Origin of the sequence: Algoriphagus sp. NBT04N3, from assembly GCF_019443765.1 — a bacterium.
Lineage (GTDB): Bacteria > Bacteroidota > Bacteroidia > Cytophagales > Cyclobacteriaceae > Algoriphagus > Algoriphagus ornithinivorans.
In genome coordinates this window covers 4,161,310-4,217,863 of record NZ_CP048415.1, presented here as the reverse complement: position 1 = coordinate 4,217,863, position 56,554 = coordinate 4,161,310, and the positions used below count along the sequence as shown (strand labels likewise).

Sequence of the window (56,554 nt, the reverse complement as noted above, 5' to 3'; positions counted from 1 at the left end):
GTTTTTTTTATACTAAAACCGCTCCAATGCCATTCCTTTCAGGAAAGGTCACTTTTTCAGGGCTAATTTTAACTCCATCTGCCGGATCTTTTGCCAGCAACATCGCCCCATCCATATCCACATAATCCAAAAGTGGAGCGATATGAGCGATCGCAGAAATTCCCACCGAGGATTCAGTCATGCAACCCACCATGGTTTTCATTCCCAATCTTTTCGCTTCTTGAATCATTCTCAAACCAGGGGTAATCCCGCCTGCCTTCACCAACTTAACATTAATCGCGTGAAAAAGACCGTGGCATTTTCTCACATCTTCTTCTACAATGCAACTCTCATCTGCCATTACAGGCAACTTGGAGTGCAAATACACCTCCCGCATTCCTTCCAAGTCATCCTTGCCTAAAGGCTGCTCCATAAACTCCACTCCTAATTTGACCAATTCTTCAGAGTTTCGGATGGCCTCCTCAGCGGTCCAAGCGCAATTTGCATCTATTCTGAAAACAGCATCGGTATGCTTCCTCAGTTCCTTCACAATTGCCAGATCATCGTGAGTTCCTAATTTGATTTTATAAATAGGCCAATCCACCTCCTTCATTTTCTGAACCATCTTTTCAATACTGGCAATTCCTATAGTGAAGTTGGTGGTGGGGATGTTTTCAGGATTTAACTGAAGATAATGAAATAGCTTTTGCCCCTGCTTTTTTGTGAATAGATCCCATGCGGCCATATCCAGTGCACATTGAGCAAAGGGGTTGCCTTTGAAATAATCTTTACCCATGGCCCAGAGCGATTCTGGATTAACCGTTTTAGCACCTTCCAATACAGGTCTAAATGCTTCTAAGGCCTCCGTCATAGTATCAATTGTGACGCCGTAGAAGGGGTTGGTAGTGGACTCTCCTAAACCGAAAAAACCTGCATCCTCCAATGTCACGATGAGTGTATCCTGAATATCCCTGCTTTGATGGGCAATCGTGAAGGTATGTCGGAGTGGTAAATCAAATACCTGATAAGATAATTTCATGGGAAGAAAAGAGTCTGAATTGTAAGTAATAGGCCGATTTTTCAACAGAAGATTCCTAGATTTACTTCTATTCCTATCCTATCTGTTTGAAAACATGAAAATAATGAAGAGAAATCAATTTAGCCTGTTTTTGCTGTTTTTAGTTTTTATTATTGGATGCAAAACGGCAAATGAAGAAAAGTTTGAAAGCCTGGATACTCCTTTTTTGGAAAGTGCCTTTGAAAAATTTAAGGAGCCCGCTATTACTCATAGACGATTCAAGCATGCTGATTTACAACCATTGATTCAAAAGCATCAAAATTCTTTTCAAATAACAGAATTGGGGAAGTCAGTAGAAGGAAGATCCATAACATCTTTGGATTGGGGTAAGGGTTCAACCAAGGTCATGCTTTGGTCTCAGATGCATGGAAATGAAAGCACCGCCACCATGGCTATATTTGATCTTTTCAATTTCTTGGAAGCATCCGGAGACGAATTTGATAGCTTGAGAAAGCTCCTGAAAACTTCCCTCAGCCTCAAGTTTATTCCCATGATCAACCCCGACGGAGCGGAAATATTTCAAAGGAGAAATGCTTTAGACATAGATTTAAATAGGGATGCAATTTCTCAGATTTCTCCGGAAGCTGTGATTCTAAAAAATGCAAGAGACAGCTTTGAGCCCGAATTCGGGTTTAACCTACATGATCAACAGGTTTATTATAATGTGGTAAATACAGCGAAGCAGGCAACTATTTCTGTTCTAGCTCCTGCCTATAATTATGAAACAGAAATCAATGAGGTAAGAGGAAGAGCCATGAAAACCATAGTGGGAATGAACAGGCTTTTGCAAGAGCTTATTCCCGGACAGGTAGGAAAGTATGACGATGCATTTGAGCCACGAGCTTTTGGAGATAATATCCAAAAATGGGGAACCAGTACGATCCTGATTGAATCTGGAGGCTATGTTGGTGACCCAGAAAAGCAGTATATCCGTAAATTAAACTTCCTGATAATCCTGAATGCTCTACATCAAATTGCCACCCAATCCTACGCACAGCATAGCATTGATGAATACTTTGCAATCCCTGACAACGATTTACAATTGGTTGACCTGATCATCAAAGAGATGCAAGTCGAAGTTGAGGGGAAAAAATTCCCTGTCGATCTAGCGATTCGTAGAAGAGAAAGCAATGCAGACAGTACTTTTTATGTTACTGGAAACGTCGAAGATTTAGGAGATATGCAGGTCTATTTTGGCTTTGAAGAAATAGATGCAACAGGTTTAAGTTTTAAGGAAGGTAAGGTATTCGAGCAAGAATTTGAAAACTTGGCAGCTATCAGTTCAGAAGAAGCGATGGAGCTATTGAGACAAGGCTATTTGGGAGTTAAGATAAAAAATGGAAAGCCTGGAGATCTTCATCAATTACCCATTCTGGTTTTACAGAGTAAAAAAGATTTCAATTCCGGCTGGAAGACAGGCTCTTCGCCAAACTTCTTTATAGCAGATGGCGATTTACTGAAATACGCAGTGGTAAATGGATATCTCATTGACCTTGAAAACCCTAAAGAGCAGGTTCTGAAGCAGCGGGTTTTCTAAGCGTTAAAATTTATGAATTGACCAAAAGCCTGGATTCCTTCCGGGCTTTTTTTCGTATAAAATTTTTATATTAATCCATTAACAAACCACTATGAAAGCATCTTCCATTATTTTTTCTTTGGCCATAGTTCTTTCTTCTATCGTACTGGGCCATGCAGTAATCAACCGAAACAGGCCACAAGGCACCATTAATGTGACGGGCTTAGGAGAAAGTAATTTCACTTCTGACCTGATCGTATGGGAGGGAAATTTCAGTCGGGAAAGCAAAGACCTTCAGACTGCCTATTCCAATCTGGAAAGAGATCGCGAATCGGTCACAAGCTATTTAGTTTCCAAAGGAATTCCGAAGGAACAATTGGTTTTCAACGCGGTCATCACAAACCCCCAATACCAGCAAAACTACTCCAATGACGGAAGATACATGGGGCAAACCTTTACTGGATATCAATTGAGTCAATTCTTACAAATTGAATCCAAGGAAGTAGAAAAGGTGGAAAAAATCAGCCGGGAAATCACGGAATTATTAAATCAAGGAATTGCTTTTTACTCCCAACAACCCCGATACTACTATACCGAATTAGAGTCGCTCAAATTGGAAATGATAGCAAAGGCAACTGAAGATGCCAGAATTCGCGCGGAGCGTATCGCTGAAAATTCAGAGGCAAAACTAGGCGATTTGATTTCTGCCAATATGGGAGTTTTTCAAATCACCGGACAAAATTCAGGAGAAGATTATTCCTGGGGAGGAGCCTTTAACACCAGTTCAAAAAACAAAACTGCATCCATCACAATGAAATTGGTTTTTGAATCAAACTAATGTCTATATCCGCTTTTTCACCACTAAATAGAAAATATTGCTTAGTAATAGGCAAAAGGATCAGAATTCGGGAAGCTTCGGTCTTCGGTCTTCACCCTTCAATCGGTCAAGCAAAGAAAATATGGTAATTGGCAGACATGCAGACAACCATACAAATTTATTTTTCCAAACAATTTCTCAGCCAGTGGATTCTATCTAAGTGGTTCTATTGGCTGTTTTCATTCAATTATTTACGAGCATGACTCTTTACGACTTCCAATCCGATAGTAAGAAATCAGACTGGAGAATTATCGATGATGTGGTCATGGGTGGAAGATCTGATGGCTCATTCTCTATAAATTCAGATGGGCATGGAGTATTTGAGGGGAAAGTTTCCCTAGAAAATAATGGTGGCTTTTCCTCGGTCAGATATCAACCTGATAAAACCATCATAGATGGAGCTTCTCATGTAAAAATTCGGCTTCGAGGTGATGGAAAGACCTATCAATTCCGGTTTAAAAGAAAGCGATCAGATTATCATTCCTATGTGGCAAGTTTCCAAACAAGCGGTGAGTGGGAGGAAATAACCATCCCCTTAAACCAATTCAAACCTGCCTTCCGAGGCAGAGACCTCAACATGGAAAATTTCCCGGGAGATCAAGTAGAAGAAATCGCATTTTTGATTGGGAATAAAAAGGCTGAAAGCTTCAAGCTAGAAATCGACTACATCAAATTATTCTAAAGGAAGGCTTATTTTGCACCATGGCAAAAGCTAATCCTCAGGAAAAACCCACATTACATTCCAGAAATTATCATCACTTATCTTACGACTTGGAGGCGCTAGCCAAAAGCTTTCCCGGACTTGCCGTTCACATCTTTACCAACTCTTTTGGAAATCAAACCATTGACTTTGCCGATCCAAATGCGGTAAAAGCTCTAAACAAGGCGCTATTAATACATTTTTATCAAGTGGATTTTTGGGATATCCCAGAAGGATTTCTAATTCCTCCGATTCCTGGCAGAGCAGATTATATCCATTATTTAGCAGATCTTTTAGCATCCAAAAATCAGGGAAAGGTTCCTAAAGGAACTAAGGTTCAGGCTCTGGATATCGGAACTGGCGCCAATTTGATTTACCCATTAATTGGTAATTCAGTATATTCTTGGTCCTTCGTCGCTGCGGAAATAGAAGAGCCGGCATTGAAAAATGCTCAAGAAATCCTGGCTAAAAATCCCGCATTCAACAAAAAAATCAATCTCCGGAAACAAGAAAATGAAACCAAAATATTTCAGGGAATTATTCAACATGATGAATACTTCGATTTGACCCTTTGTAACCCTCCCTTTCACAGTTCTGCACAGGAGGCAAAACAAGGAAGTCAACGAAAAGCCAAGAATCTAAACTTAAAAAGCAATGAGCTCAATTTTGGCGGGCAAAGTCATGAACTTTGGTGTAAAGGGGGAGAATTGGAATTTGTCGGACAAATGATTCAAGAAAGCGCTCATTTTAAGAATCAGTGTTTTTGGTTTACTTCCCTTATTTCCAAAGAAGCTAACCTCAAGCCACTTACAAATAGACTTAAGCAAGTTGCTGTAAGCGAATATGAGATTATTGAAATGGCTCAGGGCAATAAAAAATCCAGGTTTTTAGCCTGGACTTATCTGAATTCAAAACAACAGGAGAATTGGAGTAAATTCCGATGGAAATAGCTTATAAAGCTAAAGCCATGGGAATTAATAGCAGATAGCCCGCTATTCCGATTACCCAACCGAAAGCCTGCTTCAGACCCGAAGAGTATCTTAATTCTTCCGTGTTTTTGAAAATAATTCCTCCCAATCCTGCAGCGATTGGAGTAAATACTAAAGGCATTAACCAAGAGGAAGATATTCCTTCTTGAAAAGCCAAAATTAAAATCATCAGAGCTAGCGTGAATCCCGCGTGTTTGATGAAAGTCATTCTGTTAGAACCGGAGTTCTGAAATGGATGAGCCGTGGATTCCATGGTGGTAGTGGTTTAGTAATCAAGACTTTGTTATACGGATCAATTCCAGTACCGTTCAAGAAAAAAACAGGTTTTTGAAGACCTGTTTTTTCTTAAAATTTCCTAATGCTTAATTCAGCGTATATTCTACAGAGATTTCAGTGTTTAAGACTTTGGAGATAGGACAATTTTCCTCCGCATCTTTCACCAATTCTGCAAATTTTTCCTCTGTAATTCCATCTACCTTAGCTTTTAGCACAAGGTGGGATTTCTTCAAGGAACCATCCTCGAATGTTATATTACAAGTAACATCTAATTCCTGAGGAGGAAAATCAGCTCCGCTTAAATTAAAGCTAAGCTTCATTGCAAAACATCCAGCATGAGCTGCTGCTATCAATTCTTCAGGATTGGTTCCAACGCCATCCTCAAATCTGGATTTAAAAGAATATTGAGTTTTGTCTAAAACTGTGCTAGGAGTAGTCAAATGACCATTACCGTCTTTTCCGCTTCCTTGCCATACGGCAGTTGATTTTCTAATCATGGATTAAAGTGTTTTGGTTAAAAATCTATCTTATCCATGTAATCAAATACGAAGCAGAATAGTTCTTGGATTAGTCTGATTTCTTTGAAAATAGCTTTGCTATCCTTCGAAAAATTTGCTTTTCCTTTTCCCAGAAAAATCGGAACTGGCCGAAGATAAAGCCATAAATCAACAAGAATATTTGATAGAGCGGTAAAACCAGCAAGAGATACAGAACTGTGTTGACAAAGCCACCTTTTTCAACTCCGAAAAAATCCAAAACCGGGTTTTTGATAAATAAAATTGTAAAGCCCGTACAGGCGAAAACTACCAAAACCAAAACTACCTGAAGTAGGCTATCAAGTTTCCATTTAGTCTGTAATCGCTGAAGAAAGCCGGGTTTTTGTTCTTTATTTTTCATGGAAAGCTTTAATAATTTGGAAAAAGGCGAGGAAAAATCCTCGCCTTTCAATTATTACCAAGTAAACACGCCCTCATTTAAGTTTTGAAGGGCATCTTTTTTAAACTTCGAGTCAATCAATAAGGAGACATTGTGTCGGCTACCTCCGTAAGAAACCATACGGATAGGAAAATCAACCAAGCTATCCATCACTGATTTTACTGCACCTCTGGTTTCAGAAACCATATTACCAACAATACATATGATAGATTGATTTTCGTCCACTTCCACAGAACCCAACACCTCCAACTCCTTTAAGATTTGTTTCAGGTGAGTAAGGTCATCAATAGTCACTGATACTGCCACTTCAGAAGTGGTGATCATATCGATGGGAGTCTTATATTTTTCGAAAATCTCAAATACTCTCCTCAAGAAACCATAGGCTAAAAGCATCCTGCTGGACTTGATTTTGATGGCAGTAATTCCATCTTTGGCAGCAATGGCTTTGACGCCCTTTGCTTCAACTCCGGCTTTGATCAAAGTGCCATGGGCTTCAGGGTCCATGGTATTCAAGAGTCTGACAGGCACATTGTATTGCTGAGCCGGCCAAATAGAAGCAGGATGTAGGATTTTAGCACCGAAATAGGCCAGCTCGGCCGCTTCATCGAAAGATAGCTCAGCAATAGGTCTAGTTCTGTTCACAATGCGAGGATCATTATTATGCATCCCGTCAATATCTGTCCAAATCTCACAAACTGAGGCATGGATCGCTGCAGCCACAAGTGAAGCCGTGTAATCAGAACCTCCACGCTTCAAATTGTCTACTTCATTTCTGTGGTTTTTACAGATATATCCCTGGGTAACAAATAATTTTTGTTCTGGATGCTGAGCTAAAATTGCTTTAAGTTTCTCTGAGATTTTTCCCAGTTCAGGCTCGGAATTTTCATCAATACTCATGAAATCCAAGGCAATTAAAAATACTGCAGGAATTTCGAGTTCTTCCAAAAGTGTATAAAACAACTTTGTGGATAGCAATTCTCCCTGAGCCAGAATATCTCTATTAATCGCCTCGTTAAAGGAAATTTTCAAAATAATATTCAAAAACTCAAAATGTTCTTTGATGATATCTTCAGCCTTTGCTCTGCCTTTTTCAGTTTTTAAAAGCTGAGGATAAAAATCCATATAGTGAGCATGAAGAGCATCGATTCTCTCCTTTGCCAATATTCTATCAGCATCAGCCAAAGCCTCTCCTATCCCTACAAGGGCATTGGTAGTTCCAGACAAAGCTGATAATACAACAATTGTGGGTTCATCTCCACGGGTTACCAGGTCTTTCACCTGATGCATACGCTCGGGCTTTCCTACGGAGGTTCCCCCGAATTTCATTACTTTCATTGGTAGAGTTTGTCTTTTAGATTACCCTTAAGTCTGCTGCTTTTCGCTTGTATATCATCAAGCAATTTCCACAATAGATTCAAGGATGAATAATAGGTTTGTTATAATAGGTAAAGCTTGAAAATGGGACTCGAAAGTCTATTCTTTTACTGCTAGTTCTCTTTAAAAACCAAGCATTTTGATCGCGGTGATTGCCGCTTCATCTCCTTTGTTTCCATGCTTTCCGCCTGCCCGATCCATGGCCTGCTGTTGATTGTTTGGAGTTAAAACCCCAAAAATTACCGGCTTGTTATATTTCAAGCCAACATTGGTAATTCCATGTGCAACAGCATCACAGATAAAGTCAAAATGCTTAGTCTCTCCTTGGATCACGCAACCTAAACAGATTACTGCATCTATACTTTCATCCTGAGCACACCATTGAGCTCCTAATGTCAGTTCAAAAGAGCCTGGCACATTTTTGCGAATGATATGCTCTTTCTTTGCTCCATGCTGTAGCAATGTTTGATAAGCGCCGGAATACAATGCTTCCGTCACATCTTCATTCCACTCCGAAACAATGATTGCAAATTTTTTGCTGCTGATATCCTGGATATTCTTGGAGCTATGCTCACTTAAACTTTTTAATGATGTTGCCATCTGAGGTTAATTTTATGAAATGTGGTAAACAAAAAAAGAGTAAGATCGCAAGGACCTTACTCTTCTAATTGGTGCTAGTATTCAGCATTACTTAGCGGCAAGGCCTTCTAAGCGAGCTTTGTGTTTTCGTGCAGCAGCATACTCATAAGACTCGAAATATTTCTCTTCGATCTCTCCATAAGTTGAAATAGCTTCTTGAGTTTTTCCTGCTTCTTCATAGGCTACGGCCAATTTGAATAAATACTTAGGCGTAAAGTATTTATTTTCTTCGCTGCTTGCAGCTTTCTTGTAATTGGAAATAGCCTTATCTAAGTTACCTGTTTCCAAGTATGCATCTCCTAAAAGAGCATAAGCTTTAGATTGAACCAAGAAATCATCCGCAGAGAAATCTTCAAGATAATTGATTGCGTCAGTGAAGTTTCTTTCAGAAAGGTAAATAGATCCGATATAGAAATTAGCCAAATTGGCTGCATCAGTACGAGGATACTCTTCTACAATCTGAAGGAATCCAGGATTAATCCCGTCACCATTCAAGGCAAACTCAATACTATCTTGCTCATAAAAATATACCGCCTGGAACATTTCTTCCTGAGCTTTCTCATTTTGGTTTGCATTGTTGATCTGGAAGAAAAGAATTCCTCCTATCAATAGGATTGCAGCGATCAAAACGCCACCTAATATTTTGCTATTTTTCTTCAAAAAAGCCTCACCTCTGCTGAGTCTGTCTGCCAAAACCTCTGGGTTTTCCAAAAGTTCGTTAGGATCTTCTTGTGCTTTTTTGGTTAATTTCTTTGCCATGTTACTGATTTTTCAGGCGCAAATATACGTTTTTTATGAATTACACAAAGCCCAATAAAAAAGCCATGAATCCACCTAGTTTTCATGGCTTTCTGAGCTTTGGATATGAATTATTCCATTACAAAAGGATAGTCCTCCTGTATATAGACATCTTTGAAAGCATCCTGACCATCAGGCCAAGGTGACTCTTCTGCAAATTTCACAGCTTCAGTCACTTGCTTTTTCACTTTTGCATTGATTTTTTCAATCTCTTCGTCGCTTAGGATATTGTTGTCCTTAATAGTCTTCAATACCTGCTCGATAGGATCTTTTTTCTTGTAGTCCTCTACCTCTTCTTTGGTTCTGTATTTCTGAGGATCGGACATGGAGTGTCCTTTGTATCTATAAGTTCTGAATTCCAGCAAAGTTGGTCCATCACCTTTTCTGGCTCTTTCAGCTGCCTCAGCCACCGCTTCATGGATAGCTTCTACATTCATTCCATCAACAGGGAATGCAGGCATATCATAAGACTCTCCGATTTGGTATAGTTCGGTAACATTGGAAGTACGGGCAACTGAAGTACCCATTGCATAACCGTTGTTTTCGATCACAAAGATCACCGGAGTCTTATAAAGCATGGCCAAGTTGAATGCTTCATGCACAGCCCCTTGACGAACCGCTCCATCACCCATATGACAAATACATAGGTTTTTGGTGCCTTTATATTTTTCAGCGAAGCCGATTCCCAGACCCATAGGTACTTGAGCACCTACGATCCCGTGACCTCCCATGAAATTTCTTTCCTTATCGAAAATGTGCATAGAACCCCCTTTACCTTTGGTTGTTCCTGTTGCTTTTCCATATAATTCTGCCATCACAGCGCCTGGATCAGTACCCAAACCCAATGGGTGTGCGTGATCTCTGTAAGCTGTGATCCACTTATCATCTTTCTCCAAAGCTGTGATAGCTCCGGCGGCGCAAGCCTCCTGACCTATGTAAAGGTGACAGAACCCGCGTATTTTTTGTTGACCATAAAGTTGTCCGGCTTTCTCCTCAAATCGTCTCATCAAGAGCATGCTCTCGTACCAGAACGTATAAGTTTCTTTCGAATATTTTACCTTTGACTTGGTCGCTGCAGTTTTCTTTGCCATATCGTAATGATCAAAATATGCTATTTTAGGCCCCAAATATAACCAACCTCTCCTAAAAATCAGGCTGCCGCTAAAATAATTACCCAAACAGATGTATCTAAAGTCCCTGGAACTCTTACAATTCAAAAATCATGAGAAGACCCGAATGGACTTTAGCACGCAGATTAATTGCTTTACTGGGCTAAATGGAAGTGGAAAAACCAACATTTTAGACGGAATCCACTACCTATCGCTCACCAAAAGTGCAGTGCAATCTAGTGATACCTTGAATGTGAAGCATAACAAAGATTTTTTTGTGATCAAGGGACAATTTGAACTGGATCAAAAACCGCTTGAGGTAAGATGTACCTTTGAATTAGGAAAAAAGAAACAGATTTGGCAAAACGGAAAGGCATTAGACAAAACTTCTGAGCATGTAGGGTTAATCCCATTGGTGCTGATTGCACCAGATGATACAGAATTGATCAAAGGTGGAAGTGAGGGAAGAAGAAAATTTTTTGATGGCTTGTTGTCGCAATTGGATAGAAACTATTTAAATCAACTGATCCGGTATCATCATTTTTTAAAACAGCGGAATGCCCTTTTGAAAAAATTTGCCGAAACAGGAAGAAGAGATTTGACTCTTTTGGGAAGTTACGATGAGGAGATGATTCGGTTAAGTCAGATTTTGGCTAAGCGCAGAGCAGAATTGATGGACGAGGTGGCTCCTATGCTTCAGGCACATTACGCTGAAATTTCACAAGGACAGGAAAAGGTAACTATCCTCTATGAGACGGAAGCACTTCGAGAAGATTTTGCAAGCTACTTTCAAGGCCTTCGGAAAAAGGATTTTATAACCAAGAATTCCAATGCAGGAATTCACAAGGATGATTACAATTTCCTGATCGGAGAGCACCCTATCCGAAAAATTGGAAGCCAAGGGCAACAGAAATCCTTTATTATCGCTTTGAAATTAGCCCAGTTCCAAATTTTTGAAAGCGCTAAGGGGGAGAAGCCTCTACTCTTATTGGATGATATCTTTGACAAACTGGACGATACCCGAATTGCCCAAATGATGCAATTGATTTCCAAACATACCTTTGGGCAGATTTTTCTGACAGATGCAAGACCCGAACGCTCACAGGCCATTTTGACTGAGCTGGATTCGGAGGTGTTTTTCTTTGGGGTTGAAAATGGCCAAGTCAGTCATTGAAACGAACTTAAAATGGGAGATTTTCGATATAATAATTAACTTTATAAAGAGTCTTATTTTTTCATATTGAAACATAAAAATGAAAGAGATGACAATTACTATAAACAAAAAAAACAAGGATGATTTAAAGAAGATTCTTAAAGAGAAAAAGGATCAATTAGATCAGTCCGGTAAGCTCCAAAAGCACTTTGGAAAGCTAAAAAGAAAATTGGATGGTCTTGATTATCAAACAGAGATAAGAGAGAATGAAGATTGATTTTTTTGCTGACACCAATTTTTTAATCTATCTGCTCGAAGGAAACAATATTGCCAAACCCTTCTTGGAATTCGATTTTGCAATCTCGTTTGTCACTGAAGTTGAATTACTTGGATTTAAAGGAATATCCAAGCCGGAAGAATTAAAGATAAAGGCACTTATCAATGATTGTTTTCTTACAGAATGGAATTTAAAAATTAAGGAATGGACCATTGACCTTAGGAAAAAGTATAACCTGCGGCTTCCAGACTCTATAATTGCCGCTTCATCCTTATCAATGGGAATACCGTTAATCACCGCAGACCAAGGATTTTCTAAGATAAAGGAATTAGATCTTATATTCCTAGAGGTTTAATTTTTAATACCTGCAATGCAGGTCAATGCACCTTTTTAGAAAGTAATTAAATACCAAAATCCCCAGAAAGAAATAAAAAAGAGGCCTAAGCCTCTTTTCATTTATTTCCACAATTCAGCTGGATATTCTCCAGAATCATGCAAAGATTTTAAGGCCTCGATGACTACGGGTTTATCTTCTGTGTAGGTCACTCCAAACCAAGTTTTACCTCCAGGCAAGATTTCAAAAGCAGCCTTACCTGACTGTATTAAATTATTTGCAACCGTTGGAATATAGAATTCCGACTTGAGGTTTTCCTTATTTGCAGGAAGAAAATCCTTCCACATTTGCTCTACATCTACAAAAACATCCGGATGAAATCCCCAGAAGTTCATGCTGACAGGAGTGTTTTCAGCGATTTCTAGCACCTCACCTTCTCCTTTGCTGAGAATTTTTCCTCCTTCACGAGCGATTGAAGTGCGCTCGGTCATTCCTATCAATTGCCCTTTCTCATTCGTTTCGCAAACTCCCCGGCTTACAGTTCCATTTTCTGAAAGCACATTTTGAATAGCATAGCCTACCATGGCATGTAAATGAGGACGAGCATCTTTTGACAAAAACTTTCCGATCTCTTCGAAAGCTTCCTTTCCGTAAAAATCATCTGCATTGATCACAGCAAAGGGCTCCTTAACTGCATCCTTTGCACATAATACTGCATGCGCCGTTCCAAATGGCTTTACCCTATCCGCTTGTTTCAATTCCGCAGGCACAAAGCTATCCAAAGACTGTATTACCCAATCGACTTCAATTTTACCTTGAAGCTTTGGAAGAAACTTTTCTTTGGCAACATCCAAAATCTCTTGCCTTACGATAAATACGACTTTTCCGAATCCTGCCCGGATGGCATCAAAAATGGAATATTCTAAAATGGTTTCTCCATTAGGGCCGAAACCGTCAATCTGCTTATTCCCTCCATATCTACTGCCCATACCAGCAGCTAATACTACTAAAGTTGGTTTTTGAGTCATTCCTCTGTGTATCTGTTAAAAACGTGTGCAAAATTAATTGAATTGCCCACTGCAACAAGTAAATGAAATTCTAAATTGGATCTGGACAGGTTTAAAATTCATCCAGACTTTTATTTTTTTACATATATTTTTTCAAATAAGGGTCATTTATCGCCCATAACTATCAAAATGAGAGGCAATTTTTTAAAAATCAAGATATTTTTTTAACCCATTTTTGATTTTCATGTAAAATTTAAAGTACTTTCATGCCGAATTCTCAACAAACCTTTAAACTCATTGAAAAAATGAAAAAAATAGAAGCGATTATCCGGACTTCACGCTTTGAGCAAATTCATGCCTGTATTTCCGGTTTGGGAGTGAAATTTCTCTCATTCTATGAAATCAAGGGAATGGGCTTCGAACACGCCCGGCAGGAAATGTACCGCGGAGTCGCCTATGAACCCGCATACATTCCAAGAACGAAATTAGAAATCGTCACTACAGATGATCTGGTAGAATCAGTCATTCAATGCATTCTGAAAGAGGGTAAAACAGGAGAAATCGGAGACGGAAAAATCTTTGTTTTCGATGTATTGGAAGCTTACAGAATCAGAAATAACGATCAAGGCGAAAAAGCGCTTTAATAATCACCGAACCTATTCAAACCTATGCAAGAATTATTTACCGTCAACAACCTGTGGATGATGATGGCCACCATTTTGGTCTTCATTATGCACTTGGGCTTTGCTAGTCTGGAGGCCGGACTGACAAGAGCAAAAAATACCGTCAATATCCTATTTAAAAACACCATTATCCCTGCAATAGGGCTTTTAACCTATGCACTGGTTGGGTTTAACTTGATGTATCCGGGAGCGGGATTCGAAGGAGCTGTTTTTGGCTTCGCCGGTTTTGGTCTCGACCTTCCTGAAGGTTGGGATACTTCTAATTATAATGAAGGATATACCTTTTTTACAGATTTTATCTTTCAGGCAATGTTTGCAGCCACAGCTGCTACGATAGTGTCCGGAGCTGTCGCTGAGCGCATCAAGCTAGGGCCATTTATTTTCTTTTCTATTCTCTACGTGGCCATTTGCTATCCAATTGTAGGAATGTGGAAATGGGGAGGAGGATTTTTGAATACTTTGGATACTCCATTTTATGATTTTGCAGGATCTACGATTGTTCACTCAGTGGGTGGCTGGGGTGCCCTCATAGGAGCCTTCTTATTAGGTCCTAGAATCGGCAAATACACCGAAAGAGGAATGAGTGCTATTCCAGGTCATAATTTGCCACTTGCAACCTTTGGTGTCTTCTTACTTTGGTTTGGCTGGTTTGGCTTCAACGGGGGATCCGTTTTGAGCGCAGACCCGGGAGCCGTTTCCAAAGTATTTGTGACTACTTCTATGGCTGCTGCTGCAGGAGCTTTTGGAGCTTTGCTTGTATCCTACATCAAATTCAAATCCTATGATATCACCATGGTACTCAACGGTATCCTGGCTGGACTAGTGGGAATTACCGCCGGGGCAGATCAAATGAGTTTGAATGAATCAGTCATCATCGGTTTTATAGGTGGTGGATTGGTAGTCTTTGGCGTAGTCCTGTTTGATAAAATCAAAGTGGACGATCCAGTGGGAGCTATTTCCGTGCACTTAGTCGGAGGTATTTGGGGAACATTGGCTGTCGGAATCTTTGGGGATTTGGCAGGCTGGAGTCAGTTTGTATCCCAACTAATCGGAGTAGGAGCAGTAGGATTTTTCTGTGTGCTTTTCGCAGGAATTATTTTCTATTCCATGAAAAAAACTATTGGTATTCGGGTAGATGAAAAAGAAGAAGTAGAAGGACTGGATATCAATGAACATGGCATGAGAGCTTATCCCGATTTTGCCAGCAAAGATTAATTTCATTATATGGAAATCCGCTTTCTTACCAGAATTGACAAAAATATAGCTTATTGTCTGCTGAAAGGATCAAAATCCGGAAGCTTCGGTCTTCGGTCATCGGTCTTCCAACCTGTCAAGCAAGGAAAATAAGGCAACTAGGATGATTGCGGATAATCAGATTTCATTAATTAACCACCAACCAAAAAAGAGCCCCGGTCAAATTGATCGGGGCTTGTTGTTTTTAGATGGCAGGTTGAAAATACCGATTTAGAATTGATTGGTGAACTTTACCAAACATCTCATAGCACCAGTTCTTAAATTCCTCGACTTCAGTTGGTAAAATAAGTCGAAGGCCCTTTCGCAGTTCCCTTTCAAACAAATAGGTTGAGAAGCTGACTTTTTGCAAAATGGTCTTCACATATTCTATCATAGTTTAAAGAGTTTAGGGTTTATTAACTGATTTTAAGTATCCATACGAAGGCTTTTCCTTCATTGTTACGTAAAATTAGGGTTCCAAAAATGGAATTATCCTTAATTTCGCAACTATGTCTAAAACGCTCATCATTTCCTTTTTGGTATTTTGCTGTACCTTTTTCTCTCAAAACCTCCTTGCGCAGGAAGTAGAGGTGGAATTAGGCCCAAACCAGATAGGACTGAATGAAACTTTCACCATTAAAATAAACGTAGCCAACGAAAAAATCAAGTCCTACGATCAATTCCCTGAAATTCCGGGCTTCCAAAAACAAGGAATTTCGCAATCATCCTCCATGAATGTGATCAACGGGCAGGTGACTAGTTCCAATAGTATTATTCAGTATTATAAGCCTTCCAGAAAAGGTGAGTTTACTCTTCCCTCTTTCTCTATAACAATCAACGGAAAAGAGTTTGATTTCGCGGGCAAAACTATCTCCGTAACGGATCCTGTAAGTGCCCAAAACCTAGGAGGCAACAATTACGACCCCTTTGCAGAGTTTTTTGGAAGAAATTCCGAAGAACCTGAATATATAGAGCTAGACGACGAGGCTTTTTTCTCTGTAACTGTAGATAAGGAGGAAATATATGCAGGTGAGGGCTTTTCTCTTACACTTGCATTTTACATGTCTGAAAATAATCAAGCTCCATTTAATTTTTATAAGCCAGGAGAGCAATTGGATGGAGTTTTGAAAAAAATCAAACCTTCCAATGCATGGGAGGAAAACTACAATATTTCCAATATCGAACCAGAGCAAATCACTATCAACAATAAGCGTTGGGTGAGGTACAAGGTTTATGAGGCAACTTTCTTCCCTTTCTCCGAAGGAAAAATTCAGATTCCGAGTATCCCTTGGGAAATGATTAAATATAGAGTCGCAAAGAACCCTACTTTTTTTGGAGCAAATAGACAGGAAGACTTCAAGACCTTTTATTCTGCTCCAAAAACTATCACAGTGAAACCTTTGCCTCCACATCCTTTAAGAAACGAGGTGGCAGTTGGTCAATATCAATTACGGGAAAACATCACTGAGTTGGAAGTAGAAACCGGAGAAGGCTTCAATTACAATTTTGGAATCAGCGGCGTAGGAAACATTAACGCAATTTCAGAGCCTCGAAGAATCTCAGGAGGTAATCTCAATACCTACGACCCGAATGTGAGACAACAAATCAACCGGGGATATGGAAGAGTTTCGGGTATCAAAGAGTTTACCTATTATATCACCATCAATGAAGCTTCTGAGGTAGATCTAGCCAAGCATTTTGAATGGATCTATTTTGATCCTGCAAGAGCAGTATATGATACGCTCAGACCTTCAGCAAAGATTAAAGTGGTGGGAGAGAGCAAAGTAAACCAAGCCATCTCCAGTCAAAGACTGGGAGGAATTTATGATAGAATTGGGAGTGAAGACAACCAATTTTTAAACGAGCGATATAAATACTATTTTACGACCGCAATCAACCTGCTCTTATTGGCTTCAGTGGTCTTTTTGGCGGTTATAATTATTCGAAAGAAGTAATGGGGAATTCATTTGGAAAGCTCTTCAAAATCACCACATTCGGTGAATCCCATGGAGTAGCTTTAGGAGTAACGATAGAAGGTTGTCCTGCAGGCTTAAAAATCGATGAAGATTTCATTCGGGCTGAAATGCAACGAAGAAAACCGGGCCAATCAAAAATTACCACACAAAGAAAAGAAGAAGACGAGATAGAAATCCTTTCCGGAATTTTTGAAGGACAAACTACCGGAACTCCGATTGGAATTGTCATCCGTAATGCCGACCAAAAGAGTAAGGACTATTCTCATATCTCAGATAAATTTCGCCCTTCCCACGCAGATTATACCTATTTTGAAAAATACGGGCTTCGGGATTACCGGGGTGGAGGCCGTAGTTCGGCAAGAGAAACCGCAGCTCGAGTTGCTGGTGGAGCCATAGCCAAACAGCTATTAGCTACAAAAGGAATTTCTGTTCAAGCCTTTGTATCTCAGGTTGGAGATCTTGCTTTGAAGAAACCTTATCAAGAATTGGATCTTCACAAAGCTGAGGAAAATATTGTGAGATGTCCAGACCCTGAAACTGCTGATCAAATGATCGAATTGATCGATTCAGTTAGGAAGGACCGTGATACTATTGGCGGTATTGTCAGCTGTGTGATTAAAAATACTCCAGCTGGATTGGGAGAACCAGTATTTGATCGCTTACATGCAGAGCTCGGAAAAGCTATGCTTAGCATCAATGCTGTGAAAGGATTTGAGTTTGGCTCCGGTTTCGAAGGGGTAAAAATGAGAGGCTCCCAGCACAATGATGCCATTGTAAAAGAAGGCGATCAAATCAAAACCTTAACCAACCACTCAGGCGGAATTCAAGGCGGAATTTCAAACGGAGAGGACATCTATTTTAAAGTGGCCTTCAAACCCGTGGCCACTATTATGCAAGATCAGGACTCTATCAATGAGGCTGGTGAAAAAGTAACCGTTTCAGGAAAAGGACGCCATGATCCTTGTGTAGTGCCTAGAGCCGTACCAATCGTGGAAGCAATGGCCGCTTTGGTCATAGCTGATTACCTTTTATTGTCAAAAACCAATAAACTTCGAGATCTTTAAACCCAGCCTCATGAGGAAGAAAATACCTTTACATACAAAAATTATTATTGGTTTGGTTTTAGGCTTGGTTTTCGGTCTAGTGGTGATCAAAACTAACCTGCCTAATTCTTTCACCATTGATTATATCAAACCAATAGGTACTATTTTCATCAATGCGCTCAAAATGATCGCGGTGCCTCTTGTTTTGGCCTCTTTGATTGTAGGCGTTTCCAACTTAGGTGACATCTCCAAACTCAGCAGAATTGGCGGAAAAACCATAGGAACATATTTGGTCACAACCGTGATCGCTATCAGTATTGGTTTGATTTTGGTAAACATTTTCAAACCGGGAAAAAGTCTTCCGGTAGAGACTAGAGAAAGCTTGATGCAGCTTTACGAAGGAGACGCGGGCTCCAAAGTGGGAGTTGCGGCAGAATTACAGCAACAAAGTCCTTTGCAGCCTTTGGTTGATATTGTACCACAAAACTTTTTCCTGGCAACTACCGACAATGGAGCTATGCTTCAGGTAGTTTTTTTCGCAATTATTGTAGGGATAGCCTTGCTTCAAATTCCTAAGGAAAAGGGAAATCCTGTCATCGCCTTCTTCGACGGCTTTAATGATGTCATTATCCAAATCGTGAACTATATCATGATGATTGCACCTTATGGTGTTTTTGCATTGATGGCATCCCTAATTGTAGAAATCGCCGGAGATAATCCGGATTCAGCAATAGAATTACTTTTGGCTTTATTGAAATATAGTCTTGTGGTCGTCGGAGGTTTGCTCATGATGATCATGGTGATTTATCCTTTGATCTTGATGGCCTTTACCAAGGTCAAATATTTGGACTTCTTCAAAGCTATTAGACCTGCTCAATTATTGGCTTTTTCTACAAGCTCCAGTTCTGCTACCCTTCCGGTGACTATGAAGCAGGTTGAGGAAGAAATCGGAGTTTCTGAGGAAGTATCCAGCTTTGTTCTACCTCTAGGCGCTACAGTAAATATGGACGGAACCAGCCTTTACCAAGGGGTTGCGGCAGTATTTATCGCCCAGGCTTTAGGGATGGATTTATCTTTGACTCAACAGCTGATGATTGTATTGACAGCAACCTTAGCTTCCATTGGTTCGGCAGGTGTACCTGGTGCTGGTTTGATTATGTTGATCATCGTATTGGAATCTATCGGTGTTCCGGCTGCAGGTATCGCCTTGATCATCGCTCCGGATAGAATTTTGGACATGTTCCGAACCGTGGTCAATGTTACCGGAGATGCTACCGTCTGTACCATTGTGGCAAGTACCGAAGGTGAATTGCCAGATGGATTGATAAGAAAAAGTAATCCTTTGACTCCTAACGAATAAAGGTTTTGAGAGTACAAACGAAAGGCCAGAGCAGATAAGCTTTGGCCTTTTGTCTTTTCTGAGAAAATCCGACGTTTTCAGGAACTTATGCCTTATTTTTGCGCTTGAAAAATCAAAAATTACCCTATGCGCCAATCCTGGTGGAAAATCCTGGCCATTGCCCTGCTCATTTATACCTTAACGGCAGGTTTATTGATGGACGTTCCAAGACTTCCAATTCTGAATGAAACTATCCGTGCATTGCATTTTCATGTCACGATGTGGTTTGGGATGATTCTTATGTTGATGGTATCTGTGTATTACAGTATCAAATACCTACGGAGCAATGATTTGAATCACGATGACATGGCGATTGAATTCACCAATGCAGCGATTCTTTTCGGAGTACTTGGAATTGTTACGGGTATGCTTTGGGCAAAATTTACATGGGGAGATTACTGGAGCGGTGATCCCAAGCAAAACGCCTCTGCAATAGGCCTTTTGATGTATTTTGCCTATTTAATTCTGAGAAACTCTCTGACTGATATGCAGCAAAGAGCAAGAATAGGTGCCATTTACAACATCTTTGCTTTTGCAGCATTTATTCCACTCATCTTTGTACTGCCAAGATTAACTGATAGCCTGCATCCTGGAAACGGTGGAAATCCTGGCTTTAATGCCTATGACCTTGACTCTAAATTGAGGATGGTTTTCTATCCGGCCATTATCGGTTGGACGCTTTTGGGTGCTTGGATAGCAACAGTCCGCGTGAGAATGCGTAGAGTGGAAAGAACTTTGGAAGATAAAATGATTAATTCCTGATAGATGAAAAAATTACTAACAATATTCTTCTTGGTTTTGAGCCTATCCGTCATGGCTCAGGAAAAAATCCCTGTGACAGAATCGGATTATTCCAATAATTCCGTGGAAATGGCTGATCAGCTTAGAGCTGATGGAAAAATCTACGTGCTGGTTGGGATAATTGGGATCATTTTCGCAGGAATTACTGTTTATCTAATCAGTACGGAAAGAAAGATCAGTAAACTGGAAAAAAGCGTTTCCACCAAATAAGTCAAATTATGAAAAAAGGACATATCATCGGAATCGGCATCATCGCTATAGCCATTGTGATTATCATGACTTCAATAGGAGATGCGAGCAGCTATGAAACTTTCAATACTGCTTTGGAAATGAAGCAGGATGGAAATGATAAAGCTATCCACGTAGTTGGCCAATTGAAAAAGAACCCATCTGGTGAGGTGGAGGGACTTCAAGTGAGAGATGACAAAACATCCTTTACCTTTATTTTGGTGGATAATGATGGAACAGAACAGGAAGTGTTCTACAACGAGCCAGTGCCTGCTGATTTTACAAGATCAGAATCAGTAGTAGTGATTGGCTCTTACAAGAATGACCAGATATTTATCGCAGACAAAATCCTGATGAAGTGTCCTTCCAAATATCAGGAAACAGAAGTGCAGGCGGCGGGAATGTGAGGCAGAAAGCAATAGATCCAAAAATTCATGATTAACACCTTTATCGGCAACTTAGGCCATTTGATGACTATCGTGGCCTTTGTTAGTTCATTGGTTACGGCATTTGCCTATTACAAGTATTTTTCAGCAAATGAGATTGAAAAAGCTAGTTGGCAAAAATTCAGTCGAATCAGCTTTTATGTACATGCTGTAGCCAGTGTCTTGGTTGCATTTTCACTTTTTGAAATAATCTACAATCATAGATTCGAATATTTCTACGCCTATTCACACTCCAGCAAAGCGCTTCCTGTTCACTATATGATTTCCAGTTTTTGGGAAGGTCAAGAGGGTGCTTTTATCCTTTGGATTTTCTGGAATGTAGTTCTTGGGCTATTCTTGATTCATACCAACAAGAAATGGGAAGCTCCTGTAATGATTGTGTTCTCTCTGGTTCAGGCCTTCTTAGTATCCATGATTTTGGGAGTTGTAATCGGAGATTTAAAACTGGGAAGCTCTCCTTTTATATTGCTGAGAGACGCCACGCAGGCACCCATATTTGAGATGAATCCGGACTTTATACCGGAAGATGGTACTGGGCTTAATCCTTTATTGCAAAATATTTGGATGGTCATTCACCCTCCAACACTCTTTTTGGGCTATGCTTCCACTTTAGTTCCATTTGCATTTCTGATTGGAGGATTGGTAACCAAAAGATATTCTGAATGGATCCGTCCAGCTCTACCTTGGGCAATTTTCTCTGCCATGGTCTTGGGAATGGGAATCATCATGGGAGCCTATTGGGCCTATGTAACATTGAATTTTGGCGGATATTGGAATTGGGATCCTGTTGAAAATGCAGTATATGTACCTTGGTTGATTTTAGTGGCCTCTATACACACAATGATCACTTTTAAGAAAAGTGCGACCGCTTTGAAGACTTCCATAGTCTTGGTCATTCTTTCCTTTATTTTGGTTCTGTATGCCACCTTCCTTGTAAGGTCAGGCGTCTTAGGAGATGCGTCTGTTCACTCCTTTACTGACTTGGGACTTTCTGGTCAGCTATTGATCTATCTGCTATTCTTCTTATTCATTTCAGTATTCCTGACCATTCGGGCTTGGAAGCATATTCCTACCTCTGAAAAGGAAGCATCCGTATACTCCCGTGAATTTTGGGTTTTTATTGGAGCCACTACCTTAGGTTTGATGGGCTTTCAGGTGATCCTTCCTACATCCATTCCTGCATGGAACGCCTTGGTGGAAAGCTTTGGGGGGATTTCCAATATGGCGCCCCCAGCAGATCAGGTAGAATTTTACACTAAATTCCAGCTATGGTTTGGAGTGGCTATCGCATTGCTCACGGCAGTTGGCCAGTTTTTCTGGTGGCAAAAAATGGATAAAAAAGCGTTGAAAGACGCTCTTTTGACACCTTATATAATTTCGGTAGTCATAGCTGCATTGGTAATCGTACTGGCCAAAGTCTATGATTGGAAATATATGGTAATTGTAGTGGCTGGAACATTTACTGTTGTAGCCAATGCGGTGATTTTATTCAAAATTTTGAAAAAATCAACCTTCAAATTGGCAGGTGGATCTCTGGCACACATTGGCTTGGGTATGATCTTGATTGGTATCATGTTCAGCTCAGGTTACTCAGATACCATCTCCATCAATATGTCTGGGCTTACTTATAGCAATAGCTGGGAAGATGAATTGAATAAAGAGCACGTGTTGCTTTGGATCAACAAACCGACCCAGATGAAAGACTACACAGTAATCTACCGGGGACGTCAGAAAAAAGTGGTGGGTATTCCAGAATATGTGCCTGCAAAGATTCTAGAATCAACCGGGAATGTGAATGAAGCTATTGCCCTGGAAGATTATAAAGATTTCATCAAGAAAGGCGATAAAGTAAATCTGGTTTTGGAAGAAAATGACTACTTCAAGATAGACTACTATCAAAATGAAGTTTTAAAATTCTCCTTAAGCCCCATGTCCCAATTCAATCAAAACATGGGAGGTTTGATTTCTTCTCCAGACTCTAAAATTTACTTTGATCGTGACTTGTATACCTACGTGGCTGCAATGAATGACTACGAAGATCCGGAGTGGAAAGATGATCAGTTTCATGAAGTTTCTCCAGGTGAACAGTTCCACATTGCGGATTATGTGACCTATTTCGACGGAGCAGAGGTATTAAATCAAATCGAAGGATACGCGCTTCAAGAAGGTGATGTAGCCGTGAAAGCCAAGCTTCGGGTTTTGGATTATGATGTGGAGAAAAAACTGGAACCAACTTTTATCATCCGAAACAATCAAGTTGGAAAGCTTCCGGTGGTGGACAATGAATTAGGTATCAAAGTGACTTTGGATAATATTCTCCCAGAACAAAATAAATTTGTTTTCAAGGTCAATCAATATCAAAAAGACTATGTGGTCATGAAGGCAATTGTAAAGCCTTACATCAATGTACTTTGGATTGGCTCCATTATCATGCTGATCGGATTCACCGTCGCCATATTTAGACGATTCGACGAGTTCAAAAAAATGCGAGATAAGGGAATGGAATAAAAGCCATTACCACACATACAAAAAGAGGCTGTCTCAAAAGTAGATAGTTTAATAGGCTAGCTGATTTCTCGGCTAGCCTTTCTTGTTTAACTCAAAATAGGTATTTTGAGGTGTGCAAAAACAAGACACGAATATAGTCTTTAAAGACTATTCTCCCAACCAGCTGATGCTTCTTCCTCCGAGTTTGGAAGAATTAATTCCAGCCCATCATCCAGCCCGAACCGTTAATTCGGTGATGGATCAGATCGATCTTTCCTCGGTGTATGCCTATTATTGGCAAAACGGTGCCAGCAGCTACCATCCCCGGATGCTGCTGAAGATTTTGGTTTATGGCTATCTTGAAAATTGCTTTTCGTCCCGTAAGCTGGAGAAGGCTACCCGGGAAAACATCGTGTACATGTGGCTTTCGGGGATGCAGCGTCCCGACCACCACACGATCAACCGCTTTCGTTCCGAACGGCTCAAGCCGGTGATCGGCGATATATTCTCCAAAGTGGTACTGCTGCTTCATCAAGAAGGCCTTCTGGATATCAAGGAGGTCTATACCGACGGTACCAAGATAGAGGCCAATGCCAACCGTTACACGTTTGTCTGGGGTAAGGCGATCAAAAAGAACAAGGAGCGGATCAGCAAACAGCTCCAGGAACTCTGGGAATACGCAGGTTCGGTAGCCGCCCGGGAGCTGGGAGCCGAAGAGCCCGACTTTATCAACCCCAGTCCGGAGAAAGTGTCTCAGACCGTGGACAAGATCAACCGGGCCCTGCAGGACAAGCCTGTGGACAAAAAGTGAAGCAGAAACTAAACTACGCCAAAAAGCACTGGCCGGCCAAACTGGAAGAATATGACCAAAAAGAACAGATCCTGGCAGGACGCAACAGCTACTCCAAAACCGATCCCGATGCCACCTTCATGCGGATGAAGGAAGACCACATGAAAAACGGACAGCTCAAGCCCGCCTACAACCTTCAGCTCAGTACCCACGGACAGTTTGTGGTCAACTACTCCCTGCATCCCAATCCCACCGATACGCTGACCCTCAAACCTCATCTGGAAAAATACTGTCAGCTCTACGGTTTCTATCCTCCAGCTACACAGCCGATGCGGGATACGGCAGTGAGGAAAACTACTGCTTCCTGGAGGAAAACCAGATCGAAGCCTTCGTCAAGTACAACTATTTCCACAAAGAACTTCAACAGGAATCCAAAGCAAAGAAAGTCTACGGACTACTCGACAACCTCCATTACGACCCGCAAAACGACCGCTACATCTGCCCCATGGGACAGCCCATGGAAAAGAGCGGGAAAAGCATTAAAACATCAACCGGATTCGTTCAACACTATCGCCACTATCAGGCTAAAAACTGTTCCGGCTGTCCACTCTCCGCAGCTTGCCATCCCGGGGAGGGAAACAAAGTCATCAAGGTCAACACAAGACTCCAGCAACAGAAAGCCAAAGCAAAGGAACGGCTAACCTCAGAGCGAGGTATTCAGAAAAGAAAGCAACGGGCCATCGATGTCGAACCGGTCTTCGGACACTTCAAATACAACAAGGGCAGAAGCCGTTTCATGCTCCGCGGTAGCGCAAAAGTGGCCGTTGAAACAGGCCTTCTGGCCATTGCCCACAACCTGGCCAAAAAGGCGGGATGAACAGCCTTAAATGTCCATTTTTTCATCCCAAAACAAAGACAAAAGCAAGTGGAGCACAGTATCCATCCATGACCCTAAAAAACAACTCATGTGAACCCCGGTCAAAAAAATAGAGGCCGAAAATCAAAAATCGGCCTCTATTGCGCAAAATCGAATATCTCTAAATGTGAAAACTATTTATGAGACAGCCTCTTTTTTATTTTATCAGAGGCATAAAATGAGCTATATTCATCTTCTCGATAAACCTTTTTAAAAACCATTTAGCTAACGGAAGCCATCTATGAAAATCAGCAAGAAGGACTTTGACCAGATGAAGAAAAAATATGACGATGAAATCCGAAAGGGCGGAAAAGGTCAGGGTCCAAGTAGAAATGTAGATAATCAAACCAATTGGATCTTTTTTGACAGAAAGACGATTGAAGAGCTCTTACAAAAAACAGATCCTGACAAAGGCGGTATCAGAATTTATTTTACAGAATACACTGAGGAAACAGCCCAACAACTTTATCCCGACAATCCGGATGATTATATCGGGAGGCTAAACCTTGTCATCTCTCCTGCAAACGCTGAGGGCACAATGCTGACTCATGCTGGCGTGGAAGAGGAATACTATAATAAGGGGGCTAGTTGCCCTCCCACTTGTGAATAATTCTGGATGTGATACAGGCACTTTGGGAAAGAATTCTCTCCAATTACTATCTGGTATCTACCGTCATTCTTGGACTGACCGGAGTCATCCTTTTTATCTTTCTTCCAAGACAGAAAAAAGCGAAACCACAATTCTATCTGCCATTTCTTATTTTAGTTTTAGTGGTTTTTTATGAAATCTTAGCTGTCAATATGATAGTCAATAAGCCTTTAAATGAAAGGATTCACTATCTATTGACATCTGATCCGTATAAGGGGTGGAACTCTTGGGTATTCAATATTTTCAATTACCTGCTTTCAAAAATTTTATTTTTACTACTAATCCGGGTAAACCTTAAAAATCCAACCAGAAGAAAAATAGTGCACTTCTTAATTGGAATCCTAATCCTGGGAGGTATTGTTTTAACAATTTCAGGAATCGAAAAAATTCACGAACCTCAACCGATCTTTTATTTTATCAGTAACATTACTCTCATAATAGCCAGCGGATTCTTTTTCATGGATTTAATATCAGAAGACTATTTTTTGTCTCTTAATCCAGTACAGTTCCTTCCTTTTTGGTACATCTCTTTGATCTTATTTCAATCAGTTTTAACATTATTGGCAGACGTGGCATTTGAATATTTAGCTTTTAATCGGGTAGATATTTATTTTCTGTTTAATTACACATCTATGATTTTGTACTTTTTACTATCGATAGTCTTCAATACCCTCTTTTATTTAGGTAGAAACAATTTTCTAAAAAACTCGGAAATCTGATGGGCGGAGAAGACAGTCAAATCTTATTTATACTATTCTCAGGAGTATTTCTGGCTGCTGTGATGGCCACTTTTGTTGTTGCGATGGTAATTTTACACAGGCAGCGGCAAGTTCAGAATAAGCAAAAGGTAGAGCAGCTCCAGGTTGAATTTGAAAAAACGATGTTGAACATTGAAAACGAGATTCAACAAGAAACCCTGAACCATATCGGCAGGGAATTACATGACAACATCGGTCAATTGCTTTCACTCTCTAAGCTTTATTTGGGTTCATCAAAACCCGAAAGACAGGCTGAGGGGAAGGAATTGATTTCAAAAACTATCAATGAGGTCAGAAGCCTTTCTAAATCTTTGAATTTGGACTGGGTTGAAAATTTAAATTTGGAGGAGTTTATTCAAGAGCAATTAGATAAAATTGAGGCATCGGGATATTGCAAGACTGAATTTGTTGCAAATCATCTCCACTGGGAACCTAGCAAAGAGCAAAAAATGATCTTGATCCGGGTGATTCAGGAATGCCTCAACAATGCTATCAAACACGCTTCACCTGAAACTATTACCATAACTCTTGACTCTTCAGGAACCGAAAAATTCATCCAGATCAAAGATGATGGGAAAGGCTTTGATTCAAGTATTGCTTCCACCGGCAGTGGAATGACCAATCTAAAAAAGCGAATGGAAACTATAGGAGGAAAATTCCATCTTCAGTCTATCCCAGGAAAAGGCACCGAAATAAAACTCCTTTTGCCAGTTTAATATTTTAGGTTTAACTTCGATTTCACCCTGACTACCATGATTCGTATAGCTATTGCAGACGACCATACCTTATTTGCCAAAGGAATTGAAGGCCTTCTTGAGGAACACGAAGACCTAGAAGTACTTGGACTTTTTAGCAATGGAAAAGAACTGGTGGACTTTTTGGAAACTAGCAAAGTCGACGTAGTACTTACCGATCTCAACATGCCCATTTTGAATGGTTTTGGGGTGTTATCATCAGTAAAAGAAGGTAATTCTCAAACCAAGGTAATTGTACTTTCCATGTACGATGAGGAGAAAATCTATAAAGAATCCATAGATAAAGGGGCTGACGGATTTGTTTTGAAAGATGCTGACCCAGATGAACTGGTCTTTACAATCCGAGAAGTCCATGAAGGGCGGCATGTATTAAATTTTGATCGAGTAATCGAGCAGGCGCGCCCCAATGCATTTTTTGACTCCTTTAGAGATAAATACCGCTTGTCCAGAAGGGAAATTGAAATAATTAAATTAATCAAAGAGGGTCTGACCAATAAGGATATTGCTGAAGAATTAGGCCTAAGTCAAAGCACGGTAGAGACGCATCGAAAAAACATCCACAATAAACTCGGGGTAAGCTCGAGAGTAGAACTGGTCAATAAAGCCCACGAAATGAACCTGTGATGAAATTATTCTCCCCAATACGTACTGCAATTGTAGGATTCGGCTCTGTTGCTGAAAAAATGCATGCCCCACTCATTGATGTATGCCCAGATTTAGATTTAGTAGCTGTGGTGGAGAGAAATTTCAACCGCTGTGAGCAAAAATATCCTAAAGTTCAAACTTACAGGAGCCTGGAATCATTGCTGGAACAGGATGGAGCAGACCTAATTGTTATCACCACTCCCAATGAGTTTCACTTTCCCATGGCCAAAATGGCCTTAAATGCCGGAAAACATGTAGTGGTTGATAAGCCTGTAACGATCTATTCCCATGAGGCGGAAGAACTTCAGCAACTTGCAAAAGATAATAATCTAATCTGCTCAGTATTTCATAACCGTAGGTTTGATGGAGATTTCCTGACGCTTCAAGAAATATTGAAGCAAGATTTACTGGGTAGAATCGTGTATTTAGAGTCTCATTTTGATCGATTCAGACCCCAAGTCTCTGAAAACTGGAGGGAAAAAGAAGTTCCTGGAAATGGAATCACCTATGATTTAGGCTCGCATTTAATTGACCAAGTGGTCCTCACTTTTGGAGCGCCAAAAAGTATTTTTGCAGATATCAGAAAACAAAGAACTCACGCTGTTGCAGATGACTATTTTGATATCACACTAGACTATGGAGATAAAAAAGCCCGAGTTACTGCAGGAGTCTTAGTCAATGCGCCCACTCCCAAATTTCTTCTTTTGGGGGAAAAAGGCTCTTATCAAAAATTCGGATTGGATGTCCAAGAAGCTGCATTCAAGGCAAATATTCGCCCTGAAGGAAAAGACTGGGGGGTGGAACCAGAAGAACGCTGGGGGAACCTGTATCTTGAAAATGAGAGTAGAGCCTATTCAACTCTGAATGGGGACTATAGAATTTTTTATCAAAATGTAGCTGACGCAATTTTGAAAGAAAAAGAGCTATTAGTTCAAGTGCCTCAAACCATCAGCGTACTAAAGCTGATCGAAGCTTCCTTTATAAGTTCAAAAGAAAACAGACCTATTCATAGAGAAGAAGGACTCTGGTAATATCACTTGCACTTTTTTCAATAGTGAATTACCCCTTCTTTTTTTGTCAAGCTGAAGATCAAAAAGGTAATTTCCCTAAATCCACATTCCCACCGGAAAGAATAATACCTACTTTTTTGCCTGCAAATTTTTCCTTATTGGCCAATAATGCGGCGAGAGGTACTGCACATGAAGGTTCTATTACAATTTTCATACGCTCATAAATCATCCTCATTGCTTCGATAATCTGTGGATCAGTGGCTAGGAAAATCTCCTTTACATATTTCTTGATCAACTCAAAATTCAATACCCCTACTGAGGTCAAAAGGCCATCGGCAATGGTATTCGGTTTGGTTTGAGGGATGATATGTCCTGCTTTTAAAGATCTGTAAGCATCATCTGCTCCACTGGGCTCAGCTCCATAAATAATAATTTCTTCATCCCAATAATGAGTTAAAAGGGCCGTGCCCCCCAGCAACCCACCTCCTCCAACTGGAGCCATGATAATTTCTAAATCCGGTTGGTCCTCTAAAAACTCCAAAGCACAGGTCGCCTGTCCTTCAATAACATCTATAAAGTCATAAGGAGGAATGAAAGTGGCTCCAGTCTCTTGAACCACCTTTTCCAGAGTTGTTTCTCTTGCTTGAAGATTTGGCTCGCACTCAATTATCTCACCTCCATAGCCTTTGACCGCCTTTTTTTTGATTTCGGGAGCATTGGATGGCATGACTATATAGGCTGGAATACCCGCCACTTTTGCTGCACGGGCCAAAGCTGCTGCATGATTTCCGCTACTGTGAGTAGCAACTCCCTTGGATTTTTGCTCTGGTTTTAATTTCAATACGGCATTGGCAGCTCCTCTTGCTTTGAAAGCCCCTACTTTCTGGAAATTTTCACATTTGAAATAAATCTCACATCCTGCAATTTCATTGATGGCAGTGGATGTTAATATAGGCGTGCGATGGACAAAATTTTTGATTTTGACCAAGGCATGGCGGATATCATTGAGGGTAGGAAACTCTTGCTCTTTCATAATTGAAAATTAGGAACCTTCAACCAAAAATCAGGATTTTGAGAGGATTATTTTTAGGTGAATCCAAAATCTGCTTTCTTCGGATATGAATTGGAAAGCAAATGATTTTTTCCCTGTAATGGGAACAGCCCTAAACAGAGATAATACACTTCCTCTGGACTTTAGTCCAGCTAATACCTTTCTGGAAAATGTGAACCTAAGCGACACTTTGGAGTTTGATCAATTTGTGTTTGAACAACTCAAAGCAAAAGGAAAGCAGTTTGGAATAGGTGGATATATGGAACAGCGGGCCATTTATCGAAGGTCAGAGGTATTTGCCACAGATGAAGCTGATTTCAGAAATATCCATTTGGGAATTGATGTATGGACTGAGGCAGGAACGCCTGTTTACGCGCCTTATTCAGGAAAAATCCACAGCTTCCAGGATAATGCAGGTTTTGGGAATTATGGCCCTACCATCATTTTAGAGCATGACTTGGATGGCACCCAGCTTTTCAGTTTATATGGCCATTTAGCAATGACAGATTTAAAAGGCCTACAAATAGGTCAAGAAATACAAAAAGGAGAGGCATTTTGTCATGTAGGTCCCTATCCTGAAAATGGGGATTGGCCTCCACATTTACACTTTCAACTGATGTGGGATATGATGGGAAATCAGGGTGACTTTCCCGGGGTAGCTTCAAAAAAAGATTTAGAACACTATCAAAAGATTTGTCCCGATCCGAATTTCATATTACGGTTTGAGTAAGTTCAAAGATTTGACAAAGTCATTAATCTGAGACCCTCCAAAGTCAGATTTTTATCAATCGTATCAAACTCTTGTTCTAGTGAGGTCAGAATTTCTGATAGACCTCCGGTTGCAACTACCTTGAAATCCAATTGGGCCTCTTTTCGAATGGTTTCCAGCATTCCTTTGACTAAACCTGTGTATCCATAAAGGATTCCAGCCTGAATTGCATGAACTGTGTTTTTTCCAATTGCTGATTCGGGAAGCTTCAAGTCCACATCGGGTAATTTGGAGGTATTCATAAATAAAGCCTTGATGGCTGTACGTAGCCCTGGAACAATATTTACCCCCATTATTTCTCCGGAATCATCCAAAATTGTAAAGGTTAGAGCCGTACCAAAGTCCACTACGATGCAGGCATTTTTAAATTTATACCAAGCGGCAAGTCCATTGCACATCAAGTCAGTACCCATTTCCTGAGGTCTTTTGGTCTTAATCGGTAGCTTGGAATAGCTGTTTGGAGAGATCAGATAAGGCTCTAGACCGAAGTAATTTTTACAAAAATCAATGAGAATTTGATTGATTTCCGGAACTACAGAGCTCATTCCTATTTGTTGAATTGTGTCAGGAGTTAAGTTGTGCTCCAAAAAATAGACAGGAACTTTTTTCCCCAATTGGGAAATTAATTTGGAAGTTTTGGTTTCCAACCTAAAATGATTGGTCCATTTTCCTGTTTTTTCATCAAAAAGCGCAAAAACCACATTGGAATTGCCGGCATCAATGGCTAGAAACATGCTTTATTCAGGTTTTGACTAATTTAGGCTTTCAATTGAGGAAAATCCAAAAACAGAAAACAAATATGTACTCACTAAGAGAAGGAAAAGTAGCCGATCTTCCAAGAGTTTTAGAACTCATTAAAGAATTGGCGCTTTATGAAAAAGCTCCAGAACAGGTCACCAACACTTTGGAAATGATGGAAAAGGATGGCTTTGGAGCCAATCCGGTTTATGGCCTTTTTGTCTGTGAAAAAAAGGAGTCTGGTGAAATTATAGGAATTGCCATTTATTATTATCGCTACAGCACTTGGAAAGGTAAGCGTCTTTACCTGGAAGATATTGTGGTAACTGAGTCTGAAAGAGGAAATGGAGCTGGAAAATTGCTTTTTGATCGGGTGATGAAAAAATGCCTGGAGGCAAATTGTACAGGAATGATGTGGCAGGTATTAGACTGGAATGAACCCGCAATTAATTTTTACAAAAAATATGGTGCTTACCTGGAAGCTGGTTGGCTCAATGCTCATTTACAGGATTACGAAATCGAAAAGTTATTGCCATAAAAAAGGCCGGGATCAAACCCGGCCTTTTTTTATGATTTAAAGCTATAATTAGGAGCTTCTCTTGTCACACTCACATCATGTGGGTGGGACTCTTTTACTCCAGCTGCGGTGATCTTCACAAACTTACCGTCTCGCTGAAGGTCTTCAATGGTTTTTGTACCACAATATCCCATTCCTGCTTGTAAGCCTCCTACCAATTGATATAGTACTTCAGAAACCAAGCCTTTGTAAGGTACGCGACCTACGATTCCTTCTGGAACCAGCTTTTTAATATTATCTTCTGCATCTTGGAAATATCTGTCCTTGGAGCCTGACTCCATAGCTTCCAATGAACCCATTCCACGATAAGACTTGAACTTTCTTCCTTCAAAAATGATCATTTCCCCTGGTGCCTCTTCTGTCCCGGCTAACAATGAACCGATCATGATAGAGCTGCCTCCAGCTGCCACCGCTTTAACCAAGTCCCCGGAATATCTGATTCCACCATCAGCAATTACAGGAACGCCTTTGTCTTTCAAAGCTTGCGCACATTCATAAACGGCCGAGAGTTGTGGAACTCCAACTCCTGCAATCACCCGGGTGGTACAAATCGAACCTGGACCAACCCCAACTTTCACTGCATCTGCACCAGCATCTGCAAGTGCAAGAGCCGCCTCAGGAGTTGCAATATTTCCAACAATCACTTCTAAATCAGGGAATGCTGTTTTAATCTTTTTGCAGGTTTCAATCACACCCTTGGAATGTCCATGAGCAGTATCAATGGATACTACGTCTACACCGGCAGCTTTCAATGCCTCTACTCTTTCAACAATGTCTGCGGTGACACCTACAGCAGCACCAACTCTCAAGCGTCCATACTCGTCTTTACAAGCATTTGGCTTATCCTTTCTTTTCAGAATATCCTTGTAAGTGATAAGGCCGGTAAGTTTGTCTTCCTCATCTACGATTGGAAGCTTTTCGATTTTATATTCTTGAAGGATTTCCTCTGCCTGCTCCAAAGAGACGCCTGCTTTGGCTGTGATCAGATTATCAATGGTCATGATTTCCCGGATCGGTCTATTCGGATCTTTGATAAATCTTAAATCGCGATTGGTAATAATACCTTTCAATACACGATCTTCATCGACTACAGGAATACCTCCAATGTGAAATTCACGCATGATATTTTCAGCGTCCCTCACTTTTGCATCGATATGAAGCGTGATAGGATCTAAGATCATACCTGCCTGAGAGCGCTTCACCTTTCTTACTTGAGCGGCTTGCTTCTCTATAGACATGTTTTTATGAATGAAGCCTAAACCTCCTTCCAAAGCGATAGCAATGGCGAGCTCAGCCTCAGTCACTGTATCCATAGCGGCAGAGACAAGAGGAATGTTTAATCTGATTTTTTTGGTGAGTTGGGTAGAAGTGTTGGTCTCGCGAGGAAGAACTTCTGAATACCCTGGAACTAAGAGCACGTCATCGTATGTGAGTGCTTCGAAGAGAAATTTATCGGAGTTTCGATTCATAGCAAATATCGGTTGTAGGTAACCCTATTTGCCCGTCAAAGATACAAACAAAACTTTTGTCTGGATAACCTTGAGAAAAAAATCTTTTGAAATCTCAGGTTTCTTAAGTCTTTTTTAAAATTTTCTTGAAGAAAACAGGCTTCAATAGGATTTTTGGAAGGTCTTCTTCCATATCAGGACTTCCCAAATATTATTAGTTTAAATCACAAATAAGGAAATTTATTCCGGCAGCAAAATTTCATAAGACCTTCCTCTCTTCACATTTAGATCTCGATCTCTAAGCCATGGATTGTAAAGCTTTAATTCTTTGTAGGAAGAGCCACGTTGTTTTGCCCACTCTGCGAGATTTTTAATATCATCAGATACAGTGATTGACTTCAGAGCAGGATTGGTATAGTAATCTTCCTTCCTCAACCCAAATCCATATTTCTTGGGATTTTCAAAGATGACTTTGAAGGCAAGAATTCTGAAAATGTATCTACTCGTTTCATCATTGAGCAATAGGTCGTAATAATCTTCCTGTAATTGCTCTGTTTGACGCCGGGAAAGACCACTTTGTCCCATGTTGTAGCTTGCTGCTACAGCAGTCCAGTTCCCGAATTTTTGATGAGCTTTATTCAAATACTTCGCTGCTGCTACAGTTGACTTTTGCCAATGATAGCGCTCATCCACGTCTCTGCTTATCTCTAAGTCATATTCTTTAGCCGTATCTTCCATGAATTGCCAGAACCCTTTGGCTCCTGCTGAGGATGTAGCATTCATCAAGGCTGATTCGGCTATTGCCAGATATTTGAAATCATCAGGAATCCCATTTCCTTGCAAAATTTGACTGATTTCATCCAGATATTTACCGGATCTCTTCATTAGCAGTACCATATTGGATTGCCAATAGGCGTTGACATAGATTTCCCTCTCCAACCTTTCATACACATCCTGGATTTCTAAAGGAACTTTCTCCCCTGCAAAGCTCAATTCCTTGGGTATCTCAAAGATCCGCACAGAGTCTGCCGGTAAGGTTGGCAGACTCATCGGAATCAAAGTTTCTTCTGTTTCTTGTGGAACCGAACCATCTGAACTTTTCCAGATAACTGCCAACCCAATAAGACAGGTGAACAATAACCCATAGATGATAAAAAGGTGGTAGCTTTTCATTAAAAGTTGGGACTCAATAAATACTTGCTGTAGAAATCATCAATTACGCGAACTGCTTCAGTAGCATCTTCCACTACTGAAAAAAGGTCCAGATCCTCTTCATTGATGTACTTATGACTCAAAAGAGTTTTTTTGATCCAATCTACAAGGCCTTCCCAGTAATCTTTTCCGACAAGGACTATAGGGAAGCGTCCAATTTTATTGGTTTGAATTAAGGTAAGGGCTTCGAAAAGCTCATCCATGGTTCCAAATCCTCCTGGTAGAACCACAAATCCCTGTGAATACCGAATAAACATTACTTTCCTTACAAAAAAGTAGTCAAAGGTGATCAGTTTATCCCGGTCAATGTAAATGTTGTTAAACTGTTCGAAAGGCAAAACAATGTTCAAACCCACAGATTTACCTCCTTCAGAATGGGCTCCTTTATTACCCGCTTCCATGATACCTGGGCCACCTCCTGTGATCACCCCGTATCCATGTCGAACCAATTTAGCAGCAATATCCTCTGCCATTTTGTAGTGGCTATGATCCCTTGGAGTCCTAGCCGAACCAAAAATTGACACGCAAGGTCCTATTTTTGCAAGCTTCTCAAAGCCCTCCACAAATTCAGACATTACTTTAAAAATCGCCCAAGAATCCGCGCTTTTGATCTCGCTCCAATCGCGTTCTTTAAAGGCTTTCCTAATTTTATCTTCTTGCTGCTTATCCTCTAGATTGCTCATAACATATTTACTTTTAGTAAGAAAACGATGACATACCGAAATAGTCGGCCAAAACCTCCGCAAAAAAGAAGCGGAAACCCTAAGCAATTGATTTTCAGTAATAAAAAATATTACCTGACGGGAATCATACCGGCTTGTTTACGCTTACTTTTGCGTGAAATTAAATAACGCTTGAATTTAGCAGAAAAATCCCTCTTGGTACAGCAATTATTTGCTGAGCTTGAGACAGAGTCTAAACAATTTACCACAGAAAGTGGCCTTTCTTGTATTTCGGGTTGTGGGTTTTGCTGTGCAAACCCTAAGATTCCAGCCTCCATTTTAGAATTTTTACCCCTAGCCTTAGACCTTCATGAAAAGGGCGTTGCTGAAGCAAGCCTTCGCCTTCTGGAAACTCAGGAAAATGGCGGAAACTGCATTCTATACCGTCCACAAAACGAGGATGGAAGTAAGGGTTTTTGTGGCAATTATCAGAACAGAGGCATGATTTGTAGAGTATTTGCCAGCTCTGCAAGAAGAACTAAAACTGGACAAAAGGAATTGATTACATGTAAACCTATTAAAGAATCCCAAGCTGATCGATTCCAGGAAGTAAATTTATTGATCAACGAGGATATGCATATTCCCATGGCGACAGCATACTACACTCAGCTACGGGATATTGACGAATCTCTTTGTGACCATTATCCTGTCAATGAGGCGATTCGCAGAGCCTTAGAACTTGTGTTGAGATTTAAATTTTACGAAGAAGGGGAGAGAGCTGAGGAAGTATGATTTTTTTGCTCGTCGCAATTAAATTATATTAGTGTCCTTAATAAAAGTTACATTTTTAATAATAGGCATGCTCAAAGTATCTGAAATAGTACAAACTGTCAAAAGTTTGATCGAAACCAGGGTCAATATGGTGAAGCAGGAAGTTCAGGAAGAATTTCTTGGAATCATATCCCGAACCATTCTTTTGGTGGTACTTGGTGGCCTGACTCTATTAGTACTTTTGTTTTTCAGCTTGTCTCTGGCGTTTTTCCTCAGTACTAAGTTCGAATCTCCTTTTATTGGGTTCTTGTTGGTAGGGCTGTTTTACCTTATTCTATTGGTTCTTTTGTACTTGGGCCGATACTCTATTGGAATACAGTCCAAAGTACAGGGAGGTTTAAGGAATTTTATTTTTAGCAAAATCAAACTCAAGAAGAAAGATGAGTAATGAATTGGAAAAACAAGCTGAAGAATTGGAGCAGACGCTTCAAAAACAGCTAGACCTTCTCAAAAGAGATTCCGAGGATTGGTTGAAAGTAGGAGGAGCCGTGCTGGCTGGAGGCTTACTCGCTTACGCTATTGTGAAAGCCACCAGAAAGAAAAAGAGTAAAAAGACCCAAAGAGCACTTGAAGTTTTGGAAAGAGAGGGTCTTTTGGATAAGGATTTGGAGGAAAAATTGACCAAACCAAAAAAATCCAGCTTTTGGCCTAGCATGAGTCAAAGATTGTTGATACTAGGTCTTGCCTTGGCTAAAGAAAAATATTTCAAAGACTTATTTACAAAGGAAAAGGCTGATGGGAAGGAAGAAAAAGGCACTTTCTAAGAGTTTCCACAGACTTTTTGAAAAGAAACAGAAAGGAATTGCCTGGCTGATTGACCCTGCCAAATTTGATAAAAATCTTATCCCACATATAAAATCAATCAGAGACTCTCAGCTTGATTTTATTTTTATTGGTGGAAGTAAGTATAGGGAAAAAAACTTCGATGAGATTGTCTTTGAAATAAAAAATGCAGCAGGCAATATTCCTGTCCTAATATTCCCGGGTTCCAAAATGCAGGTCTCCAATCATGCTGATGGAATTTTATTTTTAAGTCTATTATCCGGAAGAAATCCGGAATTCCTGATTTCCCAACAAATTGCTGCAGCAGAATCAATTTATCATTCCGAGCTAGAGGTACTCCCAACAGCTTATCTCTTAGTCAATGATGGAGAGCTCAAAAGTGTGCACAGGGAATCTAATACCCTTCCAATTTTAAATAAATCAATCAAAGAAGTAGTGAAGACTGCCTTGGCAGGTAAGTTTTTGGGAATGGACCTGTGCTTTTTGGATGCTGGAAGTGGTGCTACCTCCTCTGTAGCTACGGAAGTTATTCAGGAAGTCAAAAAATATTTGGATGGGCCTCTCATTGTTGGTGGTGGAATTGATAACCTTCAGAAAATCCATTTGGGCTTTGAAGCCGGAGCAGATGTCATTGTCATCGGAAACCAAATAGAAAAGGACCCCCATTTTCTAACAGAGGTCCTTTCTTTTAAAGATTGGTATAATCAAAGTTTACACGTTAATTAAAGATTCTCTGCGTCTCATTTTTCCTGCAGGTACTCCATACATCATTTTAAATCTTCTACAGAAGTAAGCTGTGTCTTTGTACCCAACTTCCTTTCCAATGTCCCGAATGGATTTTTTGGTTGTTCTCAATAAGTCAACTGCTGCTTCCATTCTTTGGTATTCTATGTAATCCTGAGGATTGATTCCTGTCAGCATTTTGAAATATTGGCCCACATAGTCTTCTGAGACATTGGCCACCTGAGCCAATACTTTATTGGATAAATCTCCACCTAGGTTTGATTTGATGAATTTGAACAACTCAATCAACCTCGGGTCTTTGAAATAGGTAACATTGGTAGAAAGCTCTTCCAGGAACAAACGATTTTTCAGAATATGTCTCAACAGCTCAATCACCAACACCTCTGTTAAGGCTCTTAAAGTTCTCTCTTTTCCTACACTGCTTTGCTCCAGCTCCTTCATGATATCTTCGATCAACATTCCTATTCTATCATTGAATCGAATTATGAAAGCAGGAATATCTAAGGAATTGAAAAAGTTTACAACATCGAAAACCTTGGATTCAAAGCTAACAATCGAAACACAGTCTTCCTGAACATTGCGAATATCCTTAAAACTGATACTCTGAAGATACTTCTTTTTGTTTTCCAGGAAATTGTCCATTGATACCTCAGCCTTTTTGGATCCTCCACCAAAAGTCAGCGAGGTCTTTTTTTCTCCTGGAAGAAAAAGAACTTCGCCTTCATTGAGTATTTCCTGATCCTCTCCAAACTTCAAGCTTCCGTGATGAAGCAAGACGAGCATATTGTCAAATTCCTTGTGGTCGGCTATAGAAATGGGCTTTTCAATCTGAAAATTGTTTCCCCTTAAAAACCTTACATTTACCGATTCGATGACCTTGTTGTAATATTCCATGATTTTATTGCAGAAAAATTGAGATACAAAAATATAATTTTTCCATTTAAAAAAACGAATATTTTTACAAGATCAGTTAAAATAAATTAAAAAAGGCGCAATTTTATTCAATTGCGCCCTTCAAAAAGTAAAAATACGACTATTTAAGCAGTCCTCGAGATATGACTATTTTTTGAATTTCTGAGGTCCCCTCATATATCTGAGTGATTTTAGCATCTCTCATCAGCCTTTCTACGTGATATTCTTTCACATAACCGTACCCTCCATGAACTTGTACAGCTTCCACTGTTACATTCATGGCAACCTCAGATGCATATAGTTTGGCCATAGCGGATGCATGTGCATAATCTTCGCCCTGATCTTTTAACCAAGCCGCTTTGTATACGAGCATTCGGGCAGCCTCAATCTGAGTAGCCATATCAGCCAATTTGAACTGTATGGCTTGATGCTGACTAATTGGCTTCCCAAAAGCTTTTCTTTCCTTGGAATATGCTACAGACATCTCATAGGCTCCGGCAGCGATTCCTAATGCCTGAGCAGCGATTCCAATTCTACCTCCATTTAAGGTTTCCATGGCAAAATTGAACCCAAATCCTTCCTCCCCAATTCTATTGGAAGCAGGAACTTTCACATCCGTAAACATCAATGAGTGGGTATCACTTCCTCTGATTCCGAGTTTGTCCTCTTTCTTCCCAATTACAAATCCTTCCCATCCTTTTTCCACGATGAATACGGAGATCCCTTTATGTCCCTTGCTGGCGTCTGTTTGGGCAATAACCAAATAAACACTTGCAGAAGAACCGTTTGTAATCCAGTTTTTGGTTCCGTTTAGAATATAATAATCACCCTCTTTAGTGGCTTCTGTTCTTTGAGAAGTAGCATCTGAACCTGCTTCCGGTTCGGAAAGGCAGAATGCACCTAAAACTTCGCCCGTAGCTAGTTTCTTCAGGTATTTTTCTTTTTGTTCTTCTGTCCCGTACTTTTCCAAACCCCAGCACACCAAAGAATTGTTTACTGACATAGAGACTGAAGCAGAGGCATCGATTTTTGACAACTCTTCCATAGCTAGGACATAAGAAATGGTATCCATTCCCCCACCGTTATATTTTGGGTCCACCATCATTCCCATAAATCCAAGCTCGCTCATTTTTTTGATTTGCTCAGTTGGAAACTTAGCTTCAGTATCTCTTTCTATTACCCCAGGCAAAAGTTCAGTATTTGCAAATTCTCTTGCCGCCTCCTGCACTGCTAGGTGCTCTTCTGTCAGTTGAAAATTCATTTTTATTTATCGGGTTTATTTTCGTTTGCGGAATTTATAGTAAAAAAAGAAAAGGGGCAAAATGTTGCCCCTTTCCGAATTTTATTTTGATTTGAATCAATCCCGATTGCCAAAGAAAATAAATATGTAGTAAGCTAAAGTAGCTAATGATGCAAGAGCAGCAACTACATAAGTCATGGCAGCCCATTTCAATGCGTCTTTAGACATGGCATATTCAGTTCGGGTGACGATGTTTCGGTTTTGAACCCATGCCAGAGCTCGGTTAGATGCGTCAAATTCAACAGGAAGGGTAACCAAGGTGAATAAGGTCATGACACCATAAGCACCTACTACAATATATCCGATGAATTGATAGGGCAGGCCTAAGGCAAATCCACCGAACAAAGAGGCAATTAAGACTACGTTAAGAATCTTTCCGGAAATATTCTGCAAAGGAACAAGCTTGGATCTAAGTGTGAGCCAGGTGTAAGAGGTAGCATGCTGTACTGCGTGTCCACATTCGTGAGCTGAAACAGCAGCTGCGGCGGCATTTCTTCCATAATATACATCAGGACTCAAGTTTACTGTTCTATTCATAGGGTTATAGTGGTCTGTCAATTGCCCCTCAACAGAAACCACCTGAACATCATGAATATTATGATCTGCCAACATAAGTTTGGCGATCTCAGCACCCGAAAGGTTGGCCTCCAGAGCAGTCTGAGAATACTTTTTAAACTTGCTTTTCAGCTTGCTGCTGACTACAAAGCCAGCGATTGCAAATACGACTACAATTAATATCAGTAACATAATTTTTTTGTTTGCAGAAATGAATACGAAGTTAGCTTTTGTCAGGTTTTATCCAAGCTGGTTTTTGAATCATGATGACCCAGCTAATTAAGCCTGCCACCAAAACCAAAATTACCTGTGTGCCATGAATAATGGCTGCAAAGATTTTCCCGTCTACTTCTGATATTCCCAACTGTATCAAAATAAAGGCCACCAATGCATGAAAGGTTCCTATACCCCCTTGAACCGGTGCAACCATGCCAATACTTCCCATTACCATGACTAGGAGCACTTCGCCGCTGGACAAATTGGCAGTACTTTGAATCCCTAATGCAACTGTATACATGGTTAAAAAATAAATCAACCAAATGACTACAGAGCTCAACCAAAAACCCATGGGATTTTTTAGAGTCGAGATTCCCTTGATCCCTGAATACAATTCTCGAAGAAAGTGCTGGATCTTTTGTATAAATCCGTTGTCTCGAAAACGTCTTAGAATGAAATAAATGACTAAACAGAAAACCAAAATTCCCCCCAGCACCAAAGGAAGGTTTTGAACCAGTTTTTCTCCTAAATTATCCAGGTCTACCAATTGACCAGCCAGATTCAAGAAAAGCTCATTTTCCACCAAAAAAGCCAATAGAATAGTAGCAATCAAAAATAATAGGTCTATAGATCGCTCTAAGATGACCGTCCCTAAAAGATGACCAATGGAAATCCCATTGGTTCGGGATAGGACCCCGCATCGTGCTACTTCTCCGGCTCTCGGAACAATCATATTGGCCAGATAGCCGACCATTACGGCATGATAGGCGTCGGAAAGAGTTACTTTTTTTCCTTCATTTTCTTGAATGAGCAGTGTCCACCTCCAGCCTCTCAAGGCATAACCTCCCAAAGCAATGGCTAATGATAAACCTATCCATGCCCAATTGCTGGAGAAAACCTGTTCCACCAGGTTATTGAACTCAATGTCCTTATACAAAAACCAAAAAATCCAGACTGCGATCGCCAAAGAGATCAAAATCTGGATTGTTTGTTTGATTCTAGGGTGTAACATCAGATCAATCGGTTTTGATCATCTGGAAAAATCACCACTGGTTTAAATTTCTTCGCTTCTTCAAAGTCCATTCCTGCATAGCTGATAATGATGACTATATCTCCAACAGCAGCTTTTCTTGCTGCAGGACCATTGAGGCAGATCTGTCCACTTCCTCTTTCCCCTTTGATCACATAAGTTTCCAGCCTTTCTCCATTATTTACATTGACGATTTGGACTTTTTCGTTTTCAATGAGATTGGCCGCATCCATCAAGTCTTCGTCGATGGTAATTGAACCCACATAGTGCAATTCCGCCTGAGTGATTTTCACCCGGTGGATTTTTGACTTCATGATTTGAATTTGCATTGGCTTAGTTTTTCCGGCCGCAAAATTAAGAATTAATTATGAGGTTATCGATCAATCGAATTTCTCCCACATAAGCGGCAGCACAAATTGCCATTTCTTGATGTGGGTCAAACTGCTTTTTTATTTCAAAAGCCTCTCTTTCTACCAATTCGAAATACTCGAGTTTCACGGATTCTTGTTCTTGAAACTGTCGGATGATTTGTTCTTGGACAACTAACCACTCCCGGCCTTCTTTCAGTTCCTTCGCCGCTACCGATAAACTTTCAAAAATGATTAAGGCTGTTTTTCTCTCCAGATCAGATAAGCGTCTATTTCTTGAAGACATGGCAAGTCCATCCTCTTCTCTTCTGGTAGGCACTACAATTATTTCAATAGGAAAAGAAAGGTCTCTCACCAAGGTTTGAATGATTGCCACTTGCTGTAAATCTTTTTGACCAAAAAAGGCAAGATCGGGACGAATGATGTGAAACAGCTTGGACACAATCACTCCAACTCCATTAAAATGTCCTGGGCGAAAGGCCCCCTCTAAAATCCTTTCAAGGTGGCCAAAATTTAATTTGAGCACCGGAGAACTGGGGTACATTGTGTCAACTTCTGGTAAAAACACATAATCAACTCCCGCTGATTCCAAAAGGTCGAGGTCCTCCTTTACACTGGAAGGGTATTTTTCGAAGTCTTCCTGATTATTGAATTGAGTAGGATTGACGAAAATGGAAACTACTGTACAATCTGCCTGAGCTCCACATTTTTTTACTAAATCCAAATGCCCTTGATGCAGGGCACCCATTGTCGGCACGAGACCTATGGATTTATTTGATTGAATGAATTGGAGCCTGATTTTGTTCCAATCGGCCCCTGTACGGAATACCTGCACGGGATAGGGGATACTTTTGGGTAAATAGAGGCAAAACTAGATTAATATCCAGAAAAACAAGGCATTTCAGGCTTTTTTTATTATATTTGTGCCGTTGTTTATCACTTTACATAAAAAATATATAGCATGTCTAAATTACGTATCCTCTACGTTGCCAGTGAAATCAACCCTTTTCTCCAGACTTCAGAAGTAGCCAATTTCCTACGAACACTTCCTCAAGCCATGCAAGAGCGTGGTATGGAAATCCGTATTTTGGTACCGCGGTTTGGATTGATCAATGAGCGAAAAAACAGACTTCATGAAGTTGTAAGACTTTCTGGAATTAACATTGCTGTTGGTGAAGAAGAAAAGCCGTTGGTGATCAAGGTAGCCTCCATTCCGAATGCTAAACTTCAGGTTTACTTCATCGACAATGAGGACTACTTCCAGCGAAAGAGCGTATTCCATGACAAGCAGCAAAAATTCTACGAAGACAATGACGAGAGAGCCATTTTCTTCTGCAAGGGAGTAATCGAAACTGTCAAGAAATTGGGATGGGCACCAGATATTGTACATTGCAATGACTGGATGACTTCCTTGATTCCAATGTATTTGAAGACGACTTACAAGAATGAGCCATTATTCAAAGACACTAAATCAGTTTTTGCTATCTACAACAACGGATTTTCTCATACCTTTGGCGATGATTTGTTAAACAAGGTTAAGATGGTGGACATAGATGACACTATTTTAGCACCTTTGGAAAGCAAAGACTTCGAAGGCTTTATTCGTATGGGTATGGAATATGCCGATTTAGTAGTGAAGGGCGGAGAAGTTTCTGACGAATTAACTCAATTAATAGAAGATTTCTCAAAAGATAAGAAGTTTGAAATCAGCATTGACGAAGAAGAACAAGCTCACGAAGAGCTTTACGGCATATACACAAATCTTGCGGGCTAAATTAGCCTGCTTGGGATTACTATTTACAATTCTAATTAGTTCTTGTTCCGATCCAGCTTCCGTAGGACTCGAATTAGCTCCGGGAAACAACCAAGTAGGTGTTTTCTTTGCTGAATTCGATCTACCTGCGGAAGTTGTGTTATTAGACTCTTTTGAAACGACTACCAATGCAGCTCGGAGAGGGATTTTGGCAGTAGGGCACGAACAAGATGACTTTTTTGGAGTAACCCAAGCAACTTCCTATTCTAGACTTTCATACTCTTCTAGTCAAAAAAGGCCTGAAGCTGATGCAATTCTTGATAGTGTGTTCTTTACTCTTAGAGTAATAAGTGTCAATGGAACTGACCTAGATCAGCCAAAATCATATTCGGTCCATAAATTAAATGAGCAGATTCTGGATACGGTTTATTTCAACACCGATAAAATTCCATTTCAGGAATCTGCGCTGGCTTCCAGTGAAATAACATTTAATGAAACCAAAGACACCACTGTTAGACTCCAAGTAAACCAACAATTTGCTTCGGAAGTTTTTGAGCTATACAAAGGAAGTAGAGAGTTTAGCAACATATTTAATTTCAGACAATACTTACCAGGTATTGCAATTAAAGCTAAAGAAGGAGACAACACTACAATTGGACTTCAGCAAGGTGAGAACACTGGGTTTATATTTTATTATCACAACCTTGCTGATACAGTTGCCTCATCTTTCAGAATAACTACTAGTACCTCAAGAGGCTTTGTAAATGTTGAAAGCGATAGAAGTGGTACTCCAACTGCTAGTGTTCAAGAATACAGAACAGCTTATGACGTCGGGAATAAAGTAGGTGCAAAAGCTAATCTTGGGATGGTCATTAAAATAAACACTCATCCAATTGATGAATTTTTAGACTCAATTTCCGGGATTGTCTTCAATGAAGTTTCGTTTGAAATGGGAGAAATTGAATCATTTCCTGAAACTCAAAATCCTTTATTTTCTGGATATTTATATTTAACAGACGATACCAATAATTTCATTCGAAGGAGCATCGATAGAAATCCTATCACGGTTCAATCAACAAATCAACCTCAGGTAGAAACCGATGAGAATGGAAACCAAATTCCAATGGTAAGAGCTCCAGCTCAGGTTTTATTTAATCAAACCTCCAAAACTTATAGTGCGGATATAACCTCCCATATTAATGCGCTTTTCCGAGGAACATTGACCAATAAGGATTGGCTCTTTTATGGGGGAATAGTTTCTGTAGGTTCCGAGGATGATAATTTCAAAAAATCATTGAGGCAAATGGTAGTAAGAAAAGACCGAATCAAGGTCAAAGCCATCTATTCAAAAATCAAATAAAAAACTGCTTTTCAAGAAGCTAAAAGAGTCCACTTTCAAATTTTAAGAAAGTGGATTCTTTTTTTTGGCATGAAAGCTGTTTCTTTGTGCAAGTTCTAGAAAACAAAAAGAATTTTTCAATATGTGTGGAATTGTAGCATATGTGGGGCAGCAAGAAGCTCTTCCCATTATTATCAAAGGTCTAAGAAGATTAGAGTATAGAGGGTACGATAGTGCAGGCGTAGCTTTGCTGGATCATAATGGCCTTAGTATTTATAAAAAGAAAGGAAAGGTCTCTGAGTTAGAAAAACATTTGGAGTCCAATGGTGATATCAAATCCAATATTGGAATCGGTCATACAAGATGGGCTACTCACGGTGAACCTAATGATGTAAATGCGCATCCGCATTATTCCTCCTCCGAAAAACTGGCAATGATCCACAATGGGATTATTGAGAATTATGAGGTCCTAAAGAAAGACTTGATTCAGAAAGGATATAAGTTTCATTCAGAAACTGATACTGAGGTATTCATCAAATTCATTGAGGACATTCAGCTTCATAATAAATGCTCTTTAGAAGAAGCATTGCGTCTGGCACTGCACAAGGTGGTAGGTGCTTATGCGATCGTTCTGATCAACAAAGAGGAACCTGACACCCTAATTGCAGCTAGAAAAGGCTCTCCTTTGGTTATCGGTGTTGGAGAAGATGAATATTTCTTGGCATCGGACGCAACCCCTATTATTGAGTATACCAACAAGGTGGTTTATTTGGATGATTACGAAATAGCTGTAATCCGTAATAATAGGCTTCAGGTAAAAACCATAGAAAACGTAGAGACCAATCCATACATCAATCAATTGGAGATGGAATTGGAAGCGATTGAAAAGGGTGGTTATGATCATTTCATGTTGAAGGAGATCTATGAGCAGCCCAAGTCCATCGCTGACTGTTTGAGAGGAAGATTGGATGCAAAATCCGGAAGATTGGTTTTAGGTGGTCTACGTGATTACATGAACAAATTCCAAAATGCTGAACGGATTATCATCACGGCTTGCGGTACATCTTGGCATGCCGGCTTAGTTGCTGAATATCTGTTCGAAGAATTTGCCAGAGTTCCTGTAGAAGTAGAATATGCATCTGAATTCAGATACAGAAACCCAGTCATCAATGATAGAGATTTTGTAATCGCAATTTCTCAATCAGGAGAAACTGCTGATACCTTAGCTGCTATTGAACTGGCAAAATCAAAAGGGGCAACCATATTTGGAGTATGTAATGTGGTGGGTTCTTCTATCCCAAGAACAACCCATGCCGGATCCTATACTCACGCGGGACCAGAAATTGGAGTAGCTTCAACAAAAGCATTTACGGCCCAAATCTCAGTTTTGGCTATGATGGCTTTGAAGTTAGGTTACCAAAGAGGAACGCTTCCGGAAAGTCGTTACATCCAGTTGCTGCATGAGCTTGCGGCTATTCCATCCAAAGTGGAGAAAGCTTTGCAGACAAATAAGCAAATCGAATATATCGCTTCCGAATACAAGGACGTGAGAAATGCACTTTATCTGGGAAGAGGTTACAATTTCCCTGTAGCCTTGGAGGGCGCTTTGAAACTGAAGGAAATCTCTTATATCCATGCGGAAGGTTATCCTGCAGCGGAAATGAAGCATGGTCCTATTGCCTTGATTGATGAAGAAATGCCAGTAATCTTTATCGCTACTCAGGATAGTTCTTATGAGAAAGTGGTAAGTAACATTCAGGAAGTGAAAGCAAGAAAAGGAAAAGTAATTTCAGTAGTGACTGAAGGAGATACTCAGGTGAAAAGTATGGCTGATCACGTCATAGAGATACCGGAAACTCACGAAGCTTTTGCTCCATTGGTTTCAGTAATTCCTCTTCAATTGCTATCCTATCACATCGCAGTGATGAGAGGTTGTAATGTAGACCAACCTAGAAACCTCGCAAAATCAGTGACAGTTGAATAATATCCAAGGCCTTCAGAAATGAAGGCCTTTACTTTTTTAATCCCCACAAGTACCTTGGGTAAAGGAAGTAATCCCTCTGGACCTAGCCTCACAATCATTGCCATAGGTAATCCCATTACACCCACATACAGGTGCATAGATTTGGTAGCAAGCTGCAGTATCCTTGACTAACCTTGAATCATAACAATCAGGTGGAAGCTCTTCATCGCATTGAAATGCTGAAAAGAGGAGAACGCAAATCGCTGATATAAAGGATAATCGTTTCATCTGTTTATAATTTGTTTTTTCAGTGGTCAGATGGAATGCCCTACCCCGATTTATCGGGGCATCCCCCTCCCTATCCGCCGCGGCGGACGGGACAAGTTGTGTGAGATTTTTCCTCATGGGCATTTCATAATTTCAATAATAATATCAATGTAGGAGACGAAAAATCAAATCTAAATGATACAAGGACAATTATAAGGAAAGGAATCAGCAACTAAAGATAAATCCTTAATTTTGCCTTGCGAATAAAATAGTATGCTGGACAAATTACAATCAATAAAAGAACGGTTTGAAGAAGTGGGTCAACTGATCGTGTTGCCTGAATCCATGGCGGACATGAGTAAGTATGCCAAGCTAACCAAGGAATATAAAGACCTTGAAAAAATTGTAGCTGTATACGATGAGTATAATCTAGTCCTGCAAAATATTTCGAGTTCCAAGGAAATTCTGGATAAAGAAAAAGATCCTGACTTTCGAGATATGGCTAAGGCTGAGTTGGAGGAGTTAAAGGAAAGAAAAGAAGAGCTTGAAAATGAATTGAAGCAATTACTCATCCCCAAGGATCCCAATGATTCCAAAGACTGTATTCTTGAAATTAGAGGAGGAACCGGTGGGGATGAAGCCGCAATTTTTGCTGGAGATTTATTTAGAATGTATGAGCGTTTCTGCGAAATGCAGAATTGGAAGCTTACTGTTTTGGATTTAACTTTTGGATCAGCAGGTGGATACAAGGAAATTATCGCTACCATTTCCGGTGCAGATGTATATGGAATGATGAAATATGAATCGGGAGTTCATAGAGTTCAGCGAGTTCCAGCTACCGAATCTCAAGGGAGAGTTCATACTTCAGCAGCTTCAGTGGCAGTTCTACCTGAAATGGACGAAGTGGAGGTACACTTGGACATGAATGATATCAGAAAAGATACTTATTGCTCATCCGGGCCTGGAGGACAATCTGTCAACACCACTTATTCTGCCGTAAGACTAACTCACAATCCTACAGGATTGGTTGTGACATGTCAGGACGAAAAGTCTCAAATCAAGAACTTCGAGAAAGCATTGAAGGTACTTCGTTCGAGATTGTATGAGATTGAGCTGGCAAAACACAATGAGTCTGTTGGAGCTCAAAGAAAATCTATGGTTGGCAGTGGTGACAGATCGGATAAAATCAGAACCTATAATTATCCACAATCACGAGTGACGGATCACAGAATCAACAAAACCGTATACAATCTACCCGAGGTAATGGACGGTCACATTGAGGAATTTATCTCCGCTTTACGCTTTGCAGAAAACTTGGAGAAGATGCAGAGCTCGGGTTTGGAGGAATAATTTTTCCTTTTGCATAATTGTTGAATGAATATTGCAGAATGTGATTTTTGACTAGTATCTTGAAGAAATAACTGAAAAGTTCTTATGATCATTGCCGGAGAAAGAGATATCAACCTAGTGACATGGAATGAGGCCCATTTCCATCAGCTATATCCTCTTGCCAACAACCCAAAAATAGCCATGAATCTGAGGGATAGTTTTCCTCAGCCTTATACCATTCACGATGCCCGGCATTGGATCGAACACAATCAAAAGTTTAATCCCCCTCAGAATTTTGCTATAGAGTTTCAAGGAAAACTAGCAGGAGCAATCGGCTGTGAAAGAGGGAAGGATGAATTGAGAACCAATATGGAATTAGGTTTCTGGGTTGGTGAACCTTTTTGGCGAAAAGGAATTGCTACGGAGGCTGTGCGTTTATTTACCAAGCACCTGTTTGACAAATTCGACATTCAGCGAGTTTATGCTCAAGTATATGATTTCAACGGGGAATCTATGAATGTGCTTGAAAAAGCAGGCTATATTCCTGAGGCAATTTTGAAAAAAGCATTTATTAAACGAGGAGTAGTCGGCGACTTATTTCAATATGTAAAAATAAGAGGCGAGGAATAATCCTCGCCTTTTTTCTTAAACCTGCTCTAGAGCCTGGCTGACGTCGGCAATCAAGTCTTCATAATGCTCCACTCCTATGGAAAGGCGAACCAACTTTTCTGATATTCCCAACATTTTTCGGTCTGCATCACTTACATCCGAATGAGTCATAGTAGCCGGATGCTGTGCTAAGGACTCCGTACTCCCTAGGGAAACGGCCAGTTTGAATAATTTGAGATTATCCAGAAAACCAAAGGCCTCTTTTTCTCCTCCTTTAATATCGAAAGAAACCATCGCCCCGGCACAGCTAAGCTGTTTCTTATAAATATCGTATTGCGGGTCTCCTTCTTGTAAATGCCCAAGGAAATATACTTTTTCTACTTTTGGATGAGCTTTCAAAAAATCTGCCACATTTCGGGCATTTTCAGCCTGCTGAGTCATTCGAACCTTTAGAGTTTCCAAACTTCTCATCAATAACCAACCTGTCCAAGGTCCGGCCATATTTCCCAAAAATGTCCGAAGGGTTCTGACTCTTTTCATCAGCTTGGCATTTCCCAATACCGCTCCGGCTATCAGGTCAGAGTGCCCACCGATATATTTGGTAGCGGAATAAACAACCAAATCCGCTCCATGCTGTAGTGGGTGTTGCCACAATGGTCCCATATAAGTATTATCCACTACAAGCTGGGCGGGAGATTCTTTGTCTCCTAATTGCTTTGCTACTTTGCTGCATAGCTCCAAGTCAAAGAGAGAGTTGGTAGGATTGGCTGGAGATTCTACATATACCATTTTGACTTGATGCCCTTTTGCTTTCGCCAAAAGTTCATCTTCTGTCTCATTCTCCGTAAATCCGATTCCTTTGATCCCATATTCTGGTAAAACTTTGTTGATAAAGTGATCTGTTCCGCCATAAACAGGCATACTGTAAAGCAGGGCATCTCCCGGCCTCAGGAATTCAAGAAAAACAGTAGATATAGCAGACATGCCGCTCTCAAAAACGCAACACTCTTCCGCCTGATCCCAGAGAGATAGTCTTTCTTCCAAAATCTGTAAATCCGGATTATTAAGGCGAGAGTAAATCAAACCAGGTTGCTCGCCTACGTTTCTTTCCCGCTTGCCATAAGCAAGCTCAAAAAACTCTTTTCCCTCTTGGGCGCTTTTGAATACGAAAGTGGACGTCTGAAAAATTGGGCATTTGACTGCTCCCTCAGACCATTCCGGCTTGTATCCATAGGACATCATTAAACTTTCTGGGTGCATGGGTATTTGGGTTTATATTTTACTCAAATCACCATAAAAGTTTTTACTTTTTCAATTCCTAATTCCTTATTTTATTTTGTATCAAAAGTTCATTCAGTCCTATATTCTGAATTTTTTGAAATAAATTAGATATTGTTCTTTATTGACAGAATATTATTTGGAATTCTTAATCAATGAAGCGCTTCTCCTTTAACTAATTAGGAATTGGATAATTTTAACGAATCCAGATTTTCTTACTGATCAATCTATCCTTATTCGAAAGTCTAAAAATCAATAAGCCTTTTGGCAAGTCTGTTAATCTTATACTTTTTAAACCCGGGGAAACAGGTGTGGAAAAAACTACCTGACCTCGCTGATTGGAAACTTCCACCCAGTTCCATGTATCCAAGAAATCAGATTCTATAAATACATCCCCTTCACTTGGATTGGGAAAGATTTTTAAAGTACTGTCTCCGCTGTTTGGTTCCAAGGCTGTGATCAAACTTACTTGAACGCCCAATTTAATTTCCTCGCTAAAATTACAGGAATTCTGCGCTCTTACCTGAACTTCAAAATTACCTTCACTTTCCCATCTAACTCGAACTTTCCCAGTTCCTTGACCCTCAAGGATTCTACCACCCGCGCTTAATGACCACTGATAATTATGGCCCTCATTGACTGCTACTGAATAGGTTTGTTCTCCTGGAGGCACTAGGTTCTCTCCTGAAATTTGGTCCGGAGCAGTAGGTAATGCATTGATTTGGATGGGAAGAGTGATTGTTTCCCTTTGACCACAAGCATTTTCTGGGGTAGCTTTCAAACTTCCAAGTCCAGGGTTTATCCATTTAACTAGAACAGTCGAGGTACCCTGTCCGCTGAGTATTTCTCCGCCATTGGCTTCCCAAGTGTAGCTGATACCCTGCAGATTTGGAAGCTGGTAAGACTCCTCATTCGTCTCACAAACAGTCCCATTTCCATCAATTTTCAGATTAGCTGGAGGTAATTGAGATACATTGACCTCCAGAAAAGAGGTTTCACCTGCTCCGCAAAAATTGCTTCTACTTACAAAGATGGCTTTTCTTCCCGGGTCTGTCCATTCGACTTCAACCGTATTGGTTCCTTGCCCGTTGATGATTTGCCCTCCATCAACTCTCCATACCAATTGAGTTCCGGCTATTTGGTTATCTGTAATTCGGTATATCTGGCTTTCAAGGCAAGTCTCTGAAGCACCAGAAATCTCACTTAATGCTCCAGTGGGGGGGACACAATTATAGATGAGAATACTTCCGTCGTCCCCGGCTGCATAAGCTATGAAAGGGGTTCCCGCGCTGACGGCATTCAGGTTTCTACTGGTCCCTGTCTCGATTTTTGTCCAGGATTCTCCTCCATCCTTGGTTACTAGCGCCAATCCATTCTTGCCGGAAATAAAACCAAATTGGCTATCGAAAAAATCAACTGAAAGTAAATCTTCGGTAGTTCCACTGTCAATACTTCTCCAAGTCTCAGACTTGTCCTCAGTTTTGATAATAGTACCTCCATCCCCGACGGCTATGGCTTGAAATTCCCCAAGTTTTGCTAACCCATTGAGATTCCTGCTTGTACCCGAATTGACCGGCTCCCATTGACTTCCACCAAAAGAATATAGAATTAAGCCGTTTTCGCCAATTGCAATTCCAATAGCAAAATCAAAAAACATCAAATCTTTCAAATTGGTCGTGGAATTAGAAGTAACACTTAAATCCCAAGTACCTCCAGAATCGGAAGATCTAGTAATAAAGCCATTAGTCCCTGCCAGGTAAAGAACCGAAGGTGCAAAAAGATAAAAGCCATCTACTCGTTGGGTAGTGTTAATACTAAATTCTCCCCACGCTGAGCCTGAGTTACTAGTTCGATAAATCTTACCCCCAGGACCTGATATATAGCCAAAGGCAGTATTCCAAAAATCAATTGCACTGATGGTAAATTGTTCTGGTATAGGTCTTGAAACAAAAGTTCTGCCTGAAGTAGAGCTAACCAAAAACTCTCCTCTTTCACCAGCCACAAATCCAACCCTGTCAGTTTTGAAATCTACGGAGGTGAAGTTATTTCTATATCCTGCCAACCTTTGGGTATATGTGCTTCCGGCATTGGCGGAAGAAATCAAGTACCCATCTTGACCGGACGCAAAAACCGTATTGGAACCAGGGATAAATGATAATCCTAAAATATTTCTGGTGTTGGTTGCACCCAAATTAGCTCGCGCAAAACTCGACCCCGAATTCGCAGACCTGACCGAAGTAGCATTTTCACCGACAGCAACAATAATTCTAACATCCCTTGGAGCAATTTTCAAATCATTCAATTTGACATTTGTACCAGTATTCAATAGTTGCCAGGTATTACCCCCATCAATGGTTTTGATCATTCTTCCATTGTCTCCAGCTGCATATCCAATTAATGGAGAGGAGAACCTGACAGCATACAGAGATTCCGTTAGGCCGGAATTTAGGCTTGTCCAGGAAGCTCCTTTATTAAAGCTCCTTAATATCAAACCCTCCTGTCCAACAGCATAAACAGTGTCTCTATTAATAAACTCCACTCCAAAAATAGCTTTCGTTTGGCCTGTGGAATTTTCTTGCCAAGAAGTCCCGTCATTCGTGGACTCGAATATTTTTCCTGATGAGCCCGATATAATCCAATTGTTTTCCCCATTATAGCTGATATCATGGAAATCGGAGGATTGCCCAATGTTTATTTTGGACCAAGAATTACCTCCATCTACAGTTTTTAAAATCAAGCCCGAATTACCTACAGCAAGACCCAAATTTGAATTTTTAAAAACCAGATCTACAACTCTGCCATCGAATTGATAGGTTAATTCTTCCCAAGTTTGGCCGGCATTGCTTGTTTTGATCAATAACCTTTCCCCTCCTGCATAGGCAATGCTATCATTCACCCAAAAAACAGCTTCCAAGTCCAAACCCCAACTTTGCAATCTAGTCCAGGTCTGGGCCTGTGCACAGTGGTACGAAAAGAAAAAAGTAAGGAGTAAGAAAGAGATTTTTTTCATGAAGCTGAAAATGTACTAAAACAAAAATAAGTCATTTACGCTCATGTCAAAGCAGTTTAGTAGAAAGCCTTAAATCCAAACCAAAAAAAACCAATTTTACTGGCCTGTGTTTGATCAAGGTTGGGTATTTTTAATAATACAAATTCGCATAAGATGAAAAAGCAAGTCATATTCTCTCTTTTCCCGGTACTGGTAGCATGTGGATCAGGTGAAAGAGTTTCTAAAGAAGTTTTTGAAGAAGTAAACCAAGCCATGGAGGTGAAAAAGCTGAATGAAGCTGAAATTATTGAAGCAGCCATGATTTGGGGAGACTCAATTAGTCAAGAGGCACAAAACCAACTTATTTCAAATCTCCAAAACGCAATCTCTGAAAAAGGGGTGGCAGGTGCTATCGAGTTTTGCAATGTAAATGCCCTCCCAATTTTACAAGAGGTAGCGAAAAAATACGATGTTAAAATAAAGCGAGTATCCAATCAGTACCGTAACCCCAAAGATCAGCCGGATGAGATGGAAAAAAGGATTTTAGAAACCTATGAGTATGATATGGAGAATAAAATTGAACCATCCCCCAATATTCAAAAAATTGAAAATGGGGAGGTCTATCTCTACAGTAAATCCATCATCATACCAGGAGGACTTTGTCTCAATTGCCATGGCGAACCCGGTAAGGACATAAACGATGAAACATTAAAGAAGCTAAATGAGCTTTATCCACAAGATCAGGCAAAAGGTCATCAGATCGGTGACCTGAGAGGAATGTGGTCCATTAAAATCCCCAAAAAGGAGGTTGTTAAAAGGATGTAATCAATCCAAGAAATTTTATTTTTTATTTGGGGACTTTCCCCTAATTTGATTGACTCATTCATGATTCAGTCAAAATTTATGCTTTTCCGGTATCGAATTCTTTTGCTTTTTATTGCGGCCCTTTTTACAGCATGGATCCTGAAAAACCGTGAACTGTTTGAAGCTTATACTCAAGTCATTCCTGGAACTCAGGTAAAGTTTACCATGGTTCCAATTCCGGGGGGAAGCTTTTTGATGGGTTCGGCTAATGAAAAATATTCGGATGAAACCCCCGCTCACCGGGTCGAGATAGAACCTTTTTGGATGTGCACACATGAGGTCACCTGGGATGCTTTTGAGCTTTTTTTAGACAAAAATTATGAAACAGCGATTTCAGAGGGCCCGATCGGGCAAGTTGTAGACGGCCTTAGCCGTCCAAGCCTTCCTTATCTGGATATGACATTCGGAATGGGAAAAGAAGGAAAGCCGGCCATTGGAATGACTCAATACGGGGCCATTCAATATTGTCATTGGCTATATTTGAAAACAGGCATTTTTTACCGGCTCCCAACAGAAGCAGAGTGGGAATACGCTGCAAAAGCAGGAACTAAGTCATCCTATTTTTTTGGAGAGGATGCAAAGAAGCTCTCCGAATACGCCTGGATAGCAGAAAATTCCAATGAAAGCACTCAAAAAGTTGGCTTAAAAAAAGCCAATCCTTGGGGGCTTTTTGATATCTATGGAAATGTCATGGAATGGACTTCCGACCAATATGAAGCGGACTTTTATGAGAGATCGCCGGAAAAGAATCCACAAAACCCCTCGATAAAACTCTATCCCAGAGTAGTCAGAGGCGGAAGCTATAAGCACAAGGCGGAAGAAATCAGTAGCGCCAGACGATTCCAAAGTGAGCCAAAGTGGAAGCAATTGGATCCGCAAATACCAAAAAGTCAATGGTGGTTCCCTGAAGCACCATTCCTGGGAATGAGACTTGTCAGACCTCTCAACCCACCTAGTCCGGAAGAAATCAAAGCCTATTATACCAAGGCTCCAATAGATGATTATTAAACCTAAAAATAACCTGCTTATGAAACCTGAACATTCACGCCGGAATTTCATGAAAACTTCGGCAATCATTACAGGAGGAATATTAACATCCCCCTTCGTTTTGCCCAAGGCCTATGCTGCGCCTGACAATCACCTCAAACTAGCCCTGATAGGATGCGGCGGTAGAGGCACCGGGGCTGTATTTCAGGCATTCGAAACCGGTCATCCCATCAAACTGGTTGCTATGGCTGATGCCTTCCGGGATAGGCTAGACGGAAGCTTGAAACCAATTTTGGATAAATATGGAGCAGAAAAAGTAGTTGTGCCGGAGGAAAGGAAGTTCGTGGGCTTCGATGCATACAAACAAGCCATTGCTGAAGCAGATGTAGTGATTTTAGCCACACCTCCAGGTTTTAGGCCACCGCATTTTGAAGAAGCAGTAAATCAAGGAAAGCAGATTTTCATGGAAAAGCCGGTAGCAACAGATGCTGCAGGAATCAGAAGAGTTTTGGCTGCGGCTGAAATAGCAAAGGCTAAGAAATTAAATGTGGTGGTTGGACTTCAAAGACACTATCAAAGTAATTATAGAGAAACCATTCAACGAATTCACGACGGTGCGATAGGGGATATTACCGGGGGTCAGGTTTACTGGAATGATGGAGGAGTCTGGGTAAGAGAGCGGCAGCCCGGACAAACTGAAATGGAATATCAAATGAGGAACTGGTATTATTTCAACTGGCTCTGTGGAGACCACATTACTGAACAGCACGTCCATAATATCGATGTGGCAAATTGGGTAAAACAAGGGTATCCCGTGAAGGCTGAAGGCACAGGAGGCAGGCTTGTCAGAACAGGAAAAGAGCATGGGGAAATTTTCGATCATCATGTAGTCACTTTTACCTATGCTGATGGTTCGGTAATTCACAGTGAATGCAGGCATTTCCCAGGCGCAGCAAACAGAGTAGATGAATCTTTTCAGGGAACCAAAGGAAAAGCCTATTTAAGCGCTGGAAATCATGGTAACCTATCCGATTGGAAAGGAAATGCTATCTATTCTCATAATAGGGAAAACAATGTCAATCCCTATCAGCAAGAACATAATGAACTTTGGGATGCACT

At 40.4% G+C, this 56,554-nt stretch carries 58 protein-coding genes and 1 pseudogene (1 of these 59 cut by a window edge); 36 read left to right on the top strand and 23 right to left on the bottom strand.

All coding sequences use genetic code 11. The annotated features are described in order from the left end of the window. Positions 1-7 precede the first annotated feature (7 nt). Complete coding sequence (locus tag GYM62_RS18420; protein ID WP_219957469.1) at positions 8-1,018, bottom strand: dipeptide epimerase; 1,011 nt, start codon at positions 1,016-1,018, stop codon at positions 8-10. Positions 1,019-1,121: 103 nt separating this feature from the next. On the opposite strand from GYM62_RS18420, the gene GYM62_RS18415 reads away from it, so the two are divergent. The 4 genes from GYM62_RS18415 to rlmF all read left to right on the top strand — a co-directional run bounded on the left by GYM62_RS18415 (position 1,122) and on the right by rlmF (position 5,100). Then, entirely contained in the window at positions 1,122-2,594 is a 1,473-nt protein-coding gene (locus tag GYM62_RS18415; RefSeq protein ID WP_219957468.1) for a M14 family zinc carboxypeptidase, read from the top strand. A gap of 91 nt (positions 2,595-2,685) precedes the next feature. Then, positions 2,686-3,411 (top strand): SIMPL domain-containing protein, encoded by a 726-nt coding sequence (locus GYM62_RS18410; protein ID WP_219957467.1) that lies wholly within the window; start codon positions 2,686-2,688, stop codon positions 3,409-3,411. A 238-nt stretch (positions 3,412-3,649) separates the two neighbouring features. Further along, the gene (locus GYM62_RS18405; protein ID WP_219957466.1) at positions 3,650-4,132 is read left to right on the top strand and encodes a CIA30 family protein; all 483 of its coding nucleotides are present in this window, start codon (positions 3,650-3,652) and stop codon (positions 4,130-4,132) included. 20 nt (positions 4,133-4,152) lie between these two features. Beyond that, a complete protein-coding gene (gene rlmF / locus GYM62_RS18400; protein WP_219957465.1) occupies positions 4,153-5,100 on the top strand; it encodes a 23S rRNA (adenine(1618)-N(6))-methyltransferase RlmF in 948 nt (315 codons plus the stop codon). Between the two features lies 1 nt (position 5,101). Here the strand turns inward: rlmF and GYM62_RS18395 are convergent, their stop codons facing one another. The 7 genes from GYM62_RS18395 to pdhA form a co-directional block, all read right to left on the bottom strand. Continuing rightward, positions 5,102-5,392, bottom strand: a complete 291-nt coding sequence (locus tag GYM62_RS18395; protein WP_219957464.1) for a hypothetical protein — start codon at positions 5,390-5,392, stop codon at positions 5,102-5,104. 109 nt (positions 5,393-5,501) lie between these two features. Continuing rightward, entirely contained in the window at positions 5,502-5,912 is a 411-nt protein-coding gene (locus GYM62_RS18390; protein WP_219957463.1) for an OsmC family protein, read from the bottom strand. Between the two features lie 70 nt (positions 5,913-5,982). Beyond that, positions 5,983-6,312, bottom strand: a complete 330-nt coding sequence (locus tag GYM62_RS18385) for a DUF6787 family protein (protein WP_219957462.1) — start codon at positions 6,310-6,312, stop codon at positions 5,983-5,985. A 54-nt stretch (positions 6,313-6,366) separates the two neighbouring features. Next, positions 6,367-7,686, bottom strand: a complete 1,320-nt coding sequence (locus GYM62_RS18380; protein WP_219957461.1) for an aspartate kinase — start codon at positions 7,684-7,686, stop codon at positions 6,367-6,369. A 162-nt stretch (positions 7,687-7,848) separates the two neighbouring features. Then, complete coding sequence (ribH, locus tag GYM62_RS18375; RefSeq protein ID WP_091653123.1) at positions 7,849-8,325, bottom strand: 6,7-dimethyl-8-ribityllumazine synthase; 477 nt, start codon at positions 8,323-8,325, stop codon at positions 7,849-7,851. Between the two features lie 87 nt (positions 8,326-8,412). Beyond that, positions 8,413-9,123: a tetratricopeptide repeat protein gene (locus GYM62_RS18370; RefSeq protein ID WP_219957460.1), complete on the bottom strand. Its 711-nt coding sequence runs from the start codon at positions 9,121-9,123 to the stop codon at positions 8,413-8,415. A gap of 110 nt (positions 9,124-9,233) precedes the next feature. Then, entirely contained in the window at positions 9,234-10,253 is a 1,020-nt protein-coding gene (pdhA, locus tag GYM62_RS18365) for a pyruvate dehydrogenase (acetyl-transferring) E1 component subunit alpha (RefSeq protein ID WP_219957459.1), read from the bottom strand. 91 nt (positions 10,254-10,344) lie between these two features. Between pdhA and GYM62_RS18360 the strand changes: the two genes are divergently transcribed. The 3 genes from GYM62_RS18360 (at position 10,345) to GYM62_RS18350 (ending at position 12,056) form a co-directional block, all read left to right on the top strand. Then, positions 10,345-11,445 carry a DNA replication/repair protein RecF gene (locus GYM62_RS18360; protein ID WP_219957458.1) on the top strand — a complete coding sequence of 367 codons (1,101 nt, stop codon included), beginning with the start codon at positions 10,345-10,347 and terminating at the stop codon, positions 11,443-11,445. Between the two features lie 79 nt (positions 11,446-11,524). Beyond that, positions 11,525-11,701 (top strand): hypothetical protein, encoded by a 177-nt coding sequence (locus GYM62_RS18355; RefSeq protein ID WP_219957457.1) that lies wholly within the window; start codon positions 11,525-11,527, stop codon positions 11,699-11,701. Next, entirely contained in the window at positions 11,691-12,056 is a 366-nt protein-coding gene (locus GYM62_RS18350) for a type II toxin-antitoxin system VapC family toxin (RefSeq protein WP_219957456.1), read from the top strand. The genes GYM62_RS18355 and GYM62_RS18350 overlap by 11 nt, the downstream gene beginning before the upstream one ends. 101 nt (positions 12,057-12,157) lie before the next feature. On the opposite strand, the gene GYM62_RS18345 is transcribed toward GYM62_RS18350, so the two are convergent. Continuing rightward, positions 12,158-13,063 carry a sugar phosphate nucleotidyltransferase gene (locus tag GYM62_RS18345; RefSeq protein ID WP_219957455.1) on the bottom strand — a complete coding sequence of 302 codons (906 nt, stop codon included), beginning with the start codon at positions 13,061-13,063 and terminating at the stop codon, positions 12,158-12,160. A gap of 284 nt (positions 13,064-13,347) precedes the next feature. Here GYM62_RS18345 and GYM62_RS18340 point away from each other — a divergent pair, with 284 nt between their 5' ends. The 15 genes and pseudogenes from GYM62_RS18340 (at position 13,348) to GYM62_RS18270 (ending at position 28,882) form a co-directional block, all read left to right on the top strand. Further along, positions 13,348-13,686, top strand: coding sequence for a P-II family nitrogen regulator (locus GYM62_RS18340; protein ID WP_091653723.1), 339 nt, complete (start codon positions 13,348-13,350; stop codon positions 13,684-13,686). A 24-nt stretch (positions 13,687-13,710) separates the two neighbouring features. Continuing rightward, positions 13,711-14,940: an ammonium transporter gene (locus GYM62_RS18335; protein WP_091653140.1), complete on the top strand. Its 1,230-nt coding sequence runs from the start codon at positions 13,711-13,713 to the stop codon at positions 14,938-14,940. Positions 14,941-15,467: 527 nt separating this feature from the next. Continuing rightward, complete coding sequence (locus GYM62_RS18330; RefSeq protein ID WP_219957454.1) at positions 15,468-16,913, top strand: BatD family protein; 1,446 nt, start codon at positions 15,468-15,470, stop codon at positions 16,911-16,913. Continuing rightward, positions 16,913-17,998 carry a chorismate synthase gene (aroC, locus tag GYM62_RS18325; RefSeq protein ID WP_144607575.1) on the top strand — a complete coding sequence of 362 codons (1,086 nt, stop codon included), beginning with the start codon at positions 16,913-16,915 and terminating at the stop codon, positions 17,996-17,998. Before GYM62_RS18330 ends, aroC begins: the two co-directional genes overlap by 1 nt. 10 nt (positions 17,999-18,008) lie before the next feature. Continuing rightward, a complete protein-coding gene (locus GYM62_RS18320) occupies positions 18,009-19,337 on the top strand; it encodes a dicarboxylate/amino acid:cation symporter (protein WP_091653150.1) in 1,329 nt (442 codons plus the stop codon). Between the two features lie 126 nt (positions 19,338-19,463). Then, the gene (gene ccsA / locus GYM62_RS18315; protein ID WP_091653152.1) at positions 19,464-20,138 is read left to right on the top strand and encodes a cytochrome c biogenesis protein CcsA; all 675 of its coding nucleotides are present in this window, start codon (positions 19,464-19,466) and stop codon (positions 20,136-20,138) included. Positions 20,139-20,141: 3 nt separating this feature from the next. Further along, positions 20,142-20,387 (top strand): CcmD family protein, encoded by a 246-nt coding sequence (locus GYM62_RS18310; protein ID WP_219957453.1) that lies wholly within the window; start codon positions 20,142-20,144, stop codon positions 20,385-20,387. A gap of 8 nt (positions 20,388-20,395) precedes the next feature. After that, the gene (locus GYM62_RS18305; protein WP_219957452.1) at positions 20,396-20,812 is read left to right on the top strand and encodes a cytochrome c maturation protein CcmE; all 417 of its coding nucleotides are present in this window, start codon (positions 20,396-20,398) and stop codon (positions 20,810-20,812) included. A 27-nt stretch (positions 20,813-20,839) separates the two neighbouring features. Further along, positions 20,840-23,359 (top strand): cytochrome c biogenesis protein CcsA, encoded by a 2,520-nt coding sequence (gene ccsA / locus GYM62_RS18300; RefSeq protein ID WP_219957451.1) that lies wholly within the window; start codon positions 20,840-20,842, stop codon positions 23,357-23,359. Positions 23,360-23,525: 166 nt separating this feature from the next. Then, positions 23,526-25,005 (top strand): annotated as a pseudogene (locus GYM62_RS18295) (IS1182 family transposase). A 280-nt stretch (positions 25,006-25,285) separates the two neighbouring features. Next, entirely contained in the window at positions 25,286-25,654 is a 369-nt protein-coding gene (locus GYM62_RS18290; protein ID WP_091653160.1) for a hypothetical protein, read from the top strand. An 8-nt stretch (positions 25,655-25,662) separates the two neighbouring features. Further along, positions 25,663-26,412 carry a hypothetical protein gene (locus GYM62_RS18285; protein WP_219957450.1) on the top strand — a complete coding sequence of 250 codons (750 nt, stop codon included), beginning with the start codon at positions 25,663-25,665 and terminating at the stop codon, positions 26,410-26,412. Then, the gene (locus tag GYM62_RS18280) at positions 26,412-27,167 is read left to right on the top strand and encodes a sensor histidine kinase (RefSeq protein ID WP_219957449.1); all 756 of its coding nucleotides are present in this window, start codon (positions 26,412-26,414) and stop codon (positions 27,165-27,167) included. Before GYM62_RS18285 ends, GYM62_RS18280 begins: the two co-directional genes overlap by 1 nt. A gap of 36 nt (positions 27,168-27,203) precedes the next feature. Next, entirely contained in the window at positions 27,204-27,830 is a 627-nt protein-coding gene (locus GYM62_RS18275; RefSeq protein ID WP_091653168.1) for a response regulator transcription factor, read from the top strand. Beyond that, positions 27,830-28,882, top strand: coding sequence for an oxidoreductase (locus tag GYM62_RS18270; protein WP_219957448.1), 1,053 nt, complete (start codon positions 27,830-27,832; stop codon positions 28,880-28,882). Before GYM62_RS18275 ends, GYM62_RS18270 begins: the two co-directional genes overlap by 1 nt. A 58-nt stretch (positions 28,883-28,940) precedes the next feature. Here the strand turns inward: GYM62_RS18270 and GYM62_RS18265 are convergent, their stop codons facing one another. Then, positions 28,941-29,894 carry a pyridoxal-phosphate dependent enzyme gene (locus GYM62_RS18265; protein ID WP_219957447.1) on the bottom strand — a complete coding sequence of 318 codons (954 nt, stop codon included), beginning with the start codon at positions 29,892-29,894 and terminating at the stop codon, positions 28,941-28,943. A gap of 85 nt (positions 29,895-29,979) precedes the next feature. Here GYM62_RS18265 and GYM62_RS18260 point away from each other — a divergent pair, with 85 nt between their 5' ends. Further along, positions 29,980-30,642 carry a peptidoglycan DD-metalloendopeptidase family protein gene (locus GYM62_RS18260; protein WP_219957446.1) on the top strand — a complete coding sequence of 221 codons (663 nt, stop codon included), beginning with the start codon at positions 29,980-29,982 and terminating at the stop codon, positions 30,640-30,642. Positions 30,643-30,644: 2 nt separating this feature from the next. Here the strand turns inward: GYM62_RS18260 and GYM62_RS18255 are convergent, their stop codons facing one another. Further along, on the bottom strand, positions 30,645-31,415 hold the full coding sequence (locus GYM62_RS18255) for a type III pantothenate kinase (protein WP_219957445.1): 771 nt from the start codon (positions 31,413-31,415) through the stop codon (positions 30,645-30,647). Positions 31,416-31,480: 65 nt separating this feature from the next. Here GYM62_RS18255 and GYM62_RS18250 point away from each other — a divergent pair, with 65 nt between their 5' ends. Further along, on the top strand, positions 31,481-31,957 hold the full coding sequence (locus tag GYM62_RS18250) for a GNAT family N-acetyltransferase (RefSeq protein ID WP_219957444.1): 477 nt from the start codon (positions 31,481-31,483) through the stop codon (positions 31,955-31,957). 29 nt (positions 31,958-31,986) lie between these two features. On the opposite strand, the gene guaB is transcribed toward GYM62_RS18250, so the two are convergent. The 3 genes from guaB to GYM62_RS18235 form a co-directional block, all read right to left on the bottom strand. After that, on the bottom strand, positions 31,987-33,465 hold the full coding sequence (guaB, locus tag GYM62_RS18245) for an IMP dehydrogenase (protein WP_091653184.1): 1,479 nt from the start codon (positions 33,463-33,465) through the stop codon (positions 31,987-31,989). Between the two features lie 219 nt (positions 33,466-33,684). Then, positions 33,685-34,617, bottom strand: coding sequence for a lytic transglycosylase domain-containing protein (locus GYM62_RS18240; protein WP_219957443.1), 933 nt, complete (start codon positions 34,615-34,617; stop codon positions 33,685-33,687). Beyond that, positions 34,617-35,339 (bottom strand): TIGR00730 family Rossman fold protein, encoded by a 723-nt coding sequence (locus tag GYM62_RS18235; protein ID WP_091653188.1) that lies wholly within the window; start codon positions 35,337-35,339, stop codon positions 34,617-34,619. The genes GYM62_RS18240 and GYM62_RS18235 overlap by 1 nt, the downstream gene beginning before the upstream one ends. Positions 35,340-35,510: 171 nt before the next feature. Between GYM62_RS18235 and GYM62_RS18230 the strand changes: the two genes are divergently transcribed. The 4 genes from GYM62_RS18230 (at position 35,511) to GYM62_RS18215 (ending at position 37,658) form a co-directional block, all read left to right on the top strand. Further along, complete coding sequence (locus GYM62_RS18230; protein WP_219957442.1) at positions 35,511-36,110, top strand: YkgJ family cysteine cluster protein; 600 nt, start codon at positions 35,511-35,513, stop codon at positions 36,108-36,110. A gap of 67 nt (positions 36,111-36,177) precedes the next feature. Beyond that, on the top strand, positions 36,178-36,537 hold the full coding sequence (locus tag GYM62_RS18225) for a phage holin family protein (protein ID WP_091653193.1): 360 nt from the start codon (positions 36,178-36,180) through the stop codon (positions 36,535-36,537). Continuing rightward, entirely contained in the window at positions 36,530-36,913 is a 384-nt protein-coding gene (locus GYM62_RS18220; protein ID WP_219957441.1) for a hypothetical protein, read from the top strand. Before GYM62_RS18225 ends, GYM62_RS18220 begins: the two co-directional genes overlap by 8 nt. After that, the gene (locus GYM62_RS18215) at positions 36,885-37,658 is read left to right on the top strand and encodes a geranylgeranylglyceryl/heptaprenylglyceryl phosphate synthase (RefSeq protein WP_255590428.1); all 774 of its coding nucleotides are present in this window, start codon (positions 36,885-36,887) and stop codon (positions 37,656-37,658) included. The genes GYM62_RS18220 and GYM62_RS18215 overlap by 29 nt, the downstream gene beginning before the upstream one ends. Here the strand turns inward: GYM62_RS18215 and GYM62_RS18210 are convergent. From GYM62_RS18210 to panC, 6 genes are all read right to left on the bottom strand, one after another. Then, positions 37,644-38,570, bottom strand: coding sequence for an AraC family transcriptional regulator (locus GYM62_RS18210; RefSeq protein ID WP_219957440.1), 927 nt, complete (start codon positions 38,568-38,570; stop codon positions 37,644-37,646). The genes GYM62_RS18215 and GYM62_RS18210 overlap by 15 nt on opposite strands. 139 nt (positions 38,571-38,709) lie before the next feature. Beyond that, complete coding sequence (locus GYM62_RS18205) at positions 38,710-39,849, bottom strand: acyl-CoA dehydrogenase (protein ID WP_219957439.1); 1,140 nt, start codon at positions 39,847-39,849, stop codon at positions 38,710-38,712. Between the two features lie 96 nt (positions 39,850-39,945). Continuing rightward, positions 39,946-40,635, bottom strand: a complete 690-nt coding sequence (locus GYM62_RS18200) for a zinc metallopeptidase (RefSeq protein WP_144607557.1) — start codon at positions 40,633-40,635, stop codon at positions 39,946-39,948. A 31-nt stretch (positions 40,636-40,666) separates the two neighbouring features. Beyond that, positions 40,667-41,671 carry a lysylphosphatidylglycerol synthase transmembrane domain-containing protein gene (locus tag GYM62_RS18195; protein ID WP_219957438.1) on the bottom strand — a complete coding sequence of 335 codons (1,005 nt, stop codon included), beginning with the start codon at positions 41,669-41,671 and terminating at the stop codon, positions 40,667-40,669. Next, positions 41,671-42,018, bottom strand: a complete 348-nt coding sequence (gene panD, locus GYM62_RS18190; protein WP_091653210.1) for an aspartate 1-decarboxylase — start codon at positions 42,016-42,018, stop codon at positions 41,671-41,673. The genes GYM62_RS18195 and panD overlap by 1 nt, the downstream gene beginning before the upstream one ends. A 25-nt stretch (positions 42,019-42,043) precedes the next feature. Next, on the bottom strand, positions 42,044-42,892 hold the full coding sequence (panC, locus tag GYM62_RS18185) for a pantoate--beta-alanine ligase (RefSeq protein ID WP_219957437.1): 849 nt from the start codon (positions 42,890-42,892) through the stop codon (positions 42,044-42,046). Positions 42,893-43,018: 126 nt separating this feature from the next. Between panC and GYM62_RS18180 the strand changes: the two genes are divergently transcribed. From GYM62_RS18180 to glmS, 3 genes are all read left to right on the top strand, one after another. Beyond that, on the top strand, positions 43,019-43,831 hold the full coding sequence (locus GYM62_RS18180; RefSeq protein WP_091653215.1) for a glycogen/starch synthase: 813 nt from the start codon (positions 43,019-43,021) through the stop codon (positions 43,829-43,831). 10 nt (positions 43,832-43,841) lie between these two features. Continuing rightward, the gene (locus GYM62_RS18175; RefSeq protein WP_219957436.1) at positions 43,842-45,170 is read left to right on the top strand and encodes a DUF4270 family protein; all 1,329 of its coding nucleotides are present in this window, start codon (positions 43,842-43,844) and stop codon (positions 45,168-45,170) included. 121 nt (positions 45,171-45,291) lie between these two features. Beyond that, positions 45,292-47,133 (top strand): glutamine--fructose-6-phosphate transaminase (isomerizing), encoded by a 1,842-nt coding sequence (gene glmS / locus GYM62_RS18170; protein ID WP_219957435.1) that lies wholly within the window; start codon positions 45,292-45,294, stop codon positions 47,131-47,133. Between the two features lie 36 nt (positions 47,134-47,169). Here glmS and GYM62_RS18165 read toward each other — a convergent pair whose 3' ends face one another. Next, a complete protein-coding gene (locus GYM62_RS18165) occupies positions 47,170-47,400 on the bottom strand; it encodes a Kazal-type serine protease inhibitor (RefSeq protein WP_144607553.1) in 231 nt (76 codons plus the stop codon). Positions 47,401-47,652: 252 nt separating this feature from the next. On the opposite strand from GYM62_RS18165, the gene prfA reads away from it, so the two are divergent. Together prfA and GYM62_RS18155 are read left to right on the top strand one after the other, a co-directional pair. After that, entirely contained in the window at positions 47,653-48,729 is a 1,077-nt protein-coding gene (gene prfA, locus GYM62_RS18160; RefSeq protein ID WP_144607552.1) for a peptide chain release factor 1, read from the top strand. A gap of 84 nt (positions 48,730-48,813) precedes the next feature. Next, positions 48,814-49,338: a GNAT family N-acetyltransferase gene (locus GYM62_RS18155; protein ID WP_144607551.1), complete on the top strand. Its 525-nt coding sequence runs from the start codon at positions 48,814-48,816 to the stop codon at positions 49,336-49,338. Between the two features lie 15 nt (positions 49,339-49,353). On the opposite strand, the gene GYM62_RS18150 is transcribed toward GYM62_RS18155, so the two are convergent. Beyond that, positions 49,354-50,577 carry a cystathionine gamma-synthase family protein gene (locus GYM62_RS18150; RefSeq protein WP_219957434.1) on the bottom strand — a complete coding sequence of 408 codons (1,224 nt, stop codon included), beginning with the start codon at positions 50,575-50,577 and terminating at the stop codon, positions 49,354-49,356. Positions 50,578-50,791: 214 nt separating this feature from the next. Further along, on the bottom strand, positions 50,792-53,605 hold the full coding sequence (locus GYM62_RS18145; protein ID WP_219957433.1) for a YCF48-related protein: 2,814 nt from the start codon (positions 53,603-53,605) through the stop codon (positions 50,792-50,794). A gap of 153 nt (positions 53,606-53,758) precedes the next feature. Here GYM62_RS18145 and GYM62_RS18140 point away from each other — a divergent pair, with 153 nt between their 5' ends. The 3 genes in view from GYM62_RS18140 to GYM62_RS18130 are tightly spaced (at most 60 nt apart) and all read left to right on the top strand, a layout consistent with a single transcriptional unit that may run on beyond the window. Further along, positions 53,759-54,409, top strand: a complete 651-nt coding sequence (locus GYM62_RS18140; protein WP_144607548.1) for a DUF3365 domain-containing protein — start codon at positions 53,759-53,761, stop codon at positions 54,407-54,409. A 60-nt stretch (positions 54,410-54,469) separates the two neighbouring features. After that, entirely contained in the window at positions 54,470-55,456 is a 987-nt protein-coding gene (locus GYM62_RS18135; RefSeq protein ID WP_255590427.1) for an SUMF1/EgtB/PvdO family nonheme iron enzyme, read from the top strand. Between the two features lie 49 nt (positions 55,457-55,505). Further along, on the top strand, positions 55,506-56,554 hold the 5' portion of the coding sequence (locus GYM62_RS18130) for a Gfo/Idh/MocA family protein (RefSeq protein WP_370627642.1). 235 nt of this gene lie beyond the right edge of the window; only the first 1,049 of its 1,284 coding nucleotides appear in the window; it begins with the start codon at positions 55,506-55,508; the stop codon falls past the right edge of the window.

What these genes read in the sequence shown, in the direction of transcription:
- GYM62_RS18390 (WP_219957463.1), bottom strand. Translation starts at nt 5,912, where the DNA reads ATGATTAGAAAATCAACTGCCGTATGGCAAGGAAGCGGAAAAGACGGT.
- glmS (WP_219957435.1), top strand. Translation starts at nt 45,292, where the DNA reads ATGTGTGGAATTGTAGCATATGTGGGGCAGCAAGAAGCTCTTCCCATT.
- GYM62_RS18165 (WP_144607553.1), bottom strand. Translation starts at nt 47,400, where the DNA reads ATGAAACGATTATCCTTTATATCAGCGATTTGCGTTCTCCTCTTTTCA.
- GYM62_RS18415 (WP_219957468.1), top strand. Translation starts at nt 1,122, where the DNA reads ATGAAGAGAAATCAATTTAGCCTGTTTTTGCTGTTTTTAGTTTTTATT.
- GYM62_RS18270 (WP_219957448.1), top strand. Translation starts at nt 27,830, where the DNA reads ATGAAATTATTCTCCCCAATACGTACTGCAATTGTAGGATTCGGCTCT.
- GYM62_RS18385 (WP_219957462.1), bottom strand. Translation starts at nt 6,312, where the DNA reads ATGAAAAATAAAGAACAAAAACCCGGCTTTCTTCAGCGATTACAGACT.
- GYM62_RS18345 (WP_219957455.1), bottom strand. Translation starts at nt 13,063, where the DNA reads ATGACTCAAAAACCAACTTTAGTAGTATTAGCTGCTGGTATGGGCAGT.
- pdhA (WP_219957459.1), bottom strand. Translation starts at nt 10,253, where the DNA reads ATGGCAAAGAAAACTGCAGCGACCAAGTCAAAGGTAAAATATTCGAAA.
- GYM62_RS18370 (WP_219957460.1), bottom strand. Translation starts at nt 9,123, where the DNA reads ATGGCAAAGAAATTAACCAAAAAAGCACAAGAAGATCCTAACGAACTT.
- GYM62_RS18265 (WP_219957447.1), bottom strand. Translation starts at nt 29,894, where the DNA reads ATGAAAGAGCAAGAGTTTCCTACCCTCAATGATATCCGCCATGCCTTG.
- rlmF (WP_219957465.1), top strand. Translation starts at nt 4,153, where the DNA reads ATGGCAAAAGCTAATCCTCAGGAAAAACCCACATTACATTCCAGAAAT.
- GYM62_RS18225 (WP_091653193.1), top strand. Translation starts at nt 36,178, where the DNA reads ATGCTCAAAGTATCTGAAATAGTACAAACTGTCAAAAGTTTGATCGAA.
- GYM62_RS18150 (WP_219957434.1), bottom strand. Translation starts at nt 50,577, where the DNA reads ATGCACCCAGAAAGTTTAATGATGTCCTATGGATACAAGCCGGAATGG.
- GYM62_RS18155 (WP_144607551.1), top strand. Translation starts at nt 48,814, where the DNA reads ATGATCATTGCCGGAGAAAGAGATATCAACCTAGTGACATGGAATGAG.
- GYM62_RS18340 (WP_091653723.1), top strand. Translation starts at nt 13,348, where the DNA reads ATGAAAAAAATAGAAGCGATTATCCGGACTTCACGCTTTGAGCAAATT.
- GYM62_RS18260 (WP_219957446.1), top strand. Translation starts at nt 29,980, where the DNA reads ATGAATTGGAAAGCAAATGATTTTTTCCCTGTAATGGGAACAGCCCTA.
- GYM62_RS18350 (WP_219957456.1), top strand. Translation starts at nt 11,691, where the DNA reads ATGAAGATTGATTTTTTTGCTGACACCAATTTTTTAATCTATCTGCTC.
- aroC (WP_144607575.1), top strand. Translation starts at nt 16,913, where the DNA reads ATGGGGAATTCATTTGGAAAGCTCTTCAAAATCACCACATTCGGTGAA.
- GYM62_RS18305 (WP_219957452.1), top strand. Translation starts at nt 20,396, where the DNA reads ATGAAAAAAGGACATATCATCGGAATCGGCATCATCGCTATAGCCATT.
- GYM62_RS18275 (WP_091653168.1), top strand. Translation starts at nt 27,204, where the DNA reads ATGATTCGTATAGCTATTGCAGACGACCATACCTTATTTGCCAAAGGA.
- GYM62_RS18135 (WP_255590427.1), top strand. Translation starts at nt 54,470, where the DNA reads ATGATTCAGTCAAAATTTATGCTTTTCCGGTATCGAATTCTTTTGCTT.
- GYM62_RS18335 (WP_091653140.1), top strand. Translation starts at nt 13,711, where the DNA reads ATGCAAGAATTATTTACCGTCAACAACCTGTGGATGATGATGGCCACC.
- panD (WP_091653210.1), bottom strand. Translation starts at nt 42,018, where the DNA reads ATGCAAATTCAAATCATGAAGTCAAAAATCCACCGGGTGAAAATCACT.
- GYM62_RS18240 (WP_219957443.1), bottom strand. Translation starts at nt 34,617, where the DNA reads ATGAAAAGCTACCACCTTTTTATCATCTATGGGTTATTGTTCACCTGT.
- GYM62_RS18310 (WP_219957453.1), top strand. Translation starts at nt 20,142, where the DNA reads ATGAAAAAATTACTAACAATATTCTTCTTGGTTTTGAGCCTATCCGTC.
- GYM62_RS18140 (WP_144607548.1), top strand. Translation starts at nt 53,759, where the DNA reads ATGAAAAAGCAAGTCATATTCTCTCTTTTCCCGGTACTGGTAGCATGT.
- GYM62_RS18205 (WP_219957439.1), bottom strand. Translation starts at nt 39,849, where the DNA reads ATGAATTTTCAACTGACAGAAGAGCACCTAGCAGTGCAGGAGGCGGCA.
- GYM62_RS18420 (WP_219957469.1), bottom strand. Translation starts at nt 1,018, where the DNA reads ATGAAATTATCTTATCAGGTATTTGATTTACCACTCCGACATACCTTC.
- ribH (WP_091653123.1), bottom strand. Translation starts at nt 8,325, where the DNA reads ATGGCAACATCATTAAAAAGTTTAAGTGAGCATAGCTCCAAGAATATC.
- GYM62_RS18210 (WP_219957440.1), bottom strand. Translation starts at nt 38,570, where the DNA reads ATGGAATATTACAACAAGGTCATCGAATCGGTAAATGTAAGGTTTTTA.
- GYM62_RS18320 (WP_091653150.1), top strand. Translation starts at nt 18,009, where the DNA reads ATGAGGAAGAAAATACCTTTACATACAAAAATTATTATTGGTTTGGTT.
- prfA (WP_144607552.1), top strand. Translation starts at nt 47,653, where the DNA reads ATGCTGGACAAATTACAATCAATAAAAGAACGGTTTGAAGAAGTGGGT.
- GYM62_RS18195 (WP_219957438.1), bottom strand. Translation starts at nt 41,671, where the DNA reads ATGTTACACCCTAGAATCAAACAAACAATCCAGATTTTGATCTCTTTG.
- GYM62_RS18360 (WP_219957458.1), top strand. Translation starts at nt 10,345, where the DNA reads ATGTATCTAAAGTCCCTGGAACTCTTACAATTCAAAAATCATGAGAAG.
- guaB (WP_091653184.1), bottom strand. Translation starts at nt 33,465, where the DNA reads ATGAATCGAAACTCCGATAAATTTCTCTTCGAAGCACTCACATACGAT.
- GYM62_RS18395 (WP_219957464.1), bottom strand. Translation starts at nt 5,392, where the DNA reads ATGGAATCCACGGCTCATCCATTTCAGAACTCCGGTTCTAACAGAATG.
- GYM62_RS18355 (WP_219957457.1), top strand. Translation starts at nt 11,525, where the DNA reads ATGAAAGAGATGACAATTACTATAAACAAAAAAAACAAGGATGATTTA.
- GYM62_RS18410 (WP_219957467.1), top strand. Translation starts at nt 2,686, where the DNA reads ATGAAAGCATCTTCCATTATTTTTTCTTTGGCCATAGTTCTTTCTTCT.
- GYM62_RS18280 (WP_219957449.1), top strand. Translation starts at nt 26,412, where the DNA reads ATGGGCGGAGAAGACAGTCAAATCTTATTTATACTATTCTCAGGAGTA.
- ccsA (WP_219957451.1), top strand. Translation starts at nt 20,840, where the DNA reads ATGATTAACACCTTTATCGGCAACTTAGGCCATTTGATGACTATCGTG.
- GYM62_RS18220 (WP_219957441.1), top strand. Translation starts at nt 36,530, where the DNA reads ATGAGTAATGAATTGGAAAAACAAGCTGAAGAATTGGAGCAGACGCTT.
- GYM62_RS18215 (WP_255590428.1), top strand. Translation starts at nt 36,885, where the DNA reads ATGGGAAGGAAGAAAAAGGCACTTTCTAAGAGTTTCCACAGACTTTTT.
- GYM62_RS18330 (WP_219957454.1), top strand. Translation starts at nt 15,468, where the DNA reads ATGTCTAAAACGCTCATCATTTCCTTTTTGGTATTTTGCTGTACCTTT.
- GYM62_RS18250 (WP_219957444.1), top strand. Translation starts at nt 31,481, where the DNA reads ATGTACTCACTAAGAGAAGGAAAAGTAGCCGATCTTCCAAGAGTTTTA.
- GYM62_RS18290 (WP_091653160.1), top strand. Translation starts at nt 25,286, where the DNA reads ATGAAAATCAGCAAGAAGGACTTTGACCAGATGAAGAAAAAATATGAC.
- GYM62_RS18200 (WP_144607557.1), bottom strand. Translation starts at nt 40,635, where the DNA reads ATGTTACTGATATTAATTGTAGTCGTATTTGCAATCGCTGGCTTTGTA.
- GYM62_RS18145 (WP_219957433.1), bottom strand. Translation starts at nt 53,605, where the DNA reads ATGAAAAAAATCTCTTTCTTACTCCTTACTTTTTTCTTTTCGTACCAC.
- GYM62_RS18380 (WP_219957461.1), bottom strand. Translation starts at nt 7,686, where the DNA reads ATGAAAGTAATGAAATTCGGGGGAACCTCCGTAGGAAAGCCCGAGCGT.
- ccsA (WP_091653152.1), top strand. Translation starts at nt 19,464, where the DNA reads ATGCGCCAATCCTGGTGGAAAATCCTGGCCATTGCCCTGCTCATTTAT.
- GYM62_RS18235 (WP_091653188.1), bottom strand. Translation starts at nt 35,339, where the DNA reads ATGAGCAATCTAGAGGATAAGCAGCAAGAAGATAAAATTAGGAAAGCC.
- GYM62_RS18405 (WP_219957466.1), top strand. Translation starts at nt 3,650, where the DNA reads ATGACTCTTTACGACTTCCAATCCGATAGTAAGAAATCAGACTGGAGA.
- GYM62_RS18255 (WP_219957445.1), bottom strand. Translation starts at nt 31,415, where the DNA reads ATGTTTCTAGCCATTGATGCCGGCAATTCCAATGTGGTTTTTGCGCTT.
- GYM62_RS18180 (WP_091653215.1), top strand. Translation starts at nt 43,019, where the DNA reads ATGTCTAAATTACGTATCCTCTACGTTGCCAGTGAAATCAACCCTTTT.